The sequence below is a fragment of the Burkholderia sp. E168m15 genome (assembly GCF_016586105.1).
GTDB lineage: Bacteria > Pseudomonadota > Gammaproteobacteria > Burkholderiales > Burkholderiaceae > Burkholderia > Burkholderia orbicola.
The window spans coordinates 115,344-164,772 of sequence record NZ_BCPO01000172.1 but is presented as its reverse complement, the minus strand read 5'-3'; the positions used below and the strand labels follow the sequence as shown (position 1 = coordinate 164,772).

The following is a 49,429-nucleotide window of genomic DNA, read 5'->3' as shown; positions in this document are numbered from 1 at the left end:
GTTCAGCTTCTCGCGTCGTCGTCTTGGCCGACCGCTGCGTTTGACCGAACTACATGTCGATGACCGAAGCTCCACTCACCTTTCCGTCGATGATGTCCTTTCCCTGCTGCCGGGCGGCACGCCTTGCCATACCAAAGTCGGAGTATGTATGCGGTTGGCCTAGCCTGAAAATACGGCTCGCGGCGGAGGTTGCTATCGCGCCTGGGCGGCATATCCGTACCGCAATGTCATACCCTTCGGCGTAACGAGAATGCCCGTCAAAGCGACTGAATGTACGGGCGAAGACGAGGGGATGAAGTTCGTACCCCTTGTAGAGAAGAAGCAGGTGTGTCGACATGATGGCCACTCCGCAGGGGGCGACTTGCTATACGCTCGAACGAGCTTTTCATTTCCGCCGCCGCAGCCGGCTTAGCAGGTCAAGCGCCACCGTGTCAGCGTCGTTGTTGATCATTTCCGCTCGCAACAGCAGACCGCCAACACGGACGGCTGCATCCCAACTGTCTTCTGTCATTGCCTGATGGTTGCGTGCAAGCTGCTCGGCAAGAGCCTGGAGCGCCGCCATCCTTGCCGATTCGCCGGACGTCCGGCGCTCCTCCCTCCCGGCAATGAGCCGGAACAGGCCCAGGACCGACTCGGCGGTAACGGAGGGGATAGTCATTCGAACTTTATACGCCCTTTCGGTCCGTTCCGCCCATATATTCGCGCTGGCCCCCGAGCCTGCCTAGTACCGCCTCGCATACCCCTCGCGATACAGCGAGGCGCCGATCGACGTCAGAACTGCGATCTCATCCTCACTCAATCGACTCCATGCCTCCGCCAACCAGCCAGCGAATCCGGCGCAAGCATGATCCAGATCGGCGGCTGCCTTTCCCTCTGCGTTCCTCCGCTCGAAAATCATCATCACGTCATGTGGCGTCATAGTCGGCTCCTCGTGAGCTTCCAGCATAGGCGATCGGTGGCGTCTGCCCCTACTCCTTCGCACGCTCGATGTTCGCTCTCCGGCGTGCCCGCAGCCACAAGCCGAAGCCGGCCGGTAGCGGTTCGATCAGGTGTCCTGTTCCGTTGACGTCAACATGCTACGCACATATGAATCGGTTAAGGCGCTACGTGCGCCATGTCATTGCCCGCATCGCCGATGCATCCCGTGAACCGCGTCGGCCAGTTGCAGCCATGGGCCGTCGCTGGTCAGCTTCGCTCCAATATCGTCTGAGTACATGGCCATGTCAATTCGCATTCCTACATGATCAGTCAGCATTGAATGGACGGAATGTCCTTTGACTGACGGAATCGGCCGATCGAATGTCATGGTGACGTAGGCAGCCAACGACAGCCGATGGCCGGCTGTTGCCTCCCGCAGCGACGCACGGCATTTGATTCGACGAATGACCGCTTCGGTCACGACTCTCATGGTCGCAATGGGACTACACTGAAGACGCTATAGCAGGAGGAGACAGCGATGACAGACTCCGACCCCCAAAGCACCTTCCGGCGGCTGCCGCTAACTGCGGAGCAGGACGCGGAAGTGAAACACTACATAAAGCTCCGAACCCGGCGTGGCCTGCCATGGGACACGCCGGAGCTGAGCGCGATGCTCGAGGACATGCTGCTACCCCCGGGTGACGGCAACAGCGATGTCGACTCCGCGGAGGACGAAACCAAAGCTGCCGCCGAGCGCGCAACGGCATCGGTTGACGAAGCGATGGACCCTATCGAGGCGAGCGAGGAGCGGAATGCGGCCATGGAGTCGGAAAGCATGAAAGGACCCAGACGATAAAACTGCAGGCGATGACGCTTGCTTCCCGGTAGCGCCGTATGTGGGGGATCGTGAGGTATTCCGCATGAGTTCGGTGTGCATGATTTCAACGCTCGAACGCGTGCCGTCGGCCCCGTGACATCGAGCCGTGCGACATCTCCGCTGAACACGAGGGGGCCGGATATGCAGCTGATAGAACCGGATGAACACAGAGACTTTCTGGCGACCTTGGAGCGTCGTGGCTTGGCAGAGGGCGATTTCGATCTTCAGGAAACGGATACGACCGACCCGAAGGGGGATGAGAACCTCGGTCTACAGGGCTATGTCACCATCACCAGGCTCTCGACGCAGATTACGAAGGAATACGTGATCGGCGACGAAAGCGACTGGCTACAGCATTTCAGGAAAGATCTCGACGCGGGTGCCTTCGACCGACTGGAATGATATCCCGACGCGACGCGCCGCATTTGGGAGGAAGTTCGGCTCACGAGAGTCGCGGACTTCGAGGATGCGGAACGCATGCGGCCCGATCTGGCGGTGATGAGTCCGTTGGAGGGCGTGCTTGCTGCCTTGGTCTGTGGCCCTCCAGGGATGGCCATCCTCTCGACCGACCTTCGGCACCGTGTCTGCCTGCTTTGGCAGCAGCATGTATTGCCGTCGGCCTCGATCCCGGCGACGCCCTGATTGCTCGGGCGGCTGGCGTGCCACCCGAATTTCAATTCATCGACGCGAGGAGATCGTCGACCAAATGCGCGTCGAGCCATTCGTGCGCCCAGTTTTTCGCAAAGGCAATCGCATCCTCGCGCACGTCGAAGCCAGCCAGATCTCCGCTCAGTTGAACGTCGCACTCACTGCCGTCTGCACGATCGATGCTGATCCGCGCGTGTGCCATGTATTCCCCGTCGGCCCTGCGCGGTGTCGGGTCGATATGGAATCGGGTTGAGTCGAGTTGCATTTTCCTTCCTCCTTCAGTTGCTGCGGGGCACGTGGCCACCGCGAAGCGTATCGTCGCGACCAGAACAGTCAAAGCTTGAGGAGTGCCATGATCTGGCCTGCTTCCTGGTCCGATTCGCAGCTCGCCATTCCGCCTTTGCGCAACAGCGCGCGGATCGAGAAAAACATCAGAAAGGCATCCTCATCGATTTCATGACGACGATCGAGAATGACGCCGTCCATCTCGGCACGAGCGTCATACGGCAGGAACTGTTCGATGACACCGGAACCATCGCACCGAATCCACTTCAATAGGTCCTTCCTGTTCATATCCAGCCTCCCGACGTTGCCGGCGCGCCATGCGCCAGGCGTGTTTGAGTCTGTGGCGGCGCCGCGGACGCAGAATCGGGATGGACCGAGGAAGGGATCAGGACGCGTTATCCAACACGCTCGTGTCCTGTAGACAGGCATCGATCAGGCGCTTCGCATACGCAGCCGATACGCGGCGCGCTCGTCCGCATTGCGCGGTTTCGATGAAAGGCCCAATCACGTTCGGAAGGGGGCGCCTCGAGTGGCGCGGGAATCGGTAGTGAGTCAGTCAACAGATCCATCCTACGCCCATTGGCGAACTTGTACAGCGAAAGTTCTGCGCGAACCGCCGCATGGCATGCCGCCCCGATTGGGCGCGGGACGGACCGGCTCAGCCGCGTGTGAACAATCGCCGATACGCGGGGAGAGGGCGCCATGACGGTATCGTCGAAATTTCAATTAGACATTCGAAGCAAATCAAAACCACGGCGCCAAGGGTTTACAACCGGGGCGAGCCTCGCCGGTCGCGGCGTGTTCTTGCGCCGCCACCCGAAATGCGCCGACCGAAACAGCTTGACACGGTGTTTGGCCCCGCGTAGGGTGAGTGTCCGAAGCCTTCAAGAAGCGCGATTGCTGCTCATCACTGACCGCGGAACGCGGTATTCGTTGTCCTCTCCCTCCTTGATCCTTTTTCGTGCTCCCCTATCGGGGCGCATACATTTGTCCAATATCAGGAGAATTTCCATGGATACCGGTACCGTCAAGTGGTTCAACGACAACAAGGGTTTTGGCTTCATCACGCCTGACAGCGGCGGCGATGATCTGTTCGCGCACTTCTCGGAGATTCGCGGCGATGGCTTCAAGACGCTGGCCGAAGGTCAAAAGGTCAGCTACGAGACGAAGAACGGGCCCAAGGGGCTGCAGGCTTCGAACATCGTTCCTCAGTAATCCACATCATTAATCGGTCCCGCGCGCAGGCGCCCACAGTCCTGCTGAGGATACCGTTTCGCCTCAAGACGTACACCCCAAGGAAGAAAGTGGGGGATGCGGCGCATCCGGTGGCGAACGATCGGGCGGCTCATTCATCGTGAGCTCGCGATCGACGCATACCGAGGTAACTTTGACCAAGAGTCAATCGCGCAACAAAAGATCACTCGCGAGACCACGGCGCGCCAGGGATTGGCCGGTGCTCGGCGCGGCGCTGAACTGGGTGCCACCGAAGGCACCCTCTGCGCCCACCAAATCGAGCGGCAAGAAGCGCTCCACCGAGACGCGATAACGAGCACGTTAACACCCGGACGAGGCGCGGCCCGCATGTCGCGTCGGTACGCGCCCCCCACGCATGGGCGTTTTCGATATTTGCACGCAAACCGCTCCCTGTCGGGGACCGGATATCCTCACGCCGCCGCGATTGCGGCACGTCACATTGATTGGAGAAATTGATTTGGCAAAGGAAGAATTGCTGGAATTGGACGGCGTCGTGGATGAGGTGCTCCCGGACAGCAGGTTTCGCGTCACCCTGGAAAACGGCGCGGTCGTTGCGGCGTACGCATCGGGCCGCATGCGCAAACACCGCATCCGTATTCTCGCTGGCGACCGGGTCAAGCTGGAATTGTCGGTCTATGACCTCACCAAAGGGTGTATCAATTTCCGGCACAAAGACGAACGGGCTTCGCCCGGTGTGCCCCGAAACCGATTTGTTCGACGCTAACCACGTAGCGCCGATAGAAGATTGATTGCGCTCGTCTACGCAATTCGTCGCCGTCAATCACCAGGAGTTCATCATGAGCATGCGTACCTATCGCGGATTCGAAATATATCCGCTGATTTATCCTCACTTTCACACAGGCTCTGGCCGTGCTCACAACTACGAAGCCGGTTTCGACGCGGCGGTCAAGGTTTGCCTGCGCGGCACTGACACCACGCTGACCCGGAGCCAGACCTTCAAGCTTGTCGACGGTTCGCCGTTTGCCAGTGCCGGTGACGCACGCCGGGCTTCGCAACGTTACGCAGAAGACATCATCGATCAGAACCGAAGCGAACATTGGACGTTCGACGCAGTTCTTTGATACAGCTCTCTGTTGAACAGCAGCGCGCGTCAATCGGAGACGTGCGTCCCGATCTGAAATTGCGCGAGCCGACGCCATGCTGCCGGTCAACGGGAAACTCGCGTCGTAAACCGACATTCCTTTCTGTCCCGTGCTCTCAAGGCAGATCAACGGACGAGCGGCCGCATTGTGCGACTGGCGCGCCACGGGCTGATGGACGTCGCGTTGCCGATCGACGTTGTGTAACGACCAGGCCGCCGACGCAGATTCAATCGATGCCTTGCGCCCTTTCGTGCCCCTGGATTTGCTCTTCGAGCAATCTGCGTGCGAGCGTTCGTGCGGCGTCGCGCGCCTCCGCGTCCGATGCAAAATCCCCTTCGGTATCGTGTTGATCAGAGGTGCCTGGATCCTCTCCGATGCGGTGCAAGTGGACGATTCCGCGATAGCGCCCAGACGTGGTCTGCATCACGCGAAGGCGTGCCACGTGCGTGTGGGTCGTACACACTTCATCATCCATGATGCCTTCCTTGCCAAGCCCCTGGCGAGACAACGACATGACAGACTTCACCCGCCCGCCTGCATCCGTGTGCTCGGCTCCCGGTAAACTTCGGCAAGGCGGGTTTATCGCCGCCAGCGCCGAGAGGTCAATGTTTGCGATGCATCCACCCCAAGTGATGGGAGTCCAGCCACTGAACGACTTCCATACTTGAATGTTCGCTCTGGTAACGGCGCGCCAACGCGACGGCAACCACCGCGACCACCGCAAGACCAACCACCCAACCAATCATCGACTGAGTCATGACAGCCTCCTTGTGAATGTGGAATGCAGCCATGACTGAATTCTAGGCGTCTTGGGGGAAGGATTCACAAGTCCTGCGCCACGCCGCGCGGACGAACCGCATCCACATGCACGATCCTGGGGAAGGTACGCTCGACCTCCACCTGATCGGTCGCGCCCCATATCCAAGGATCTGGGGCACAGGCCTTAGCTGTGACTGATGAGGCGAACAGGTTTCGGTCGGGATGTCGTGCAGATTTGATCGACGGCATTCACCGCTCGGTTCCAACGGAATGCGCCAACGCAGGCAAGCGATGCTTCCAAGGACAACTTTTCTGAGAATTTCCGTGCCCAAGGACACCTTTTCTGAGACTGTGAGCATGTGATCGTCTCAAAAAAGATGTCCAAGCCATTGATTTATATAGGGTGCCAATGACATCTTTTCTGAGATCCCACAGGGGCTCGCGCAGCAGGGATACTTCCTCTTCATTTGGGACGGACGTCTCTACATTTCGGGCGCGTTGCGACACGCGTCCGGCCTATCCACGCACACCCGCATTCAGAAAGGTGGCAACTTGCCTATCAAATTGTAAGAAATGATGCCCGGATGAGCTCGATATTGGGCTTATTCAAAGCCGCATCGACGAGGGGTATTTTCAAAATTTGGGAGAAGCTGAATATTCTATTTTCTAGGCAGGGGTTAAACCTGATGTTTTTACGAGGTGCGCAATTCCTTGAGTATCGAATGATGTCGATTGGTAATTGTAAAAATGCGAGCTGTATGTGCGTTTCCCAATTGAAAGCACGACAGAGGCGTCCGGCAAAGTAGACGTGTGGGAGGGACTGTTATGGATGGCTAGTGAAATTCTTCTTGCGCTATTTAAATTTGTTAACTTAGGATTGAGACTCGTCGAATCGGGAATGCTTATATCCAGAACGGGAAATCTTTCAAATTCCTTTGGCTTGGCCGCCGCGCGAAATGATCTTGCACGGACGTAATAGCTCGCATGAATCGCGATCGGACGGGGAGCGGGAACTGTCGTTTTCGCACGCCGAAGCGAAAGCAAATAAATTTCTGCGAAATATTTAATCGATGCCTCTCCATGTTCGTGAGTAGGCTGAGCAGAGTTGCGTCCATATTTCTTTGTTGAGCGGTACTGTGGCTTGGGCTTTCTGCATCGCGTAACTATATCGACGATATGGCTCGATGGGATATTTCAGATGTCCCGTGCTCGATGCTTTTATGCTTTGATGAATTTGCATTTTTTAGTGTTGTATAGACCGTATTCCGGTTGAGTGTGGTGTCGATGGTTTTCTATCCGGCGCCCGGATCATGGGTCGTGTTGAATTCATGAGCGTAACGATACGTTGATCGCATTTCGTTGGTCTAGAGAGGGCTGAGTAAAATGTTGATTGGAAATTCTGGTGGCGAAAAAAAATATTCGGACAACTATCGGAGTTTTGATGTCGCGTCGGCCGAATGGCGCGACTGGCGCTGGCAGCAACGGAACACCATCCGGGAGGAAGCATCGCTACGCGAGGCCTGTGGGGGCTGGTCTGACGAACTGAGTTCGCACATTCAAAGCAACCTGAACGGCCGCAAGCTACAGATCACGCCCTATTACCTCCGCTTGATTCGCGAATCGCAGGGCGACACCGACGCCGACATCGTCCGGAATCCGCTATGGCGTCAGGTCGTTCCGTTCTGGAGTGACGAAATCGTCGGAGGATACGATGGCGAATCGGAAAACTGGGAGCTGGCGCATGAAATGAAGACGCCGATCTGTCAGCACAAGTACGACAATCGCGTCATTTTGCGCATGGTCAACACGTGCAATTCGTATTGCCAGTTCTGCTTCGAGGCGCTCCGCACGCTTGAAGTCAATAGCGAAAAGACCAACGCCAGCCGGGACACGTTCGGCGAAAGCGTGGCCTATATCAAGCAGAATCCGGCAATCGAGGAAGTTATTCTGAGCGGCGGCGACCCGTTGATGCTCTCCGACGCCAAGCTCGACGAGCATCTGTCCGCCCTGCGTGACGTCGGACGCGATCTCCTGATCCGGATTCACTCCAGATCGCTCACCTTCAATCCGTACAGGGTCACCGATCAGTTGGTCGCAATGCTCGAACGGCATCGGGTGAACGCATTCGGCGTTCACGTTTGCCATCCGGACGAACTCAGTCCGGCCTTCACGGACGCAGTGAAGCGGATTCGGTCGGCGGTGCCGATCGTATTTTCCAACATGCCATTCCTGCGCGGCATCAACGACGACGAGGAGACGCTGCATCGGCTCTTCATCGAACTGTATCGCCGCGGCGTCAAACCGTACTACCTGTATCACTTCATGCCGTTCTCGCCGGGCGCGTCGGTCTACAAGGCCTCGATCCGCGACGCCATCCGCATCATGAACCGACTGAAGCGGCGCGTTTCGAACGTTGCGATGCCCGAGTATGTGCTGCCTCATGCGAAAGGAAAGTTTACGGTGCCGCTGTTCGAAGGCCAGGGCGACATCCCGCAGTTTGTAGAAACCGGCGAACAACGCATCTACCGGTTCGTCAACTGGCAGGGCGAAACGTGCGACTGGATCGACAGCTGAACGGGCGCTGAGCGGTGTGCGGACTGATTTCTCATCCAGGTGAAAACATGCGACAAGACGCGGTTTTGTTTGTGCAAATCGAGGGCTCCTTGCTGTCGTTGACCAGCTATCGGGATTATCACTTCGAGGTCGCTCGCAAGATGGGTCTCGCGTGCCTGACGGCCGTCGTGCGCCGGCACGTGCCGATGGACGGCGATGCAGGCGCGGCGCGCGACGACACGTGGTGGCTCGATTCGCTTTCCGTCGAGTCGCTGCTGAGATTGCTCGAGCGTCTGGACGCGCACTATGACGTAAAGGCCGTCTTTTGCTATGCGGGGCAGGCGTCGGCCTATGGGGAAGTGGGCGCGGTGGTCGCCGAGGTTTGCCGGATGACCGGCCGAGTCCATTCTCCGTCGGCGGCCGTCGCCGCCTGCAACAACAAATTCCTGATGCGTGCGGCGCTGGAGGAACGGGGGGTACGGTCGATTCGACACGCAATGTGCAGCGATGTCGACGCATTGCGAGAAGCCGCCGACACAGTGGGCTATCCGCTGATCGCGAAACCGCCTTACGGCGCGGGCTCGGCCTTTACCGCGAAGTGTCGCGACTGGAACGAATTGCGCGATCACTATCAGCGATTCACCGCGCAACATGGTCAGGCAGTGGTTTCGGACTACTACGGCATGCCGCACGACGTCCACGCCCGTGACGGCGCCCCGGTTCACTATGAGCCGGGCAAGAGCATTCTGCTTGAACAGTACATCGACGGCGTCGAAGGCAGCGTCGAATGCGTGATCGTCGACGATCAGGTTTATCCGGTGCTGATCAACGAAAAGCTGATCCTGACGGAGAAGCGCGGCACGGTGCTGGAAAACCTGCTGATCTCGCCGCCGGTGTCCTTTCCGGCGCCCGCGATTGCCGAGATCAAGCGGTATGCGATCGATTGTCTCGAAGCGATCGGCCTGCGCAACGCAATCGTGCACCTCGAGTTCCGTCTGTCGCCGACCGGCCCGATTGTCATCGAGGTCAATCCGCGGCTCGGCGGACTGTATGTGAACGCGGCGCTCAAGGACATCGCGGGCCTCGACCCGTACGAGCTCTATCTGCGGATGCTGACGCGGGCTTCCGGGCTGCACGAACGCTTGCGAAGCGCCTGCGAACGCGCGGCGGACGGGCGCCAGCATTACTCGATGTTCGCGCTGTTTCCAGAGGCGAGCGGAACATTCAACGGAATCCGCGGGCTCGATTCCGTCGTCGGCGATCCGGCGATCATCGAATGCAAGGTCGCCTGCCCGGTCGGTAGCGAGGTCCGGGCGGACATCGAGGAAAATTATCTGCTGAAGGGCTGGGCGGCAGTGAATGGGCGCGATCATGCGATCGATCTCTATGACCGGATCGTTCGCGATCTCGAGCCGGAAATCGTTTCCTGAACGAATGGCTCGACTCACGGGAGACACGATGTCCATCGATACCGTCATTGACGAGTTGAATCGCAACGGCTATTGCCATGCACCACGCTTCCACGGCGTGATTCGCTGCGATGGCGACGAGGTCGTTGCGTTCAAGCGCCACTGGGAGCGCCTTGTCGTCGACGAGAACTATAAGCGCTACACGCGACGCGAACGGCGCTTCCTGCTGTATCGCTTCAAGCCGGGCCAACCGTTGGAAATTGACCGGAACACGAATTTCGAGCCAACCGCGACCTACGATGTGGACTACGTGCCAGGCGTCAATCGCTTGACCTATGCCGAGGACTCCTTCATAGAAAGTGCGATTCTCCGCCAGTTGCTGGACGTCGACATCGCCATCCTCGGGGAGCGGCTGGTTGCGGGGCGGGAGTACAAGATCGATGTACATTTGTTCCGGATCATTGCGGAACAAGGTGAGGTCAGTCCGACCACATCGGGGATTCACCAGGACGGGTTGGAATGGGTCTTCATGCATTTCATCGACAGTCGCAATATCCGGCCGGTCGTATCGGAGATCCACGCGTCGAAAGTCTCCACCGTTCCCTTGTTCGCACGGCCGCTGACGGATTTCCTCGATACCGTGATCGTGAACGATGCCGTGCTGTACCACAGTGCCAATGCCGTTCAGCAAGCCAACCCGGACGAACTCGCGTTCCGGGACATGTTGCTGATTTCCTTTTCCTCAGCGAGATGAGCTGCCATGAAATCCGAGCTGGTTCTAGAAAAACGCGCTTCGTCTTCGTTGGCGCAGTTGTACGTCTGGTTGTCGTTCAAGACGATCTCGGACATCAGTTCGACGATGATCAGCATCGTTCTGGCGACCTACGCGCTCGAGGTCACGGGCTCCGCCGCGCTGCTCGGCCTGACGATGGCGTCGCGTCTGCTGGGTGCGGTCGCGGGCGGCGCCGCGGTGCCGCGGCTGAGCCGGTTCTCCCGCCGTACCCTGATCTTCGCCGCGGAAGCGGGCAGTGCACTGGCGATCGGCGTGCTGGCGATGTCGTCGCGTGCCGCCGACGCGTCGCTCATCTATTTCGTGCCGTTCTTCATCGGCCTTTTCCAGGGGATCTACCGGGTGTCCATCATGTCCGAGGTTCCGGAAATGGTCGGGCAGGAGGGCCGGCATCGTTTCAATGCGATCCTCAGTGCGACCGATGGGGTGTCGGTGGTCGGCGGTAGCCTGCTCGCATCGGTGATCACGCAGTACCTGGCCTACAAGAGCGTATTCCTGATCGATTCGATCACGTTCGCGATCTCCGCCATCGCATTTCTGATGCTGGTGGGCAACATGCCGCGCCGGCATCGACCGGCCGAGGAGACGCGCGCTGCGGCCGAGGCCGGCGCACTGCCGCGCGCGGCGCGCTATCTGTCGGTCATCGTGATGCTGGTGATCGGCGCGCGCTTCGTCGAAGCGTTCGGCTCGGGTACGCACAATGTCGGCTTCCCGATCAGGTCGCAGCTGTTCGACCCGATTCAGCCCGCGTTTCTATACGGCTGGCTGATGGCTGTGTGGGGTGTCGGACGGCTCGTTTCCGCGGCAGTGACGCCGCGCTTGCTGGAGCGTCTCGAATCGCGTCGCCAGCCGCTCGAGCCGTATTTCATCGCGTTGCTGATCCTGACCTTCGCGTGCTTCCTCGGCGTCTTCGAGGTGCGTGGCATGCCGGGCATGTTGGGCTTCGTCTTGCTGGCGGGCATTTTCGACGCCGCCACGGAGACGATCTACTATTCGCTCCTGCAGTCGACGCCGGCCGCGTCGCGCGATCGCGTGATCGGTATCTCGTACGTTGCCGAGCGCACCGGCCTCGGATTGGGCATGCTGGCGGTCGGGTTCGTGTTCTCCCGGCTCGGAATGGACGTGACGGCACTGCTGTTCTATGGTGGCTCCATCGCGCTGGCCGGCGTGGCGTTCGTGGGCGTCAAAAGACGGCTGGCGCAGGGGGCAGCGGTCGGGCAGATCGACTGATTCCGGATGTTTTCTCTGGTTCGTCAAGGCGACCCGAGGCATCTTCTCCGAGCGTCCACAACGGGCCGACGAGCGCGAACGTCGAACAATCAAAGAGGCTTCCGCCGCTGCCCTGCCGTCGGTGAGGTCATGAGCCTGCATGCCCCCGCGCTGCGCGGCCGGCACAGGGTGACGACGGCCGTCAGCGCTACGCAGGTACCCGCAGGGTTCTACCTATCCCAGACGAACGATAGATCGCTAGCGCTCCGGCGACTCCTCGGGCGCAGACGTCACAGCCGGCGGCAACGGGCGATTCGCAATCTCTGTCGCTTCAGTTCGCGGCACACCCAGCGTCTGCAACAGGGATGAAGCTGCACGCTCGGCAAAGCCGTTCTGACTGTACCCGATCATGTTCAACATGTCGGTAACCGGCTTCTCGTCCGCATCGAATCGGAGCTCGATCGCAATGGCGGTCAGTACCGCGCCCCCGACCGTAATCACGCTCATCAGCGGGTCGCTTGCCGAGAATCTCCCGGCGACGATGCCTTTCTGAATATCCCTCAACAACCGCGGTCCGAGGCCGCGGCTGAGCGCTCGCATGGACAACCCTTCGCGCAGGAGAAATTGTCCCCAGACCGGCTCGCTTCTGGCTCGCAGCAATGTATGGCGCAGCGACACGGAAATGATCTCGGCCGGGTCGGTGAGGCTGCCTGCGATGCGGTCCAGGGTATCCGCGAACTCCTCGAACACGATTTCCAGAACCGCGGCATGAATCGCCTCTTTCGATTCGAAGTGGTTGTAGAACGACCCGAAACCCACGTCCGCGGCTTCCGTAATTTCATTGATCGCGACGCCTTCCATCCCCTTTTGCGCCATGAGTACAAAGGCGGCATCCAGCAATCGCGCGCGCGTCTCGCGCTTGCGGCGCGCGCCCCGCGGCTCGCGAACCTCGGGGCTCGACGGCGCTTGCCCGTTCGAGACGGCCGGCGACGGTGTTCTGGTGCGACGGGAAGAAGTGTTGGGCATCGGCGTGCGCATGGTTTCGGTGTTCGAGTATACGTTCGAACGTCAAAATTGACAAAGTTATCAGTTATGACTTTAATGTCATCAAGACGGCCGGTAGTGGCCAGTCCCGAGAATGGGAGACGGAACGGTGGTGGAGACAAAACTGACGTGCGAGCCGGGCGTCCATAAAGGCAACGACAACGCGAGCTGTGTCGGCGGCCGCGACTTGCCATCGGATGTAGACGTGCTGGTGGTGGGCTGCGGCCCCGTCGGCGCGGCGATCGGCGCGCTTCTTGGCCGGGATGGCGTGCGTGTGCTTGTCGTCGACCGGGCGGCGGAGATCTTCATGGCGCCGCGTGCGATCGCGCTCGACAACGACGCGCTTCGCATCCTGCAGTACATCGGGGTGAACGAAGCCGACCTCGATACGGTGGCGATCCCGTACGTCCGGATGCGCTCTCCCTGGTTCGGCGAGTTCGGGCGCATCAATACGCTGGGGAGCGTCGATGGCCATCCGAAGCTCGTGACGTTCTATCAACCGGACCTGGAGCGATGCTTGCGTGCCCGACTGGCCGCGCACCGCACCGCCCGAATGGCGCTGGGTGTGACGCTCGTCTCGCTCGACGAGCACGCCGATCATGTCGCCGCCACGCTCGACGGCGGGCAGGGCGCGCGGCACGTCGTGCGCGCTCGCTACGTCGTCGGTGCCGATGGTGCCAGTTCGATCGTGCGCCAGTTGATCGGACAGGATTTCAAAGGCAAGACGTTCGCGGAAGACTGGTTGATCGTCGACGCGCGAAACGTGCGCCGACCCATCGACCATGTCGAGTTCATCTGTGACCACCGGCGGCCGACGCCTCATATGACCGCTCCCGGTGGGCGCGAGCGTTGGGAATTCATGCTCCATCCCGGCGAGACGCGAGAGGAAATGGAATCCGACGAACGCATCCGCGAGCTGCTCGCGCCGTGGGGCGGCATCGATGACATCGTGATCGAACGCAAGGCCGTGTACCGCTTTCATGCCCGAACCGTCAGGGCCTTCAGCAAAGGACGCGTTTTTCTTGCAGGCGATGCCGCCCATATCACTCCGCCGTTCGCTGGCCAGGGGCTCGTCGCCGGTCTGCGCGATGCCGCAAATCTCGGCTGGAAACTGGCGTGGGTCGTCAAAGGCCACGCAACCCAGAAAATTCTGGACTCCTACGATCGGGAACGCCGGCCGCACGCGAAGGCGATGATCGGCGTCGCGAAATTCATGGGGAAGCTCGTGATGCCGCGAAATGCCGGGATCGCGTTGTTCACGCATGGTCTGATGCGATTGACACGGCTCGTTCCGCCGCTACGGAATCACTTCGACGAGCTCGGGATCAAGCCGAAGAATGCGTTCCGGCGCGGTCTGTTCGTTCCCGGCCATTCATCCACGCGGCTCGTACGCGGCGCGGCGCTGCCGCAGGGATGGCTGCGCAAGCACGATGGCGCGATCCACCTGAGTGACGACGTGTTCGGTAGCGGTCTCGCGTTGATCGGATTCGGACGGGACCCAGGCGTCGAGCTCGACGCCAGCGCACGAGCCGCGTTCATTGCAGCGGGTGGCGTCGTGGTGCGGGTCGTGCACCGCGGGCAGCGCCTTCATCGCATCGACAACGACGGATGGGAAGACCTGGACGGTACGTTCATGCCGGGTGTCGTGCGGTTTGGCTGGGCGGCCGTGATTCGGCCGGACAAAACGGTCCTGCACGAAGGCCCGGTAGCCGACTCGACCCGTCTCGTTCTTGAATCCCTGCGATTGCTTGGTGCGCGCACGTCGTTGTCGTCGCTGACCGATCACATTGCCCAGCCGATTTCCTGAGGCCCCCATGAAGCTCACTACTGCACAACCCGCACGGAGTCCCCAGCCGACGACGAAGGCCCGGGCGCTTTCCTATCTGATGTTCGAGCGTCCCGATCTCGAGCGGGCCGAACGATTTCTCAACGATTTCGGCCTGCGGACGGTATCCCGTGACGGCGACCATCTGTTCCTTCGGGGCACGGCCGCGACACCGTTCTGCTACGTCGTCCGGCGGGCTGAAAAAAACCGCTTCGTCGGCTTCGGGCTCGAAGTCGACGGCATCGACGCACTGCGCAAGCTTGCCGACGTGCCGGGCGCGTCGGACGTGGAGCCGTCGCCGTGGCCCGGTGGCGGGCATCGCGTCACGCTCGTCGATCCGTCGGGTTTTCGTGTCGACGCAGTCGCGGGACAAGCGCGGGCCGGCGCCCTGCCGCACCGGTCGGCGTTACCGTTCAACTCGCCCGATTCCATCGTTCGCGTGAACGATACCCAGCGTCCGCCGCTGGAAGTGCCGGAAGTGATTCGCCTCGGTCATGTCGTGCTCGAACTCGCCGATTTCCAGGCGACCTGCGCGTGGTACACGTCTCACTTCGGCTTCATCCCGAGCGACGTTCAGGTGTTGCCGGACGGCTCGCCCGCCGTCGCGTTCCTGCGACTCGATCGCGGGGCGACACCCGCCGATCACCATACCCTGGCATTGGCACAGGGGTTCGCAGCGCTGTACAGCCACTCGGCATTCGAGCTGGTTGACGCGGATGCCGTGGGGGTCGGGCAGCGTGTGCTGAGCGAAAGAGGATGGACGCACGCATGGGGAATGGGGCGCCACATTCTCGGCAGCCAGGTCTTCGACTATTGGCAGGACCCTTGGGGCGACAAGCACGAACACTATTGCGATGGGGACATGTTCACGGCGGACGTGGCGACGGGTATCCACGAAGTCAGCCGTGAAGCGATGTCGCAATGGGGCCCCCGGATGCCGCGCAGCTTCACCAAACCGAAGATCACCGCGGCGAGCATCGCATCGCTCATCCGAAACCTCCGGACCAGTCCGGACGTCACGTTCGCGAAGCTGCGCACGCTCGCGAAGCTGTTTGCGTGACCTTCATCTTCACTCAGACCTGTTCGAGGCATCTTCATGGCATTGCACGTCTTGCACTACCGGCATCAGGGGCGCGCCCAATGGGGCGTGGTGAGGAATCACCGGATCACACCGATACCGGGCGACTACTCGACCACTGGCGAATTCGTGCGAGCCCATCGGATCGATGAACTCGCCGCGCTCGGTGGAGAAACGATTTCCGAGTCGGACGTCGAGTGGCTGTCGCCGGTCACGCGCAATCAACGGTTCGTTTGCCAGGGCGCCAACTATCGCCAGCACATGATCGAGTCCGGCATGAACCCGGACGCGAAGTCGTTCAACATGATCTTCACGAAGGCGACCAGTTGCATCGTCGCCGCCGATTCCGACGTCATCCGGCCGCAACATGTGCGGTTTCTCGACTACGAGATCGAACTGGGGCTCGTGCTTCGCCGCGATATCACGTCCCGGCAAGCCATCACGGACAAGAACCTGCACGAGTACGTGGCCGGCCTCGTGATCGTCAACGACTATTCCGCACGCGATATCCAGATTCCCCAAATGCAGTTTTACAAGGGGAAAAGCTATCGAACGTTCGGGCCGGTGGGGCCGTATCTGTGCCTGCTGGAGGCAAGCGATATCGCGCGGCTGCGCGCGCTGACACTGACACTGACCGTGAACGGGGAAGTGCGGCAGAGCGATTCGACCGGGAACCTCGTGTACGGTCCGGCCGAAACGCTCACGGAGCTTTCGGGTGTTCAGGATCTGAACGCCGGTGACTTGCTTGCAACGGGCACGCCGTCCGGATGCGCGCTCAGCATTCCGTCGCCGGCGAAGCAACGGATTGCCGCGTTGCTGCCCGAGCACATGAAGTGGCGGATGTTCGCGAAGGTTCAGGCCGCTCGCCCGCAGTACCTGAAGGCCGGGGATCTGGTCGAAGCACGGATCCGGAGCAGGGACGGGGCGATCGACCTCGGTGTGCAACGCAACCGAATCGTGGACGAGCGCGCATGAACGCCATCGCAACCGAAGCGGACGTGCTTCGGATCGAAAACCAGGGGCCGCCCGACGACCTCCCGGCCAGCACTTACGAGATGATCGGCCGCGGTGCGGCGATCGACCCGAGCGCGCCGGCCTTATCGTTTTTCCTGCGCGCGGACGATCATCGCAAGCCATTGCGCTGGACCTATTCGGCGCTTCTGCGGGATATCACCCGGGCCGCGAACCTGTTTTCGCGCCTGGGCATCGATCGCCACTCGGTGGTCGCCTACGTGCTGCCGAACTTGCCGGAGACGCATTTCGTCATCTGGGGCGGCGAAGCGGCCGGGATCGTATGCGCAATCAATCCGTTGCTGGAGGGGCCGGCGATCGCATCGCTGCTCAAGGCCGCAAACGCAAAAGTGCTGGTGACGCTGGCGCCCTTTCCGGGAACGGATATCTGGTCGAAGATCCATCCCATCCTGAGCCAGGTGCCGTCGCTGCAAAGCCTCGTCCTGATCGATCTGGCCGAGCGCGTGCAGGGGTGGCGCCGAATGGCCGCACGCGCGATGCAGCGTCGCGAATGCAAGCGGTTGCACGGGCGCGCGGGCGTGCGCGGCGCCGTTCCGCGCCACATCGAGATCCACGATTTCGACCGTGCGATGTCGCGTGAATCCGGCGATTCGCTGCTGATCCCCCGGCGTTTCGAAGCCGACGACATATCGTCCTATTTCTGCACGGGCGGCACGACGGGATTGCCGAAAATCGCGATTCGCCGGCACGGCAACGAGGTGGCCAATGCGTGGAGCGTCGGGCAGGTCGTCGGCGCCGGGATGGGCCCGGGGAAGACCGTTTTCTGCGGACTGCCGCTGTTCCATGTCAATGCCGTGCTGGCAACGGGCCTGGTGCCGTTCTCGCGCGGCGCACATGTGGTGCTGGGTACGCCACAGGGCTATCGCGGCGACGGCGTCGTCAAACGATTCTGGGAAATCGTCGAGCACCACAGGATCAACTTCTTCAGCGCGGTGCCGACCTTGTATTCGGCATTGCTCGACGTGCCCGTCGACGGTCGGAATATCGACTCGCTCGAGTATGGGCTCTGCGGCGCCGCGCCGATGCCCGTGGAAGTATTCCGTACGTTCCAGGATCGCACCGGGGTCCGGATTCTCGAAGGTTACGGGCTCACCGAGGGCGCATGCGTGAGCAGCGTCAATCCGCCAGGCGGCGAACGGCGTCTCGGTTCGATCGGTTTGCGCATCCCTGGCCAGATGATGAAGGCGGTGATACTCGACGACGCCGGCCGCTACGTGCGCGATTGCGTCGAGAACGAAGTCGGTGTGCTGACGATTTCCGGGCCGAACGTGTTCGCGGGCTACCTTCAGGAAGATCAGAACAAGAGCCTGTGGCTCGATCTCGGCGACGGCCGGCAGTGGCTCAACACCGGGGATCTCGCGCGGCGCGATGCGCAGGGCTACTTCTGGCTCACGGGGCGCCGCAAGGAGCTCATCATCCGGGGCGGACACAACATCGATCCGGCGACAATCGAAGAACCGCTGCACCGCCACCCGGCAGTGCAGATCGCCGCGGCAGTCGGACGTCCCGACGTGCATGCAGGCGAGCTGCCGGTCGCCTACGTGCAGTTGAAAGCCGGCGCAACGGCAACCGAGACGGAGCTCGACACGTTCATACGCAGCTCGATCGGCGAGCGTGCCGCGATTCCGAAGCGGATTCATATCGTCGATGCGATGCCGCTCACGGCGGTCGGCAAGATCTTCAAGCCCGAACTCAAACGATGGGAGACGTTCGACGCACTGATCTCCGCGCTGAAGGATGCCGGCGTCGAGGGTGCGCGGGTGAGCATGGTGGACGACCCGTCGCGCGGGCTCGCGTTGCATGTGGCGCTGAGCGATCGCGCGCAGATAGCGAAGACCAATACGGTGCTGGGGCGCTTCCCGTTTGCCTTTTCGACTTCTGTCGAACCCGAACATCAGTGATTGTTGATGCTCGGAATGTTTGGGGTTGACGTAAGCAAATAAATTCGGAATACGAAGTGAATAAAAACGGGATTTTTCTTGTCCAAAATCTGGAGACAATCATGAAGCGAATCAGCGCAGGAACCGTCGTACTGGTCGCGGCCATCTCTGGCGCGCATGCTCAATCAGCCGGCCAGTGGGTAGTCAATGCCGGCTGGTCCCATTTCGCGCCGCAGGGGTCGGCTGATCCGCTGACCGTCAATGCGCTCGGCCAGTCACAAGTGATGACCGGCAGCGGTGGGGAGATCGCAAGCGGCGATACGTTCGGCCTGACCGCAACGTACTTCCTGACCGACCATATCGCGGCGACGACGGTCATGGGTTTTCCGCCGACATGGCACTTGAACGGCGCAGGTACGCTCAGCGGTTTCGGCGAGCTGGGGACCGCGCGGGCCTGGAGTCCGGCGATCATCTTCAACTACTACTTCGGCCAGCCGAATGCACGGTTCAGGCCGTATCTGGGCGCCGGCGTCACCTACACGTGGTTCAGCAACATCAAGCTCAGCAACCCCGTTTCCACCGGCCAGATCTATTTCTCGCCGACCGTCGGGACAGCGCTCGAGGGGCCGACATCCGTGTCACTCAGCAATTCCTTTGCGCCCGTCGTCAACGGCGGCCTGACCTACAACATCGATTCTCACTGGTCGATCAACGCATCGGTGGCGTATTCGTGGGTATCGACACGCGCCACGCTCACTACCCGGTCATCCGTCGGCACGGTCACGAGCACCAGCAAATTCCGGGTCAATCCGATCGTGACGTTCCTTTCGGTCGGATACCGCTTCTGAACCGCATTGGCCAGGACACGTCGCACGCATGTTGCAGTGCCGCCCTGCGGGCGACGTGACGATCGCCGTCGAGTTTCAGCGGCGCATGGCCTGACCGCGGACGTTTCGTGAGCGTTGCTCGCGACATGCGTCGAGTGTGACCGGAACATTGAGGATGACTAACCCGAGTGATGAATATGACCCACGTGGTGCCGATGATGAATGTGACACCGACGTTAGGAATGTTCGAGCACGCACTCTATCGGCATAAGTGACAAAAATATCAGTATTGAGTTTAATGTCACCAAATGTTGTGGCCGGCCCCCACGGGGCACCTGGTTACCGCTCTCGGCGACGACGGCGTTGGGGGTGACTTGATCCCAAGGGAGCGAACTCGCAGCGGGGGCGCCCCGAACCGTCTTACGCGGGTGTTACCCGGGGAGGGAGATGTGAGGTCGATTAACTGTGTTTACGCCGCCGCGCTCATCGCGGGATGGGCAACGCCCCATGCGTACGCCGAACTGGGCGGCGCGCCGATATCGCTGTCCGCCGCCGATCATGCCGCGAAAGTGCGTGTGATGCGGCCTGCGAATCGGGCGGCCGATGGCCTGACGACGAATCCCGCCGTGTACATCGTCCGTGAATCCACGCTCGAATCTGGAACCGTGATCCGCGAATACACATCGGGCGACGGAATCGTCTTCGGCGTCGCGTGGCAAGGGCCGACGGTTCCCGATCTCGCGTCGGTGTTCGGCAATTATCTTCGCGATTACAGCGCGGGCGTCGAAGCCGCGCATGCACGTCGTGGCTGGCGTACGCCGGTATCCGTTTCGACGCGCAATCTCGTGATCAAGACAGGAGGGCACATGGGGGCATTTTCCGGGCAAGCCTGGTTGCCGCCCGCGCTTCCGTCCGGCCTGACCGGCAACGATATCCTGTAACTCCCATGCAAATGATCATGAGCATTTTTCGTGCGGTCGTCCGGTGGTTCGGCATATTCAGCTTGATGACCGTTTCGGCAGCTTTCCTCGTTGCGTGCGGCGGCGGCGATTCAGGTTCCGGCGAAACGGGCGCCAATAGTTCTGGCGCATCGGACGGCAACACTGGGAATACCGCCATCATTACGGTTGCGCGAGGCGTTGCACGCGTCGTCAACATTCCGACCGTCAACATCAAGATTTGTGCGCCCGGAACGTCACGCTGCCAGGTGGTGTCCAATGTGCTCGTCGACACGGCATCGTATGGCTTGCGGATCGTACGTGATGCCATTCCAAGCGTTATCGGCAGTCTGCCTAAAACAACCACGAGCGACGGAGCGACGCTTTCCGAGTGCGGCAAGTTCGTTTCGAGTTACACGTGGGGCACGGTTCGAACGATTGACCTTGCCATTGGCGATGAACGTGCGAGTTCCTTGCCGGTGCAGATCATCGGCGATCTCGGAACGGACAACGTGCCAAGTTCCTGTACAAACGGGAATGAATCGGCGAACTCGGCCACGGCTCTTGGTGCAAACGGCATTCTGGGAATTGGCCCGGCGCCCTATGATTGCGGCGCACCCTGTGTAAAGGTCGCGTCGTTGAGCAACTACTACGCGTGCGCGGACGGAAACTCGAGTTGTGAACAAGTCACCGTGCCGCTATCGCAACAGATCAGCAATCCTGTCGGTCAATTTGCCGTAGACAACAACGGCGTGATTGTACAAATGCCGCAGATTTCGGAAGACGGTCGGGAAAGCGCGACGGGCTCGTTGATTTTTGGCATCGGCACGCAAAGCAACAATGCATTCGGTGCCACCACGAAGCTGATGTCGACGACGACGGGTGATGTGCCGGGAGCATTCCTTTCCAGGAAAGTCACAGCGTTCTTCGATACCGGATCAAATGCGAATTTCTTCGATGACTCGTCGCAGATTACGTGTACCAGGAACACGCAATTCTATTGCCCGTCAACGACGACCACTTATGCCGCGACCCTGGTTGGGCTCGACGGCACGGTGAGCATGATTTCCCTGTCCGTGGCAAACGCAGATACGTTGTTCTCGAGGAGTTCGACATATGCATTCAATGACGTCGCGGGTCACTTCGGATCGTCCTCCTGGCTAGATCTCGGGCTGCCCTATTTTTACGGTCGGACAATCTATTTTGGCCTGGATCGTTCGGCGGAAGGCGAGTCCGCGCCTTACGTCGCATACTGATGCGTTGAGCAGGGCCGGCAACCGATCAAGATACTTGTCATTGGTCTTCAATCGGTCGGAAATTGAGTCACCGAAGGCGATGGGTATTGGATCGGGGTGAGACCGGCCCGTCCAGTCGGTCTGCTCAAGCGCTTATCGGCACCCCGCCATTCGCCCCTTCATGCACTTGAACCACAGCCTCACAGCCCCGACCCCGCCCGCGACCGGAATCCGCGGCAGCAGAAACGGATCGTCGGTCGCACCGGCGCATCCGCGCCGGGTCGTCGTCGCGTTGCCGTAACCGGCAGCGATGACCTGATCGCGCACGCGTGCATCGAGATCGCCGTACGGATAACAGAACGATTCGACGCATTGCCCGCTCAGCATTTCGAGTTGCCGCTTCGATTCGGTCAACTGAAACGCCGAAACAGGCGCCGGCACATACGACAGCGCGACGTGATCGAGCGTATGCGAGCCGATTTCATGGCCGTGATCGCGCCACGCGAGCATGTCCTCGCAGGTCATCAGCGGCGAGCGCGCGGTCGGCGCGCCCGCGTCCCAATCGTTCGCGCCGCCGAACCGGCCGGCGACGAAGTAGCAGGTCGCGGTGAATCCGAGCGCATCCAGCACGGGCATCGCATGCGTCAGCACGTTGAGAAAGCCGTCGTCGAACGAAATACCGAAGACCTTGCCCTGCCGCTCCCCGCGCAGGTACGGCTGCAGTTCGCGCACGCTCAGGCCGCGGTAGCCGAGCTGCCGGAACAGCGTCATCTGGCGGCGGAACGCGTCGGGGGCGACGCTCAGGCTGCGCAGCCGGTCGGTCGGCGGCGGCAGCGGGCGGATCTGGTGATACATCAGGATCGGATAGCGTGGGGTGCGCGTAAGCATCGGCAGATCGCAAGAAAGCGGGATTACGCGGCCTTGCGGAAAATCCGCAGGGTCTTGAAGTCGCCGACCTCGGCGAAATCGGCACGAGCGGCCCATTGCGCGATGATCGGCTCGGCCTTCCGGTAGGCCGACGAGCCCTTGTAGAACAGCAGATGGCCATTGGGTGCGGTATGGCGCGCGAACAGGTCGAGCACCGCTTCGTCGGTCTTCGCGCCGTAGCGGCTGTTCGCTTCGTCGCGGAATTCGCACAGATGAAACAGCGTGACGACGTCGAACGTCGGCAGCAGGTTCGAATTGCTCGTATAGATGTCGCCGAAATACGCGAGGTAGGTCTTGCTCACCTCGGGCTGCCGCGTGACGAGATCGACGTACGACTTGTATTCCTTCGGCGATGCCGTCACGCCGAAGACGGTGTTGTTCAGATGCGGCCGCGCGCATTCGACGCCGACATGGTGATGCCCGCCGGTACCGAAGTGATAGATGCGGATGCCCTTGAGGCGCACGGATTCCAGCCATTCGACGAAGTGCACGTCGCACGGACATTCCTGCGTGCGCAGGTCCCAGTACTTCTTCCAGATATTCATTGCCATTTCGTCGATCTCAAGGAGGTCACCCAACGGTAGGGGTTGTGTCGAATCGATTTGTGATAGACGGACAAGGTCGCGTCGACGAACGCGTCGAACGAGAATTCGCGCTTGCCTTTCAGCCGCGCGCTGCGCCCCATCGCACGGACGCAGCCGGGCTCCTGCACGATCGCGCGCAGGATCGCTTCGATTGCCGCGGGCTCGCGCGGCGGGACGACCCAGCCGTCCACGCCCGGTTCGACGTTTTCGGGCAGCCCGCCCACGCGCGTCACGATCGCGGGGCAGCCGAGCGACATCGCTTCGCGGCACGCATACGACAGGCTCTCGTGGTACGACAGCACGAATGACACGTCGATGATCGAGAACGGCGCCCGCACATCGTCGAGGCGCCCGGTGAACGCGGTGCGCGACGCCATGCCGTGCCGCGCGAGTTGCGCGCGCTGCTCGCCGGACGGCTCCGCGCCGACCAGCAGCACGCGAAACCGCTCGCGCTCGGCTTCGGGCAGGCGGCCGAGCGCGGCGATCAGGTCCATCCAGCCTTTTTCGGGCGCGGTGCCGGCGCTGCTGCCCAGCACGATCGCATCCGCGCCGGCCGCGCCGAACAGCGCGATCTTGCGGCGGCGGATCTCGTCGGCCGCGAGTCGTTCGGCAGCGGGCCGGCGCACGCCGTGCTTGACGACCGTGACGTTGCCGTACGGCGAGCGCAGCGCGAGCATGCTGGCGACGTAGTCGCTGACCGCGATCGTGTGGTCGGTGGCCAGCCGGGCGCGCAGCAGGTTGCCGAAGCTGTCGGCGCGATAGGTGTTGTGCTTGGTCAGCACGACCGCCGGCCGATACCGGCAGCCGAGCAGCGCCAGCATCACCTGCCGGTGATCGGCGGACCCGTTCACGTGGATCACGTCGAAGCGCTCGGCGGCGATCCGCTGGCGCAGCCGGAGAATCTCCCGGCACAGCCGGTTCCAGCGCGGCTTGAATTCCATGTCGAAGATCGCCACGCCGGGACTGTCCTTCAGCAGTCGCGACAGGCGGCTGCCTTCCGGCGACGCCACGGTCACGCGGTGATGGCGGCTCATCGCGACGGCGAGATCGCGGACATAGGTGTCCTGGCCGCCGCCGTAATCGCCGTGGAAGTTGGTGTACAGAATGTTCATCACGATGCCGCTTTTTTGTCGATCCATCATTTCAGAGGAATACTGATGAAATGACGGGCCCGACCTGATGGAAACCATGGCGCGAACGCGGTGCCGCGTTTCCGGCCCGGGATTGCGCGTTGACGCCGGCGCACGGCGTCGATACGAATCATTTCCAAATATTACAGATCGTTTACGTGCCGTAGTGTCGAGGTCTGCGCATCTTTGTGAGAATGTGTCGCGATCGCTGAATCGTGCGGTCCCGGGCGTGGCGATCTCTCGCGGGACCGCGACCTGAAACGGCGCCGCCGGATTTGATCCCGACAGGTACCTTCCCTATAATGCGACGATTTAGTCCGGTTATTTCGGGAAGCATGGCGCGCACACGAAACGAAAACCTTCACCAGCAACGCCGCGAGCAGATCCTCACCGCGGCCGCCCGGGTCTTCAAGGCCAAGGGGTTCCACGGCGCGCGTACGGAAGATATCTGTGCGGCGGCCGACATGAGCGCGGGCGCGGTGTTCCGGTATTTCGCCGACAAGCGCGAGATGATCGACGCGATCATCGCGGTCGAGGTCGAGCGTTATACGCAGGACTTCGATCGCATCCTCAGCAAGGACGGGCTGCGTTGGCTGGCCAACATCACGGCCGACGAACTGACCGGGATGCTGGCGCAGGGCGATGACGGCCTGGGTGTCGACAGCTGGCTCGAACTCGCGCGCGATGCCGAGCGCCGCCCCGATATCGTCGGGCTCGACCGGAAGATGCGCGCGGATCTCGCGGGCTTGCTGGCAAGCGGCCAGGCCGAAGGCTGGGTCAGGCCATCGCTGGATCCGGCAGGCACGACGAACATCGTCTTCGCGATGTTCAACGGCCTGTGGCTCGACCGCAGCCTCGGCACGTCCGTCGACATGGAACGGACGGCCGCCGCGCTTGGCGATTTCTTCCGCACCTGCGTACTGGTTGCCTGACGCCCGACATGGCCGGCGCGCCGCGTTGACGCATTCGCCCGCCCGCCGTGCCTTTCCGGGCAAGCTGCGTCCTACCTGATCCGCTGACATTCCCCGACATCCGGCCGCACCGGAAGCCGGCCGGACCGCGACACCGGCCGTTTCCCGACGACATCAGGACGCAAATCAACTCGCGGGGCTTTCACATTTGAAAGCCGGTGCACCATTTGCGTTAGAATGCCCCCCCTTGTCCGCCCTGGCGACCGCCCGACGCGGACAGGTACCCGCATGGAGACACAGGTTTCAATTCGCAGCCGGACGCGAATGATTGACCCGCCGTCAGCAACATACGCCTTGTAATTTGGATCACTAATGAAGAAGAAGCACAACATTACCAAGTACATCGTTGTCGCGATGATGCTTGGTATCGCCGTGGGTTACGCCTGCCATAGCGCGTTTCCCGACCCGAAGATGGCGAAGGAAGTCGCCGGCTACGTGTCGTTGCTGTCCGATGTATTCCTGCGCCTGATCAAGATGATCATCGCGCCGCTGGTGTTCGCGACGCTGACCGTCGGCATCGCGCAGATGGGCGACGGCGGCGCGGTGGGCCGCGTGGGCGTCAAGGCGTTCGGCTGGTTCTTCATCGCGTCGTTCACGTCGCTGCTGCTCGGTCTGCTGACCGCGACGCTCCTGCAGCCGGGCAGCCACCTGAGCCTGCCACTGCCGCCGTCCGATGCGGCGCTCAATCTGAAGACGGGCGCGTTCACGCTGAAGGATTTCGTGGTGCACCTGGTGCCGAAGTCGATCGCCGAGGCGATGGCGAACAACGAAATCCTGCAGATCGTCGTGTTCTCGATCTTCTTCGGCACCGCGCTGTCCGCGCTCGGCGAATCGGGCAAGCGCCTGACCGGCGTGATCGACGATCTCGCGCAGGTGATGCTGAAGGTCACGGGGGCGGTGATGGGGTTCGCGCCGGTCGCGGTGTTCGCGGCGCTCGCGTCGACGATCACGACCGAAGGGCTCGGCATCCTGCTCACGTTCGCGAAGTTCATGGCGAGCTTCTATCTGGCGCTGGCGCTGCTATGGGCCGTGCTGACGCTGGCCGGCGTGACGTTCCTCGGCAAGCGCGCGTTCACGCTGATCCGGCTGATCCGCGAGCCGTTCCTGCTGTCGTTCGCGACGGCCAGCTCCGAGGCCGCGTATCCGAAGCTGCTGGACGCGCTCGATCGCTTCGGCGTGAACCGCAAGATCTCGAGCTTCGTGCTGCCGATCGGCTATTCGTTCAATCTCGACGGCTCGATGATGTACTGCACGTTCGCGGTGCTGTTCATCGCGCAGGTATACGGCATCCATCTGCCGCTCGGCACGCAGATCACGATGTTGCTGATGCTGATGGTGACGTCGAAGGGAATGGCCGGCGTGCCGCGCGCGTCGCTGGTCGTGATCGCGGCGACGCTCAACCAGTTCAACCTGCCCGAAGCCGGCTTGCTGCTGATCATGGGCGTCGACATGTTCCTCGACATGGGGCGCTCGGCCACCAATGCCGTCGGCAATTCGATCGCCGCGGCCGTGGTCGCGAAGTGGGAAGGGCAGCTCGACGCGCCGCGCGACGACGACGATTCGGACGATGCGCGCGTAGCCGAGGTGAAGGTGCGGGAAACGTCGGCATGATGCGTGGCAAATGCGGCAGTGCAACGTCGCGTTGCCCGACCCGCGGCAAATGACATTCGCCGGCCCGGATTCGATGCGGATTCAGGCCGGCGATGTGTTTTGGGGCAGTGGCTTTTCCCGATGTTTCCGAAATGGCATTCGCCGTTTCAATTGATCGACGTCGAATCGGCGGCGATATTCCGGCAGGCGCCCGCCTGATTTTCCCGATTCCCGATCCGGCGCGTAAGTGACCATTCACTGACGCGCGGCGGGCGCTCGCCAAAAGCGCGGGCGATTCGCAATTTTTTTCGATTTATATAACGCTATTCTCGCCCTGCGCATTATCGAATGCATGCCGTATGTCATACCGACTGCGCCGGATGATTCGGGGAAGAATTGACATCTCGCGGGCTTCAAGCCATCTGGCCGGCCGATCCCTCATGTGAATGACTACCCTGTTCAGGAGAGCATCCGTCATGGTCGCCAGAAAACGCATCCAGGCCGCGCTCGTTGCCGCGGCGATCGCCGCATTTGCGCCCTCTGCTCACGCAGCCAACACCACCGACTGGATCGCGAACACGTACGGCACGCTCGCCGCGCACGTCGGCAACGTCGCGCGCGCGATGTGGGTAGCCCCCGAAGGCGTGATCTACACGGCGTCGATGTGGGACGAGGATGAAGGCGGCGTCGCGATCTACCAGAACGGCAAGAGCATCGGCTCGATCGGCGCGCATTCGGAATTCCAGGGCAGCGCGATCACGGGCAACGCGACGTCGCTGTTCGTCGCGCTGCAGCCCGGCAAGACGTACGGCAGCGGTGCGGTGGGGCGCTACAACCGCGCGACGAAGGTTCGCGACCGCGTGATCCAGATCAGCGCGGCGACCAACCAGCCGCGCATCGACGTCGTCACCGGGCTCGCGACGGCCGGCTCGCTGCTCTATGCGAGCGACTTCTACGGCAATCGCGTGCGCGTGTTCACGACCGATGGCGTGTGGCAGCGGGATATCGCCGTGTCGGCGCCGGGTGCGCTCGCGGTGGACGGCGCGGGCAACGTGTGGGTCGCGCAGAAAAGTGCCGGCTCGATCGTCGGCTTCAGCCCGACCGGCGCGCTGCTCGATACGATCCGGATGCCGGCCGGCTCGCATCCGTCGGCGCTGTATGTCGATGCGGCGGCCGGGCAACTGCTGGTGGGCGACGAAGGGCCCGACCAGAACATCAAGCGCTATTCGATCTCGGGCCGGCCGGCACTGGCCGGCACGTTCGGCGTGCGCGGCGGCTATCTCGACACGACGACGGGCATCAAGGGGCAGGTCGGCCCGCAACGCTTCACGCGCATCGTCGGGATCGGCAAGGACACCGGCGGCAACCTCTATGTGCTCAACAACCCGTGGGGCGGCAGCTGGGATCTCGGCCGCAACGGCGCGACCGACATTCATGCGTACGGCAGCAACGGCAATCTGCGCTGGACGCTGCAGTCGCTGAACTTCGAAGGCATTGCCGCGCCGGACCCGGTCACGGACGGCGCGCTGTTCTACGGCGCCACGCATATCTACAGCGGCAGCGCGGGCGGCAAGTTCGTCGCGAACACCGTCGATCCGTTCACGTATCCGTCGGACCCGCGCATCAACATGAACGATACGCAGCGCGACGAACACTTCGGGCTGCTCACGTCGGTCGGCGCGAACCGGATTCTCGTCGCGGCCGGCCAGAACCCGCCGGTCTTCTACTTCTATCACTTCAACGCGGCGAACGGTTACGTCGCGATTCCGGACGGCTCGATTCCCGGCCCCGCATTCAATACCACGCAGCGCGTGACGGGCGGCTTCAGCCTCGACAGCCAGGGCGGCGTATGGGCCGGCCTCGACAAGACCGGCGCGATCACGCATTACCCGCTGACCGGCTTCGACGCGAACGGCAAGCCGTCGTGGGGGCCGGGCGTCGCGACCCGCATTCCGGCCAGCATCGTGCCGCTGACGCGCATCGTCTATCTCGCGGACAGCGACACGATGGTGCTTGCGCAGGGCGCGGTCGGCAGCAACGACTGGACGTCGATCGGCACGCGCATCGAGGTGTATCACGGCTGGCGCGCGGGCAACACGACGAAGCCCGACCCGGTGATCACGCTGCCGCACAGCGGCGCGAAATCGATCGACGCGGCGGGCAACCATCTGTTCGTCGGCTACTGGTTCAGCAGCAGCGGGCCGCTGTGGCCGAACGTCGACGCGTTCAACCTCACCACCGGCAATCTCGACACGACGCTGGTCAATGCGAACCCCGCGACGGTCGACACCAGCAGCGCGATCGATGCGATGTACAGCATCCGCGCGTACCGCCGGTTCAACGGCGAGTACGTGGTGATGAAGAACAACGTGAAGGGGAACAGCATCACCGTGTACCGGTGGACGCCCTGACAGGCTGAAGGTGCTGAAGACGCCGAACGTGCAGCCGCGTCGGGCAGCGGCCGTACTCGCGAAGTCGTGAAAGCAATCGTGAGTATTTTCGCGGGATTGTTGCGCAATGCGCATGCAATGCACCGCGGGCACCCTGCGCGCCGCGCCGTGCCGGACCCGCTTGCCGAACCTCCCGACGTGGAAATGCGGTTCCGTGCACAATGGCGGCGGCTCCCGCGGACGTTGTGCGGGCGTGCACGATGAACGAGCGCGGCGGTCCCTGCCGCGTTTCTTATGCTTGAAGCGACCCAACGATGAAGAAGAAAACGATCCCGAATCGCCTGTTGACGATCGTCGCGCTGGCCGGCGCACTGAGTGGCCCGGTCCACGCGCAGACGGCGGAGACGGTCGCGACCGTCAACGGCACGCCGATCACGCAGGCCGACGTCGATACGCTGCTGCGCGCGTCCGGGCAGCCCGATTCGCCGCAGATCCGCCAGGCGATCAAGAACCAGCTGATCACGCGCGTGCTGGTTCAGCAGGCGGCCGAGAAGGCGAACTATGCGGACAAGCCCGAGGTCAAGGCGGCGATGCAGCAGGCGAAGGTGACGGCCGAGGTGCAACTGTACCTGCGCGACCACGTGAAGCCGGAGCCGGTGACCGACGAGCAGGTCAAGGCGCGCTACGACGAACTGGTCGCCGCGCTCGGCAAGAACGAATACAAGCCGCGCGTGATCGTCGTCAAGGACCCGGTCGCGGCGGCGACCGTGCTGAGCGAGCTGAAGGCGGGCAAGTCGTTCGACGGGCTGGCACGCCAGTACAGCCTGGCGCCGAGCCGCGATACCGGCGGCGAGCTGCCGTGGGTGAGCTTCAATACGCCGGCGGCGGAAGGCAAGACGGCCGGGCTGCCGCTGCCCGTTGCGCAGGCGCTCGAGAAGCTGACGGTCGGCGCGACGACGAAGGATTCGATTCCGGTCGATGGCGTGCGGGCGATCGTGAAGCTGGATGCGAAGCGGCCGACGCAGGTGCCGGGTTTCGAAACCGCGAAGCCGACGCTTCAGCAGCAATTGCAGGCGATCGCGGCCGAGAAGGCGAGCGCGCAGATGATCGGCAATCTGCTGAAGGACGCGAAGATCACGCAGTAAGGGCCATGCGACGGCGTCGACATGACGCGCGTCACGCGTGCCAGACCATGCTCGCGCTCGTGTCGGTTTCCGACGCGACGCGAAAGCCGAGCCGTTCGTAGAGCCGCCGCGCCGGGTTGCCATGTAGCACGCTGAGCGATACCGGCACGCGCGCGTGCGCCGCGTCGGTCAGCAATGCGTGCAGCACGGTTTTCCCGATTCTCTGGCCCTGGCGCGCGGGGAGAATCTGGATCTGATGGACGTGCCATTCGCTGGCGGCGCGTGTCACCTTCAGCAGGCCAATGGCATCGGCGCCTTCACAGACGATCATCGCGTCGTCGAAGTTCGCGCGGATGCGCTGGTCGTGCGCGTCATCGTCGGTCGGCGCGCCGACGCGCTGCAGATGCTCGGTCATCGTGAGTCGACGGAGCGTCAGCAGGAACGGGAGATCTTCCTGAGACGCAGCACGCAGATGGATCGCGGGTTTCATCAGTGATGAGAGGTTGCGTCGGGCGCGACGCTTCGGTGCGGATCACATGCCCGGCAACCGAATTTGCAGGCCGGCCGGGCGATGTTCGAGGACATCCGTGACCTCGTATTCGGTTTTTGCCCCGTCCGAAGTTTGCCACTGCTGCATACGGACATTGCACAAGAGCACGTCTCCCTTGCTGAAACTGATCTGGCTGTTGTTCACGCGCGACAGGAAGCCGGCATCGGTGATCGTCGCGTGAATCGTCGACGTGCCGTCGTACAGGCGCCACTTGTTGTCGTCCTTGAACGCGAGCGACACGATCGAGAATGCCATCTTGCGATGCTCGTCGAGCAGGAGCGAGTCGGTCGGCTCCGGCGCGTGAAACCATGCGATCTCGTTGTGGGCGACCGTCTCGTATACCTCGGTATCGGTGCCGGCAGCGAAAATCTCGATGCCTTCGCGCGCTAGCGGCGCAAGCACTTGTGCGATGGCTTGGCGAACGCGGACGTCACTCAGCAGCGTGAGGACGGGCAGGTCGATTTCCAGTTCGTCGCCGTCGACGTCCAGCACCGCGGTGTTGTTCTGCATCCGCACGTGCGTGATCTCGCGCCCACGCAGCCATTTGAGGACGGCGAAAAGCCCCTTCCTTGCCCTGGGCGCGGCGATGCCGAGCGCGGTCAGGATCGTCACCGCATTGGCGAGCGCCGTGCCTTCGTTGCCGCTCAGCATGTCGCGCATGCGGCCGAGCAGCGAGGTCGCGAGCGTGAAGTCGATGCCGAAGCTGCCCGTCTTGAAGCTGCCGCGCACGTTGACCTGCGGCCGGACCTGAGCGCCGCACAGTGCGCGCGTCGACGCGTCGAGCAAATCGCCGAAGGCCAGCAGCGCGGGCGCGAGTTCGCGTACGTCCATCTCGGACGAATCGAGCGTGGGCCCGTCGTACGTGATGCGAAATCGGCTCATCGCGTCGAAGGGGCCGATATCGGCCGGGCCGGTACTGTTTTCATCGTGTGCGGTCATGTCGAGTGCTGGCAAGAGAGCTGGACGATACCCGAAACGAACGCTTTCGGATGCCTTTCATCGTAGGGCCGAATGACCGGCCGCAGGCGATTTTGGCCATCAGGACAAGACGACTTGCAGACATGTCCCGATAGCGCCCGGCAAGCAGCGAACTTTTCCGATACTTTCCCGGTCACAACCGCCAGCTTGCGGGGGCGCGCCGGTACCCCGAACGTGCTGCCGCCTTCCGGTATTCCGTCGTTCCACCCGCCCGCCTATCATGCGCACATCGCTCGCACGCACGGCGCAATACACAGGGATTCTCGATGGACACCAAACGATCGCGGCCGGGGCTCGTCGCCGCGCTGCTCTGGGCGGCGCTGTATCTCGCGACCGGCTACATCTCGCACGAATTCAACGGCCCCGTCCGGCTGACGGGCTACATCTGGCTGCCGGCCGGTGTGACGGTCGGCGCATTCATGCTGCGACCGATGCGCGAATGGCTGACGCTGGCCGGCGCATTCCTGGCCGGGCAGCTCGCGCTGTCCGCGATCGAGCACGGCAGCTTCGTCAACGCGGTGCTGTTCACGGTGGACGAGGTCGGCGCGGCCGCACTCGCGGTCTGGCTCGTGCAGCGCGTGCGCTTCTCGCTCGAAGGGCTGTATTTCCTGCGCTCGGTGATTCTGGCCGGCTTGATCGCGGGCGTCGTCGGCGCGATCGGCGGCGCGGCGTGGTACACGACGCTCAAGGGTGCGCCGTTCTTCGACGTGTGGTCGGTGTGGGCCGCGTCCGATTTCGTTGGCGTGCTGCTGGTCACGCCGGTGCTCGCGTCGTGGTCGCGCTTTCGCGCGCACCGCTCGGGCGACCACGAGCGCTTCGACCTGGTGCTCGGCATCGTCGCGTTCGCGTTGCTCGCGGTCGTCGCGCTCGTGATCTTCGATGGCGATACGGCGCGGAAATTCGGCACGGGCGCCGGCTTCGCGCTCACCTATGTGCCGCTGTTCCTGACGGTCGCGGTGACGCTGCTGCTCGGCGGCCGTGCGGGCTCGTCGTCGGTGCTGGTGCTCGCGCTGATCGTGATCGAGCAGACCGCGCAGGGCGACGGCCCGTTCGCGTCGCTCCACGAGCATTACGGCAGTGCGCTGCTCGAAGCGCAGCTCTATCTGGCGGTCGCGTCGCTGCTGGTGCTGACGGTGAGCACGCTGAAGACGACGCGCGAGCGCGTGCACGAGCATGCGGCGGTGCTGCAGAACAACATGGAGCTCGCGCTCGCGAGCGCCGGCCAGATCGCGTACGTGCTCGATCCCGAGTCGGGCCGGATCGAATGGAGCGGCGACGTCGAGCGCGTGTTCGGCGTCGGCGTCGACGCCGCGCAGATCGCGAGCGTGCCGCTCGTGCTCGAACGCGTGCAGGCGGGCGACCGCGACGCGTTGCGCGACTACTGGAATGCGGAGATCGCGGGCGAGGACCGCGCGTCGCTGTCGCTGCGCATCGTGCTGCGCGACGGCGGCACGCGGACGATCACCGACCACGGCGCGCCGTTGCTCGATTCGAACGTCGACGTGACGGTGGTGGCGGGCGTGTGGCAGATCGAACGCGTGTGGCCGGCGGACGAATGAGCGGGCACGCGTCATGACGGGCCGCACGGCCGTGCTGCTGATCCACGGGCTCGGCGGCACGCAATACGATCTCGGTTCGCTGCACAAGGCGATGCGGCGCGCGGGCGCCGACACGCACATGATCACGCTGCCGGGGCACGGCACGCGCCCGGAGGATCTGGTCGGCGTGCGCGCGGAGGCGTGGCTCGACGCGGTGACCGAGCAGTACCGCGCGCTGGAACGCGAGTACGACACGCTGCACGTTGCGGGGATGTGTATGGGCGCGCTCGTCGCGCTGCTGCTGTGTCATCGTGTGCAGCATGCGCGCGGCCGGCTCGCGCTGTTGGCCGCACCGGTATTCATCGACGGCTGGTCGACGCCGTGGTACCGGTCGCTGCGGCACGTGCTGTATCGCGTGCCGGGTGTGGCGGAGCGAATGCGCGTGGAAGAAGGCGATCCGTTCGGCATCAAGAACGCGACGATCCGCGCGATCGTGAAGAAGAAGTTCGAGCGGCAGGACAGTTTCCACTATGCGTGGGTGCCGCTCGCGTGCGTGCGGCAGGTGGACCGGATGCGCGACTGGGTACGCGATGCCGCGCCCGGCACGCCGTGCCCGACGCTCGTGCTGCATGCGCGCGAGGACGAGCTGACGAGCCTGCGCTCGGCCGATTTCCTGCTGGAAAAGCTGCCCGACGCGCGCGGGATCGTGCTGGAGAACAGCTATCACATGATCTGCGCGGACAACGATCGCGACGACGTCGCGCGGCACGTGCTCGAGTTCTTCGGCTTCGATCCCGTGCATGCGGTGAGCCCGGCGATGGCGCGGCGGATGGGGCGGCTGGGATCGTGACGGTGGTGCAACCGTCACAATGGCGTCAATCCGGGGGCAAATCCATTTGAGGTTGTTGCGATCTAGTCTGGAAGGAACGGACGTGCGATCTTGCGGCTTGCGGCGAGTTCGATCAATCGTATTCGACACGGGGTGCGAAGGCCGGATATTGCCGGGCCATGTCCTGCAGGCAGTCGCGCATCAGCTTCGCGTCGCGGGGAAAGCGGCGTTCGAATTCCGACCAGCCTTTCAGCCGGAGAATGGGCGGCATATCGACCAGTGCGGTAATGGCGTCCCAGAACGCATCCCAGTTTCTTCCATACCAATCCGGGAAACTCAACTTCTTCATCAGCCGTACGTGCAACTGTTCGGTCGATTCGATATCGTCGAGTTCGATTTCTACCCGCGTGTCGCGTGCCATCATGTTCTCCGACGGACAGGTCGCGAAACATTCAATTCATTTCGCGTTCCGTACCGAGCATCATAGCGCGCGCTTCCGGCCGCCGCGCAATCCGCTCCCGGACCTCCGGCGCCGCCAGGCACGTGGCCACGGCTTCATACCCCGGCGCGCCGGGGTAAGGCGCCACGCGCGCAGGCGGGCTGTGATTGGCCGGGCACAGCAGGATGGTTTCGTCGGGGCCGACCGCCGCGAGATCGAGGATGGCCGACGAGCGCGTCAGCAGGAACAGCGGCCGCATGCCGGCGGCCGCGCCTTCGCGCAGATGCGCGATCAATGCCAACTGCGTGGCTCGGTCGAGGCCCTGTTCGATCATGTCGACGATCTGCGCACGCGGGCGTTGCGCTTCGAGGCTGACGAGGAGTGCCGTCAGCGCTGGCGACGGCGTCGCGCCTTTGGCGGCGAGCAACGCCGACGCGCGATCGACGCGCGACTTCAATTCCGGATCGGCGTGCAATGCGTCGAATGCCGCGGCACAATCGTCGTCCAGCCGATCGAGGCCGACGAACACCGCGCCGGGCAGCGCTTCGGCCAGCCGAAGCGCGAGCCGCGTCTTGCCGCTCCCCAGCGAACCGATGATGTAGTTCAACGGCCGGATATCGCGACACTCGAACCATTCGCCACCCCACGGCCACGGCAGGCTGAACGCGACGCCGGCGCTGCCTGTGTCGACGAGCCGCGCGAGTTCTCCGTCCGTCGGCATCCGCCCCCGTGCAAGGTCGGCGCGCATCGCGCGCACACGGTCGAGCTTGCCGACGAAATCCTGAATCCCGCGATCGAGCGCCGCTTCGTGAGCGGCCAGCGCGGTATCGAGACCGCGCGCATCGCCGTCGAGCACGCTCGCGACCTGCGCGAGACCGAGGCCGAGCTTGCGCAGTGCCGCGATGTCGGCGGCGCGTGCGAGGTCGGCCGGGCCGTACGCGCGGTATCCGGCCGGCGTGCGTTCGGGCGTGACGAGGCCGTGCCGCTCGTACAGCCGCAGCGCCTTGATCGAGACGCCAAGCCGCGCGGCGGCGGCCGATGCGTTCAAACGGGGCGTGTCGGTACCCATCCGTCACCTCTTGCTGTCGATTCGTTGCGGTCAGCATAAAGGCGATCCCAAGGGCCGGGTCAAGCGCGATCGCGCGGCTGTTCCCGTTCAGTCGGCGGCCGCGAACTCGTCCCGCAGCGCGCGATACAGCCGTCGGTAGCGCGCGAGCCGCCCCGCCAGCAGATCGACCGACGCGGCATCGGGCGCGACCGTCTCCGTGACGGGCGGCGCGACGCAGACTTCCTCCAGCGTATCGTTCGTCGCCGCCAGCCGTGCGAGTCGCGCCGCGCCGAGTGCCGCGCCGACCGCGCCGTCCGCATGGCGCTGCATCGAGAGCCCGGTCGCATTCGCGCATAGCTGCGCCCAGAACGCGCTCTTCGAGCCCCCGCCGATGAACGACACCGCGTCGAGCGTCGTGCCGGCCGCGCGCAGCGCGTCGTAGCCGTCGGCCATCGCGAACGCGACGCCTTCCATCACCGCATACGCGAGATCGTCGGCGTCGTGTTCGTTCGACAGCCCGAAGAACACGCCGCGCGCATGCGCGTCGTTGTGCGGCGTGCGCTCGCCGCCGAGATACGGCAGGAACAGCGGCGCGCGGGCCGGATCGGCGTGTTCGGCGCGCGCCGCCAGCACAGCGGGCGTCGTGCCGTGCGCACGCGCGAGCCAGTCGAGGCTCGCCGCGGCCGACAGGATCACGCTCATCTGGTGCCAGCGCCCTTCGACGCAGTGACAGAACGCGTGCACGGCGGCGTCCGGGTTCGGCGCGAAGCGGTCGTTGCCGGCGAACAGCACGCCCGACGTGCCGAGCGACAGGAAGCCGCTGCCGGCACCCGTGACGCCCATGCCGATCGCGGACGCCGCGTTGTCGCCGGCGCCGCCGGCGATCGTCACGGGCCCGTCGATGCCCCATTCGCGCCGCAGCGCGTCGCGCAACTGCGCGGCGGGCGCGTTGCCTTCGACGAGGCGCGGCATCTGCGCGCGCGACAGCTCGGTCGCGGCGAGCATCCGGTCGGACCAGTCGCGGCGCGCGCAGTCGAGCCACAGCGTGCCCGACGCGTCGGACATGTCGGACACGAATTCGCCGGACAGGCGCCAGATCAGGTAGTCCTTCGGCAGCAGCACCTTGTGCACCGCGCGAAACACGGCCGGCTCGTATTTCGCGAGCCACAGCAGCTTCGGTGCGGTGAAGCCGGGCATCGCCATGTTGCCGGTGATCGCGCGCGATTCCGGCACCAGCGCTTCCAGCTCGACGCATTCGGTGCCGGCGCGCGTGTCGTTCCACAGGATCGCGGGGCGCAGCACCTGGTCCGCGCGGTCGATCAGCGTCGCGCCGTGCATCTGGCCGGACAGCGCGATGCCGCGCAGCGCGGCGAAGCCGGCCGGATGCGCGGCGCGCACCGACGCGATCGCGTCGAGCATCGCGTGCCACCACGCCTGCGGGCTTTGTTCGGACCAGTGCGGATGCGGCCGGCTGATCGACAGCGTGGCCGCGCCGGTGGCGAGGGGGACCGATCGGGAATCGGTGAGCAGAACCTTGACCTCGGACGTGCCGAGATCGATGCCGAGGAATGTCACGTGTGAAGCGTCCTGTCTGGGGGGCACGGCGGCCGCGCGCGTCGCGGGGGCGGTGCGTCGTCGCGGCCGTGCGGTTCGTTGAGCCGGTGCAGCGCGCGGAACTTCGACGGCGGCACCTGCTTCATCGCGAGAAACTGACGGTTGAAGTTCGACAGGTTGTTGAAGCCAACCCGGTAGCAGATGTCGGTCACCGTCAGGTCGGAAAACATCAGCAGCTCGCACGCCTCGTTGATGCGCAGCCGGTTCAGGTAGCGCACGAACGACGAGCCGGTGTGACGCCGGAAAAACCGCGTGAAGGTGCTGACGCTCATGCCGGCGAACGCGGCGACGTCGGTTTCGCGCAGCATGCCGGGCAGGTTCTGCTGGAGGTACGACAGCACCTGGTTGATGGTCGACGACATGTAGTGCTGCGCGTCGCTGCGGTAGCCGGGCCCCGCGAGCACGCGCCGCTCGCGGCACGACGACAGCCGGTCGAACAGCGACATCAGGATCTCGACGCGGCGGCAGCCGTGCGCGTTCGCGAGTTCGAGCATCAGCGGCGCGACCTCGACGCCCACGCGGTCGGGAAACTGCACGCCGCGCGCCGCGTCGTCGATCAGGTCGATCACCGGCTGCAGCTCGCTGAACGCGCCGACCATCTTCTCGATCGCATCGCGCGAGAACTGCAGCACGACGTCGCGCGACGGCACGCGTTCGCCGTCGGCCAGCTCGCTGACCCAGTTGTGCGGCAGGTTCGGCCCGGTGACGATCAGGTTGCCCGGGCCGAAGTCGCCGATGTGGTCGCCGACGAACACCTTGCCGCGCGACGCCTGGATCAGGTGAATCTCGTACTCCGGATGGAAGTGCCACTTCGCGAACGAATGCGGATAGTCGTGGACCCACGCGCGAAACGATTCGTCGCGGTGGGTGGGAACGATCTCGAGATCCGGGTTCATCGTGTGCTCCGTCGGGGCGTGCCGGCGTGCTACGGACGGGACATCGACCAGCCCGTCGCGGCGGGCGGCGTGGCGCGCGTCGCGGCCGTCGGCGGCACCGCGTGCGCGATCGGGTTCGCATCCGGCAGCGTGACGTTGCGCTCGGTGCCGGCGTCGAACAGATGCAGGGCTTCTTCGTCGAAGCGAAACGCTACCACGGCGCCGGGCGCCGGGGCCATCGGGGCCGGCACGAGGGCCGCGCACGGCTGGCCGCGCCAGTCCAGCGTGACGAGGGCCTCGGCGCCGAGCAGCTCGACGAGCTCGACCGTGCCGGTCAGCGCGAGCGCGCCCGGGGTCGGATCGCCTTCGGCGACGAGCCGCAGGTGGTTCGGCCGGATCGCGGCCTTCACCTGCTGACCGTCGTGCAGGTGCGCGAAGCGCGGCGATGCAAGCGGCCAGCGCGCGCCGTTGCAGTCGAGCAGCACGGTCGCGCCGACACGCTCGATCGTGCCCGCCGCGAAGTTCATCGCCGGCGTGCCGACGAACCCGGCCGCGAATACCGTGTGCGGCTGGCCGTACAGCTCGGCGGGCGTGCCGATCTGCTCGATGTGGCCGCCGCGCATCAGCACGACGCGGTCGGCGAGCGTCATCGCTTCGAGCTGATCGTGCGTGACGTACAGCGTGGTGGTCTTCAGTTGCCGGTGCAGTCGCTTGATGTCGGCGCGCAACTGCGTGCGCAGCTTTGCGTCGAGGTTCGACAGCGGCTCGTCGAACAGGAACACGGCGGGCGTCTTGATCATCGCCCGCGCGATCGCCGCGCGCTGCTGCTGGCCGCCCGACATCGCGCGCGGGCGGCGGTCGAGCAGCGCGTCGAGGCTCAGGATGCGCGCGACGTCGCGCACGCGGCGGTCGATCTCGTCGGCCGGCACCTTGAGCCGCCGCAGGCCGAACGCGATGTTGTCGTACACCGTCATGTGCGGGTACAGCGCGTAGTTCTGGAACACCATCGCGACATTGCGCTCGCGCGACGGCAGGTCGTTGACGACCGCGTCGCCGATCACGAGCTCGCCGCCGGTGATCGCCTCGAGGCCCGCGATCATCCGCAGCATCGTCGACTTGCCGCAGCCGGACGGGCCGAGCAACACGATGAATTCGCCGTCGGCGATCTCGAGGTCGAGCGGATGCAGCACGGCGGGGCCGCCGTCGTAGTGTTTCGACAATGCGTGGCAGACGATTCGGGCCATGGCTCAATCCATTTCGATCTGAATCTTGACGTCGCGCGGGTGCCCGCTCGCCGCTTCCTCGAACGCGCGCACGCCTTCGGAAAACGGGAACGTGCGCGAGATGAACGGCTTCACGTCGATCGCGCCGGATGCGATCAGCGCGAGCGCGCGCGGAAAGATGTTCGCGTAGCGGAACACCGATTCGATGCGGCCTTCCTTCGCCTGCAGCGCGACGACGTCGAGCGGCACCGGCGCGACCGGCATCCCGATCAGCACCGCGCAGCCGCCCGGGCACATCAGGTCGACGAGGCCCGCATACGCGTTCGCGCTGCCGCTCGCCTCGAACACGACGTCCGCGCCCCAGCCGCCCGACGCCTCGGCCACCGCGTCGGCGAGCGGCCGCGTACGCACGTCGACGGTCGTGACGGCCGGGTTGCCGGCGAACAGCGCGAGCTTGTCCGGCACGACGTCGGCGAGGATCACGCGCGCGGCGCCGCCGGCGAGCGCGGCGAGCGCCGTCATCGCGCCGATCGTGCCGGCGCCGATCACGACGGCAAGGTCGCCCGGCTTCATCGCCGCCTTCTTCGCGGCCTGCAGGCCGATCGACAGCGGCTCGACGATCGCGCCTTCGGCGAACGACACGTTGTCGGGCAGCCGGTACGTGAACGCGGCCGGATGCACGACGAACGGCGTCAGGCAGCCGTGGATCGGCGGCGTCGCCCAGAAGCGCACGTCGGGATCGAGGTTGTAGAGGCCGCGCAGCGTCGCGGGCGAATCGAGGCGCGGCACGCCGGGCTCCATGCACACGCGGTCGCCGACGCGCAGGTGCGTGACGCCGGCGCCCGTCTCGACGACGGTGCCGGACGCTTCATGGCCGAGCACCATCGGCGCGTCGACGCGGAACGGGCCGATGCCGCCGTGGACGTAGTAATGCACGTCGCTGCCGCAGACGCCGACCGTATGCACCTTGATCCGGACGTCGCCGGGGCCGACCGCTTGCGGCAGGTCGATGTCGCGCAGCGCGAGCTCGCGCGTGCGTTCGAGTACGAGCGCTTTCAACGTGTTCTCCTTATTTTCCCTTGACCATCGAATTGAGCAGCCGGCTCAGCATGCCGACGAAAACGAGCGGCGGCAGCGCGAGCAGCACCGTCGACGCGTTGATCACGCCCCACGGCACTTCCTGGCCGAGCGACGTGAACGCGGACGCGACCACCGGCAGCGTCGCGCTGCGCGACGACGTGAGGGCGAGCGCGATCATCAGTTCGTTCCACACCAGCACGAAGCTGAACACGATGCCGCCGAGCAGCGTGCTCGCGCACACCGGCAGCGCGATATGCCAGAACACCGCGTACGGGCCGTAGCCGTCGAGCGCGGCGGCCTCCTCGATCTCGCGCGGCAGCCGGCGGAACACGGGGATCGACAGCCACGTGATGGTCGACAGCGTGACGAGCAGGTACGTGACGATCATCGACAGCTTGGTGTCGTACAGCCCGAGATCGACCCAGATCGCGATCAGCGGCAGCGCGACCGCGACGGGCGGCAGGAAGCGCAGCGATAGCAGGAAGAACTGGATGTCGCGCTTGCCGCGTATCGGGTAGCGCGCGATTGCGTACGCGGCCGGCACGCCGAGCACGGCGCCGATCAGCACGGCCGCGCCGACGATCGCGATGCTGTTGCCGAGCCCGATCAAGACCTCGGGGCTCGACAGCACCTGTTCGTAGTTCGCGAGCGTCGGCGTGAAGAAGAAGCGCGGCGTCGGCGTGACGATGTCGAGCAGGTGCTTGAGCGAATTGAGCACGGCCCAGAACAGCGGGAACGCGGCGACGAGCAGGATCGCGCCGGCGATCGCGACGGTGGAAGCGGTGGTGGCGGCGGGGCCGCGGCGGGCCATCAGTCGTCCCATTTGTTGACCCTCTTCCAGATGAGCGTGAAGACGAGCGTGGTCGCGACCATCATCAGCACGGCCATGCCCGACGCATACGACACCTTGCCGGCGAGGCCGATGCCCTGCTGGTACGCGTAGAGATCGAGCGTCTCGGTCGCGATGCCGGGGCCGCCCTTGGTCATCACGTAGATCAGGTCGAACGAGCGCAGCGACTCGACCATCTTGATGAACACGAGGCTCACGAGCGGCGCCTTCAGCATCGGCAGCGCGATGTACGCATGCACCTGCCACGTCGTCGCGTAGTCGAGCCGCGCGGCTTCGAGCGGCTCGGGCGGCAGCGTTTCCAGCAGCTTCAGGATCACGACCGCGAAGAACAGCCCCCACTGCCACACGTCGACGAGCGCGACCGCGTACAGCGCGAGATGCGGATCGGCGAGAAACGCGGTGTGCTCGACGCCGAGCGCGCCGAGCAGCCAGCTCAGGATGCCGGTGAGCGGCGCGTACATGAACTTCCAGATGAACGCGGCCGACACGCGCGGCAGCAGCACCGGCATGATCAGCACCAGCGACGCGAAGCGGCGCCAGCGGCCGTGCACGCGCTCGAACAGGAACACCGCGAGCGCGATGCCGACCAGTACCGCGCCCGCGACCGTGACGACCTCCCACAGCACCGATACCTCGATCGCGTTCAGGAAGCGCCGGTCCGACGCGAGTCGCACGAAGTTGCGCAGGCCGACGTATTCGCTGTCCGGGTAGCGCAGCACGCGGTTGCGCAGCGCGAGGTTGACCGCGGCGATCGTCGGGACGAGGCTCAGGACCGCGAGCAGCGCGAGCGTCGGCGCGAGGAACACCCACGGCAGGCTGGTGCGATCGCGGCGCGCGCGGCCGCGCCGGGCCGACGGTGCGGAAGGGGCCGGGCGGACGCCGAGCGCGCGTCCGCCCGTGCCGTCATTTGCGAGCGCCATGTTCGAGCGCGTCCTTCGCGTACTGGTCCGCTTCGTCGAGCGTGCCGCGGATGTCCGTCTGCGTGCCGGTGAACACCTGTTCGAGCGCGATGCCGAGGTTGTCGCCGATATCCGGCCACTGCGGCGTGCGCCAGATCGTCACCTGCGTGACGGGGTTGGTGTCGTTCAGCCCGGCCTGGATCTGCGGCGCGACGTGCTGCTTGAAGTACGGGCTGGCGATCGTGCTCGAGCGGTTGTAGTCGCTGAACACGCCGTTGCGCAGCCGTGCCTGCTCCTGGTCCTTGCTGGTCGCCCACGCGATGAAGCGGCCGGCGGCCAGCCGCATGCAGTCGTCCTTCGCGCCGACCGCCGAGATCGCGAAGCCGTGGCCGTACGCGGCCGACGGCAGCGGCGCGGGCGGGCGCGTGTAGCCGACCTTGCCGGCCACGCTCGACTTGCTCGCGTCTTCCATCCAGTCCGCGAACGGTGTCGATTCGATCATGAACGCGACCTTGCCCGAGCGGAACGCTTCGAGCGCGTTGCTCCAGTCGTAGGTCGCCGAGCCCGGCGGCGCGTACTTGAACAGGTCGCTGTAGAGCTGCGTGGCCTTCACCGCGGCCGGCGAGTCGAACGCGGGCTGGCCGCCCTTGTCGGTCCATGTGCCGCCCATGCCGAGCATGAACGGCGACCAGCGCCACACGTTCATCCCCGAGCCGCGCTGGCCGCGCGCGACCCAGCCGTACAGCTTCGGCGGCGCGTTGAGCTTCTTGATCGCGGCGACGAGCTGGTCGAGCGTCTTCGGCACCGGAATGTGCGCGGCGTCGAGCAGGTCGCGGCGGTAGAACAGGAAGTCGCCGCCGCCGATCAGCGGCGCGAAGTACGCGACGCCGTTGTAGCTCGCGACCGCGCGGCGGCCGGGCAGGAAGTCGTCGTAGTCGTAGTCCTTCGGGTAGTACTTGAGGAGCGGCACGATCCAGTTGGCCGACGCGAATTCGGCGACGTTCGCCTCGTCGACGTAGTAGATCTGGTAGGAACCGGCGCCGGTCGACGCGTCGAGCCGCGATTTCGCGCGGCGGTCGTTCTCGCCGAAGTAGCTGATCTCGACCTTCGTGCCGTTCTTCTTCTCGTAGTCGGCCAGCGATTTCTCCATCACCGACAGGCCGAGGCTCTTCTGCGCGAGCACGCGGAGGGTCGGCACCTTGCAGGTTTGCGCGGCCGCGACGCCCGGCAGACAGGCGCCGAGCAGCACGCCGGCTGCGACGATTCGCATCTTGTTCACCCGTGTCTCCTTGATTCTGCTTGTTCGAATGCCGCCGATGACGGCAGGGACAATGGTGTGACGCGGGCGACGCGATCACCACATCAAAAGAGTTCGTGAGCCGATACTTTTTGCTCACGGTCGGTCGTGCGATGCACAAAATGTGGTGGTCGGGGTGTGCGTGGTGCGGCCCGACGGAGAGGAATGGCGGGAAGGCGGCGTTACCCGAGCGCCGGTTGATGCGGCGCGTCGAGCGCGATCCGGTACACCCGCAATGCGTTGTCATGCCAGATCGCGCGGCGCGCAGGGCCGTCGAGATGCGCGATCGCACCGGCGAACGTGCGCAGCAGCGCGGGATAGGACACGCGCAGCCCGGCCACCGGGAAATTGCTGGCGAACAGGCAGCGCTGCCAGCCGAAGATCGCGATCGTGTCGCGGATGATCCTTGCGTTGTCCGCGTCGTTCCATACCGCATCGCGCAGGCCGAGTTCGGAGATTTTCACGCTCACGCGCGGCAACGCGGCGAGCGCCGCCATGCCGCTGCGCCAGCGCGCGAGCCCGGCTTCGGAACGGTCCCACGGTAGCCCGGCGTGTTCGAGCACGACGTCGACCGCGGGCGCGTCGGTCAGCATCGCGGCCGCGTCGCCGAGATGCCAGAACGGCACGCGCAGATCCCAGTTCAGGCCGTGCGCGGCGAGGCGTTCGAGCGCGGCCGGCCAGCGCGGGTCATGCAGCGCGCCCGGCCCGTCGATCAACGCATCCGGCGCGGCCGCGGTGCGCGGCTTGAACCGCACGCCGCGCACGCGAGGCCACGCGGCCTGTTCGGCAAGCCGTTCGTCCGCATCGCCGGCCAGCAGGTCGACCCACGCGACGATCGCCGACGGCAGCGCGTGCGCGGCCGCAACTTCATGCAGCCAGCGCGTTTCCGCGAGCGCCTCGTCGCGCGCGCGTTCGGCTTCGACGTGCACGCTGGTGACGAGCGGCGCGCATTGCGCCGCGCGCCGGAAAGCGTCGACGTCGAAGTCGCGGCACAGCGCCGCGTAGTCGCCGAACATGAAGCGTGCCGGGTCGTAGTGCGTCTGCAGCCACGGGTAGTGCGCGCCCGCATCGAGTCGCCACAGGTGGTGATGCGCATCGACGAGCGCATCGGGCATGCCGTCGGGCGGCGCTGCGTCGCGCATGTCAGAGGGCGCCGGCGAGCACGTACGACGCATCGGGCTCGCGCAGCGTCGCCAGCGCACCGACGAAACGCCACGCATCGAGGTCGAGTTCGCGCACATGGTCGTCGTGGAACGACACGTACGCGACGCGTCGCGACGGATGGAACGACAGCGCGGTCGGGTTCGCGGGCAGCGCGATGCGCTCGATCTCCTCGAGCTGCCGCGCATCGAACACCGAGATCGACCGCTCGCCCGAGTTGGTCAACAGCAGCAGGTCGTGACCATCGGGCGCGCTCGTCCGGTAGATGCGGTTCGGGTCGCTGCGCGTTTTCACGCGGCGGCCGCAGGTCATCGTCGCCGTGTCGATCTCGACCAGCGTGTCGTCGCCGCGATTCGCGACGAACAGCGTGCGCTCGTCGCTCGACAGCGCATTGCCTTCGGGGCGCGGGCCGGGCATCACCGCGCGCGGCGCGACGGTCGCGTCGCGCGGATGGAATTGCGTGACCGTATTCGACAGCAGATGCACGCCGTATGCGCGGCTTGCGTCGCGCGTGAGCGTCACGAGATGCGTCTTCACGCCGCCGGACGGCACCGCCATGTTCGGGACCTGCTGCCGGGTGGGCTCATCGAAGACGAGCAGCATGTCGTGCGCTTCGCTCATCGCATAGAGCCGCCCGTCGCGGTCGCTCGCCATCCCGTGCGGCCGGTAGTACGGCCACAGGTCGAGCATGCGCGTGTGGGTGCGCTCGACGAGATCGATCTCGGCAATCCGGTGATCGCCTTCATGGCCGCGCGACCACGCGGTCTCGATCCCGAAGATGCCGACGTACGCGTAGCGGTTGTTCACGTCGACGGTGAATTCGTGCGGGAAGTTCGGCAGCACGATGTGCTTGAGCGGCGCTTTCGTGTCGAGGTCGTAGAAGCTGAAGGTATGGGCGCATTTCTGCACCAGCAGCAGGATGTCGTTCATGGTGGGTCTCCGGTGTGTCGTTCCGTCCCGCGCAGGCGTCGTCAGCCCTCGCAGCGCTTCGGCAGCGTCAGCGCGAGCAGGCCGGCCACCGCGAGCGTGACCGCGAGGCTGTATACGCCAGCCGCCGCGCTCACGTGCTGCGTCAGCACGCCGACCGCATACGGGCCGCAGAAGCCGCCGAGATTGCCGAGCGCGTTGATCAGGCCGCGTGCGCTGCCGGCCGTCTCGACGCTGCAGAGCTTCGGCGGAATCGCCCAGAACACGCCGGCCGCCGCCTGCAGGAAGAAGCCGCAGCCGATCAGGAACGCGAACGATACGGCCATCGACGCATGCGCGTGCACCGACAGCGCGAGGCATGCGGCGAACCCGACGAGCGGCAGCAGCACGAACAGGCGCCGCTTGCCGGTCCGGTCGGACCAATACGACGTGACGAGCATCCCGATCACCATCGCGATGTACGGCAGCATCGCGAGCAGGCCGATTCTGCCCATCCCGCTGTGCGTGAGGTTTTTCAGCAGGGTCGGCAACCACATCGTATAGCCGTAGATGCCGGCCTGATAGCAGAAGTTGATCGCGATGAGCAGCCAGATCGTAGGGTGGCGCAGCAGTTCGCCGAACGATGCGGCCGCCGGCGTGCCGGCCGCGCGCTTGCGTTCCTGCTCGTCGCGCAGCGCATCGAGGATGTAGGCCTTCTCGCGCGGCGATACCCAGCGCGCGGTCTCCGGGCCGTCGTCGGCGAACAGCATCCAGACGACGAGACACAGCAGCGACAGTGCGCCCGCGCAGAAGAACAGGTGATGCCAGTCGTACGCGGCGAGGATGAAGCCGGACAGCGGCGCGGTGATCATGCCGGCGAGCGGCACGAACAGGATGACCATCGCATTCGCGCGGCCGCGTTCGCGATCGGGAAACCAGTGGCTGACCATCGTGAGCACGACGGGCAGCATCCCGCCCTCGGCCACGCCGAGCAGGAAGCGCAGCGCCAGCAACTGCCACGTGTGCGTGACGAGCCCGGTCAGCACCGACAGCACGGCCCAGCTCACGAGCGACCACGCGATGAACGCCTTGCCGCTGCCGAGTGCCGCGCGCCGGCCGCCGGGAATCTGCAGGAACAGGTAGCCGAAGAAGAAGATGCCGCCGGCGAGGCCGGCCATCGTCGCGTCCATGCCGAGATCGGCGTTCATCCCGCCGGGCATCGCGAACGCGATGTTCACGCGGTCCATGTAGGAAATGATGCAGGCGAGCAGCAGCGGTGGAATCACGCGCAGCCAGCGGCGGCGCGGGATGGCTTCGCCGGCGTCGTATGCCGGGGTCGCGGGGTTCAGCAGGTTCATGGTGTCTCCGTCCATCTGATGAGCGGCGGCGGCCTTCTGTCAGGCCGCCGTCACGCCGATGCGCAACGCACGCGCGTTGCGGGTACAAAAGCGATGTCTAGCGCCAGCCCGTTATTAGCGTGAACAGGCCCTAACGCCCCCAGCGCAGCACGATCGGGTCGAGCCGCCGCGCCGTATCGAGCAGGCCGGTACGCACCTGCGGATGCAACTCCGGCCACGGCGCGCGCGGCCGGTCGCACGCGATCACGCCGCCTTCCTTCATCAGCGCCTTCGCGGTGAGGAAGCCCGACTGGCGGTTCTCGTAGTTGATCAGCGGCAGCCAGCGCGCGTACGCGTCGCATGCATCGTCGCGGCGCCCGGCGAAATACGCGTCGGTGATCCGGCGAATGCCGTCCGGATAGCCGCCGCCCGTCATCGCGCCGGTCGCGCCGGCGTCGAGATCGGCGAGTAGCGTGATGCCTTCCTCGCCGTCCCACGGCCCCTCGATCGCATCGCCGCCGAGCGCGATCAGCTCGCGCAGCTTCGACGCGGCGCCGGCCGTCTCGATCTTGAAGTACGACACCGCGTCGATCTCGCGTGCGAGCGTCGCGAGCAGCGACGCCGGCAACGCAACGCCGCTCGCCGGCGCGTCCTGGATCATCAGCGGGATGTCGAGGCCGTCGGCGACTTCGCGGAAGTACGCGCGCACCTGGGCTTCGGGCACGCGGAACGTCGCGCCGTGGTACGGCGGCATCACCATCACCATCGCCGCGCCGAGCGCCTGGGCCTGCCGGTTGCGCGTCGCGCAGATCCGCGCGCTGAAGTGCGACGTCGTGACGATTACCGGCACGCGGCCGGCGACGTGTTCGAGCGTCGTGCGTGTGACGAGATCGCGTTCGTCGTCGCCGAGCGCGAATTGCTCGGAATAGTTCGCGTGGATGCAGAGGCCGTGCGAGCCGGCATCGATCATGAAATCGACGCAGCGGCGCTGGCCGTCGAGATCGAGCGCGCCGTGCGCATCGAAGATCGTCGGCACGACGGGAAAGACGCCCTGGTAGCGTGCGTTCATGGTCGGCCTCACTCGACGATGTCGAACTGGTCGAGGAATTCGGTCTTCAGCGTGAGGCCGAGGCCCGGCACGTCGTCGCGCAGTTGCAGGAAGCCGTTTTCGGCCACTGGCTCGCCGTCGAAGATGTAATAGAACAGCTCGTTGCCGACCTCGACGTCGAACATCGGGAAGTACTCGCTCATCGGCGACGCGAGCGTGCTCATCGTCAGGTGGTAGTTGTGCATCTGACCCGCATGCGGAATCACCGGCACGCTGTACGCCTCGCACAGCGCGTTGATCTTGTGCGCCATCGTGATCCCGCCGACGCGGTTCGTGTCGTACTGGACGACCGACACGGCCTTGCGGTCGAGCAGTTGCTTGAAGCCGTACAGCGAGAATTCGTGCTCGCCGCCGGAGATCGGGATGCGCGTCAGCCGGTTCAGCTCCGCGTAGCCGTCGAGGTCGTCGGCGATCACCGGTTCTTCCAGCCAGCGCGGCTGGTACTTCTCGAGCTTCGGCAGGATGCGCTTCGCATACTCGAGGTTCCAGCCCATGTAGCACTCGAGCATCAGGTCGTTGTCGTAGCCGATCACCTCGCGGATCGCCGCGACCGATTTCAGATTCTCGACCACGCCCTGCTGCCCGTGCGCGGGCCCGTAGCCGAAGCGCATCTTGAACGCGCGGAAGCCTTCCTTCAGGTACGTTTGCGCTTCTTCCTGCATCGCCTTCAGGTCGGTGCGATACAGCTTCGAGTAGTAGCAGGGAATCCTTTCCTTGGTACGGCCGCCGAGCAGCTTGAAGACCGGCTTGCCGACGCTCTTGCCGAGGATGTCCCAGATCGCGATGTCGACGGCCGAGATCGCCGCCATGCCGATGCCCTTGCGGCCCCATGCGTGGGTCGCGCGGTACATCCGCTGGTTCAGGTACTCGTAGTCCCACGGGTCCTGGCCGATCACGAGCGGCGCGAGGTACTGGTCGATGATGACCTTCGCGACGTGCGGCGCGAGCGCGACGTTGCCGAGGCCGACGATGCCGTCGTCGGTTTCGACTTCGACGACCGTCCACGCATGGAAGCGGAACGTGCTCATCGTTTCCTGCGGCGCGTACAGCAGGTCCATCGCATTCGAACAGAAGTTGCCCTGCGGCGGGACGGTCTTGCCTTTCCACTGGAATACGCGGGTGCGTACGGATCGGATCTTCATGAGGGTGTCTCCGGAATCGATGTTGTCGTGGGTAGAGGGCGTGCGAGCGTCACGCCGAAACGATCTGCGAACGCCGCGCGGCGCCCATTCGGCACGCAATCTGCAGCGCCTGCCAGGTCGCGCCGACGTCGGCCGTGCCGCGGCCCGCGATGTCGTATGCGGTGCCGTGCGCGGG

The 49,429-nt window shown here is 64.3% G+C and carries 50 protein-coding genes (1 of these 50 running past the window's edge); 22 read left to right on the top strand and 28 right to left on the bottom strand.

Features of this window, described 5'->3' with window-relative positions; genetic code table 11:
• Positions 1 to 49: 49 nt before the first annotated feature.
• The 3 genes from JMF86_RS35160 to JMF86_RS27175 form a co-directional block, all read right to left on the bottom strand.
• Positions 50 to 337, bottom strand: a complete 288-nt coding sequence (locus JMF86_RS35160) for a hypothetical protein (RefSeq protein ID WP_027790089.1) — start codon at positions 335 to 337, stop codon at positions 50 to 52.
• Between the two features lie 48 nt (positions 338 to 385).
• On the bottom strand, positions 386 to 658 hold the full coding sequence (locus tag JMF86_RS27180; protein WP_027790088.1) for a hypothetical protein: 273 nt from the start codon (positions 656 to 658) through the stop codon (positions 386 to 388).
• Between the two features lie 459 nt (positions 659 to 1,117).
• Complete coding sequence (locus tag JMF86_RS27175) at positions 1,118 to 1,408, bottom strand: hypothetical protein (protein ID WP_011548701.1); 291 nt, start codon at positions 1,406 to 1,408, stop codon at positions 1,118 to 1,120.
• A 48-nt stretch (positions 1,409 to 1,456) separates the two neighbouring features.
• On the opposite strand from JMF86_RS27175, the gene JMF86_RS27170 reads away from it, so the two are divergent.
• The gene (locus JMF86_RS27170; RefSeq protein WP_011548700.1) at positions 1,457 to 1,774 is read left to right on the top strand and encodes a hypothetical protein; all 318 of its coding nucleotides are present in this window, start codon (positions 1,457 to 1,459) and stop codon (positions 1,772 to 1,774) included.
• Between the two features lie 162 nt (positions 1,775 to 1,936).
• The gene (locus JMF86_RS27165; protein WP_011548699.1) at positions 1,937 to 2,197 is read left to right on the top strand and encodes a hypothetical protein; all 261 of its coding nucleotides are present in this window, start codon (positions 1,937 to 1,939) and stop codon (positions 2,195 to 2,197) included.
• Positions 2,198 to 2,468: 271 nt separating this feature from the next.
• On the opposite strand, the gene JMF86_RS27160 is transcribed toward JMF86_RS27165, so the two are convergent.
• Together JMF86_RS27160 and JMF86_RS27155 are read right to left on the bottom strand one after the other, a co-directional pair.
• Positions 2,469 to 2,708 carry a hypothetical protein gene (locus JMF86_RS27160; protein WP_011548697.1) on the bottom strand — a complete coding sequence of 80 codons (240 nt, stop codon included), beginning with the start codon at positions 2,706 to 2,708 and terminating at the stop codon, positions 2,469 to 2,471.
• A 68-nt stretch (positions 2,709 to 2,776) separates the two neighbouring features.
• Entirely contained in the window at positions 2,777 to 3,016 is a 240-nt protein-coding gene (locus JMF86_RS27155) for a hypothetical protein (protein WP_011548696.1), read from the bottom strand.
• Between the two features lie 723 nt (positions 3,017 to 3,739).
• Between JMF86_RS27155 and JMF86_RS27150 the strand changes: the two genes are divergently transcribed.
• The 3 genes from JMF86_RS27150 (at position 3,740) to JMF86_RS27140 (ending at position 5,064) form a co-directional block, all read left to right on the top strand.
• Positions 3,740 to 3,943, top strand: a complete 204-nt coding sequence (locus tag JMF86_RS27150; RefSeq protein WP_011548695.1) for a cold-shock protein — start codon at positions 3,740 to 3,742, stop codon at positions 3,941 to 3,943.
• Between the two features lie 496 nt (positions 3,944 to 4,439).
• A complete protein-coding gene (gene infA, locus JMF86_RS27145) occupies positions 4,440 to 4,706 on the top strand; it encodes a translation initiation factor IF-1 (RefSeq protein ID WP_011548694.1) in 267 nt (88 codons plus the stop codon).
• Positions 4,707 to 4,779: 73 nt separating this feature from the next.
• Positions 4,780 to 5,064 (top strand): hypothetical protein, encoded by a 285-nt coding sequence (locus JMF86_RS27140; RefSeq protein WP_011548693.1) that lies wholly within the window; start codon positions 4,780 to 4,782, stop codon positions 5,062 to 5,064.
• 247 nt (positions 5,065 to 5,311) lie between these two features.
• Here the strand turns inward: JMF86_RS27140 and JMF86_RS27135 are convergent, their stop codons facing one another.
• Together JMF86_RS27135 and JMF86_RS27130 are read right to left on the bottom strand one after the other, a co-directional pair.
• Complete coding sequence (locus tag JMF86_RS27135) at positions 5,312 to 5,599, bottom strand: hypothetical protein (RefSeq protein WP_226292206.1); 288 nt, start codon at positions 5,597 to 5,599, stop codon at positions 5,312 to 5,314.
• A gap of 88 nt (positions 5,600 to 5,687) precedes the next feature.
• Complete coding sequence (locus JMF86_RS27130) at positions 5,688 to 5,876, bottom strand: hypothetical protein (protein ID WP_034175061.1); 189 nt, start codon at positions 5,874 to 5,876, stop codon at positions 5,688 to 5,690.
• Positions 5,877 to 7,227: 1,351 nt separating this feature from the next.
• Here JMF86_RS27130 and JMF86_RS27125 point away from each other — a divergent pair.
• The 4 genes from JMF86_RS27125 to JMF86_RS27110 are packed head-to-tail and all read left to right on the top strand — an operon-like array spanning position 7,228 to position 11,826.
• A complete protein-coding gene (locus JMF86_RS27125) occupies positions 7,228 to 8,418 on the top strand; it encodes a KamA family radical SAM protein (RefSeq protein WP_011548691.1) in 1,191 nt (396 codons plus the stop codon).
• 47 nt (positions 8,419 to 8,465) lie between these two features.
• A complete protein-coding gene (locus JMF86_RS27120) occupies positions 8,466 to 9,827 on the top strand; it encodes an acetyl-CoA carboxylase biotin carboxylase subunit family protein (protein ID WP_011548690.1) in 1,362 nt (453 codons plus the stop codon).
• Positions 9,828 to 9,855: 28 nt separating this feature from the next.
• A complete protein-coding gene (locus JMF86_RS27115; RefSeq protein ID WP_011694914.1) occupies positions 9,856 to 10,560 on the top strand; it encodes a 2OG-Fe dioxygenase family protein in 705 nt (234 codons plus the stop codon).
• A gap of 6 nt (positions 10,561 to 10,566) precedes the next feature.
• Entirely contained in the window at positions 10,567 to 11,826 is a 1,260-nt protein-coding gene (locus tag JMF86_RS27110) for an MFS transporter (RefSeq protein ID WP_011548688.1), read from the top strand.
• A 237-nt stretch (positions 11,827 to 12,063) separates the two neighbouring features.
• On the opposite strand, the gene JMF86_RS27105 is transcribed toward JMF86_RS27110, so the two are convergent.
• Positions 12,064 to 12,843: a TetR/AcrR family transcriptional regulator gene (locus tag JMF86_RS27105; RefSeq protein ID WP_011548687.1), complete on the bottom strand. Its 780-nt coding sequence runs from the start codon at positions 12,841 to 12,843 to the stop codon at positions 12,064 to 12,066.
• 100 nt (positions 12,844 to 12,943) lie between these two features.
• Here JMF86_RS27105 and JMF86_RS27100 point away from each other — a divergent pair, with 100 nt between their 5' ends.
• The 7 genes from JMF86_RS27100 (at position 12,944) to JMF86_RS27070 (ending at position 21,685) form a co-directional block, all read left to right on the top strand.
• Positions 12,944 to 14,656, top strand: a complete 1,713-nt coding sequence (locus tag JMF86_RS27100) for a bifunctional 3-(3-hydroxy-phenyl)propionate/3-hydroxycinnamic acid hydroxylase (protein ID WP_011548686.1) — start codon at positions 12,944 to 12,946, stop codon at positions 14,654 to 14,656.
• Between the two features lie 7 nt (positions 14,657 to 14,663).
• Positions 14,664 to 15,734, top strand: coding sequence for a VOC family protein (locus JMF86_RS27095; protein WP_011548685.1), 1,071 nt, complete (start codon positions 14,664 to 14,666; stop codon positions 15,732 to 15,734).
• A gap of 36 nt (positions 15,735 to 15,770) precedes the next feature.
• Positions 15,771 to 16,727 (top strand): fumarylacetoacetate hydrolase family protein, encoded by a 957-nt coding sequence (locus tag JMF86_RS27090; protein ID WP_011548684.1) that lies wholly within the window; start codon positions 15,771 to 15,773, stop codon positions 16,725 to 16,727.
• Positions 16,724 to 18,685: an acyl-CoA synthetase gene (locus JMF86_RS27085; protein ID WP_011548683.1), complete on the top strand. Its 1,962-nt coding sequence runs from the start codon at positions 16,724 to 16,726 to the stop codon at positions 18,683 to 18,685. Before JMF86_RS27090 ends, JMF86_RS27085 begins: the two co-directional genes overlap by 4 nt.
• A gap of 101 nt (positions 18,686 to 18,786) precedes the next feature.
• Positions 18,787 to 19,512 (top strand): OmpW family protein, encoded by a 726-nt coding sequence (locus JMF86_RS27080; RefSeq protein ID WP_006480084.1) that lies wholly within the window; start codon positions 18,787 to 18,789, stop codon positions 19,510 to 19,512.
• Between the two features lie 428 nt (positions 19,513 to 19,940).
• Positions 19,941 to 20,432 carry a DUF2844 domain-containing protein gene (locus JMF86_RS27075; protein WP_011694915.1) on the top strand — a complete coding sequence of 164 codons (492 nt, stop codon included), beginning with the start codon at positions 19,941 to 19,943 and terminating at the stop codon, positions 20,430 to 20,432.
• A gap of 17 nt (positions 20,433 to 20,449) precedes the next feature.
• Positions 20,450 to 21,685: a DUF3443 domain-containing protein gene (locus JMF86_RS27070; RefSeq protein ID WP_041489672.1), complete on the top strand. Its 1,236-nt coding sequence runs from the start codon at positions 20,450 to 20,452 to the stop codon at positions 21,683 to 21,685.
• A 132-nt stretch (positions 21,686 to 21,817) separates the two neighbouring features.
• Here JMF86_RS27070 and JMF86_RS27065 read toward each other — a convergent pair whose 3' ends face one another.
• Genes JMF86_RS27065 through JMF86_RS27055 form a run of 3 tightly spaced genes read right to left on the bottom strand, consistent with a single transcriptional unit; the run spans position 21,818 to position 24,287 of the window.
• Positions 21,818 to 22,552: a polysaccharide deacetylase family protein gene (locus JMF86_RS27065; RefSeq protein WP_011548680.1), complete on the bottom strand. Its 735-nt coding sequence runs from the start codon at positions 22,550 to 22,552 to the stop codon at positions 21,818 to 21,820.
• A gap of 23 nt (positions 22,553 to 22,575) precedes the next feature.
• Positions 22,576 to 23,136, bottom strand: a complete 561-nt coding sequence (locus JMF86_RS27060; protein WP_011548679.1) for a hypothetical protein — start codon at positions 23,134 to 23,136, stop codon at positions 22,576 to 22,578.
• A complete protein-coding gene (locus JMF86_RS27055) occupies positions 23,133 to 24,287 on the bottom strand; it encodes a glycosyltransferase (protein WP_041489443.1) in 1,155 nt (384 codons plus the stop codon). The genes JMF86_RS27060 and JMF86_RS27055 overlap by 4 nt, the downstream gene beginning before the upstream one ends.
• A gap of 293 nt (positions 24,288 to 24,580) precedes the next feature.
• Between JMF86_RS27055 and JMF86_RS27050 the strand changes: the two genes are divergently transcribed.
• The 4 genes from JMF86_RS27050 to JMF86_RS27035 all read left to right on the top strand — a co-directional run bounded on the left by JMF86_RS27050 (position 24,581) and on the right by JMF86_RS27035 (position 30,401).
• Entirely contained in the window at positions 24,581 to 25,237 is a 657-nt protein-coding gene (locus JMF86_RS27050) for a TetR/AcrR family transcriptional regulator (protein ID WP_226292207.1), read from the top strand.
• 351 nt (positions 25,238 to 25,588) lie between these two features.
• Entirely contained in the window at positions 25,589 to 26,887 is a 1,299-nt protein-coding gene (locus tag JMF86_RS27045) for a dicarboxylate/amino acid:cation symporter (protein WP_011548676.1), read from the top strand.
• A 455-nt stretch (positions 26,888 to 27,342) separates the two neighbouring features.
• Positions 27,343 to 29,277 carry an SMP-30/gluconolactonase/LRE family protein gene (locus JMF86_RS27040; protein ID WP_011548675.1) on the top strand — a complete coding sequence of 645 codons (1,935 nt, stop codon included), beginning with the start codon at positions 27,343 to 27,345 and terminating at the stop codon, positions 29,275 to 29,277.
• A 293-nt stretch (positions 29,278 to 29,570) separates the two neighbouring features.
• Entirely contained in the window at positions 29,571 to 30,401 is an 831-nt protein-coding gene (locus JMF86_RS27035) for a peptidyl-prolyl cis-trans isomerase (protein ID WP_011548674.1), read from the top strand.
• A 31-nt stretch (positions 30,402 to 30,432) separates the two neighbouring features.
• Here the strand turns inward: JMF86_RS27035 and JMF86_RS27030 are convergent, their stop codons facing one another.
• The gene (locus JMF86_RS27030) at positions 30,433 to 30,870 is read right to left on the bottom strand and encodes an N-acetyltransferase (RefSeq protein ID WP_011548673.1); all 438 of its coding nucleotides are present in this window, start codon (positions 30,868 to 30,870) and stop codon (positions 30,433 to 30,435) included.
• Positions 30,871 to 30,912: 42 nt separating this feature from the next.
• On the bottom strand, positions 30,913 to 31,869 hold the full coding sequence (locus JMF86_RS27025) for a hypothetical protein (protein WP_011694918.1): 957 nt from the start codon (positions 31,867 to 31,869) through the stop codon (positions 30,913 to 30,915).
• Positions 31,870 to 32,174: 305 nt separating this feature from the next.
• On the opposite strand from JMF86_RS27025, the gene JMF86_RS27020 reads away from it, so the two are divergent.
• Together JMF86_RS27020 and JMF86_RS27015 are read left to right on the top strand one after the other, a co-directional pair.
• Complete coding sequence (locus JMF86_RS27020; protein WP_011548672.1) at positions 32,175 to 33,467, top strand: MASE1 domain-containing protein; 1,293 nt, start codon at positions 32,175 to 32,177, stop codon at positions 33,465 to 33,467.
• Positions 33,468 to 33,480: 13 nt separating this feature from the next.
• On the top strand, positions 33,481 to 34,296 hold the full coding sequence (locus JMF86_RS27015; RefSeq protein WP_011548671.1) for a carboxylesterase: 816 nt from the start codon (positions 33,481 to 33,483) through the stop codon (positions 34,294 to 34,296).
• A gap of 112 nt (positions 34,297 to 34,408) precedes the next feature.
• Here the strand turns inward: JMF86_RS27015 and JMF86_RS27010 are convergent, their stop codons facing one another.
• From JMF86_RS27010 to JMF86_RS26940, 15 genes are all read right to left on the bottom strand, one after another.
• Complete coding sequence (locus JMF86_RS27010; RefSeq protein WP_011548670.1) at positions 34,409 to 34,696, bottom strand: barstar family protein; 288 nt, start codon at positions 34,694 to 34,696, stop codon at positions 34,409 to 34,411.
• Positions 34,697 to 34,727: 31 nt separating this feature from the next.
• Positions 34,728 to 35,783, bottom strand: a complete 1,056-nt coding sequence (locus JMF86_RS27005) for a MerR family transcriptional regulator (RefSeq protein ID WP_011548669.1) — start codon at positions 35,781 to 35,783, stop codon at positions 34,728 to 34,730.
• Between the two features lie 87 nt (positions 35,784 to 35,870).
• The gene (xylB, locus tag JMF86_RS27000) at positions 35,871 to 37,337 is read right to left on the bottom strand and encodes a xylulokinase (RefSeq protein ID WP_011548668.1); all 1,467 of its coding nucleotides are present in this window, start codon (positions 37,335 to 37,337) and stop codon (positions 35,871 to 35,873) included.
• The gene (locus JMF86_RS26995; RefSeq protein WP_201317178.1) at positions 37,334 to 38,272 is read right to left on the bottom strand and encodes an AraC family transcriptional regulator; all 939 of its coding nucleotides are present in this window, start codon (positions 38,270 to 38,272) and stop codon (positions 37,334 to 37,336) included. Before JMF86_RS26995 ends, xylB begins: the two co-directional genes overlap by 4 nt.
• 29 nt (positions 38,273 to 38,301) lie before the next feature.
• Complete coding sequence (locus JMF86_RS26990; protein ID WP_011548666.1) at positions 38,302 to 39,495, bottom strand: ABC transporter ATP-binding protein; 1,194 nt, start codon at positions 39,493 to 39,495, stop codon at positions 38,302 to 38,304.
• 3 nt (positions 39,496 to 39,498) lie between these two features.
• Complete coding sequence (locus JMF86_RS26985; protein ID WP_006480069.1) at positions 39,499 to 40,533, bottom strand: NAD(P)-dependent alcohol dehydrogenase; 1,035 nt, start codon at positions 40,531 to 40,533, stop codon at positions 39,499 to 39,501.
• Positions 40,534 to 40,543: 10 nt separating this feature from the next.
• On the bottom strand, positions 40,544 to 41,377 hold the full coding sequence (locus tag JMF86_RS26980) for a carbohydrate ABC transporter permease (RefSeq protein WP_041489441.1): 834 nt from the start codon (positions 41,375 to 41,377) through the stop codon (positions 40,544 to 40,546).
• Positions 41,365 to 42,324, bottom strand: coding sequence for a carbohydrate ABC transporter permease (locus JMF86_RS26975; RefSeq protein WP_011548664.1), 960 nt, complete (start codon positions 42,322 to 42,324; stop codon positions 41,365 to 41,367). Before JMF86_RS26975 ends, JMF86_RS26980 begins: the two co-directional genes overlap by 13 nt.
• The gene (locus JMF86_RS26970) at positions 42,308 to 43,573 is read right to left on the bottom strand and encodes a sugar ABC transporter substrate-binding protein (protein WP_011548663.1); all 1,266 of its coding nucleotides are present in this window, start codon (positions 43,571 to 43,573) and stop codon (positions 42,308 to 42,310) included. The genes JMF86_RS26975 and JMF86_RS26970 overlap by 17 nt, the downstream gene beginning before the upstream one ends.
• A gap of 209 nt (positions 43,574 to 43,782) precedes the next feature.
• Positions 43,783 to 44,742, bottom strand: coding sequence for an amidohydrolase (locus JMF86_RS26965; protein ID WP_011548662.1), 960 nt, complete (start codon positions 44,740 to 44,742; stop codon positions 43,783 to 43,785).
• Position 44,743: 1 nt separating this feature from the next.
• Positions 44,744 to 45,691, bottom strand: coding sequence for a YncE family protein (locus JMF86_RS26960; RefSeq protein ID WP_011548661.1), 948 nt, complete (start codon positions 45,689 to 45,691; stop codon positions 44,744 to 44,746).
• Between the two features lie 41 nt (positions 45,692 to 45,732).
• Positions 45,733 to 47,025, bottom strand: a complete 1,293-nt coding sequence (locus JMF86_RS26955) for an MFS transporter (protein ID WP_011548660.1) — start codon at positions 47,023 to 47,025, stop codon at positions 45,733 to 45,735.
• A gap of 130 nt (positions 47,026 to 47,155) precedes the next feature.
• Positions 47,156 to 48,073 (bottom strand): dihydrodipicolinate synthase family protein, encoded by a 918-nt coding sequence (locus JMF86_RS26950; protein WP_011548659.1) that lies wholly within the window; start codon positions 48,071 to 48,073, stop codon positions 47,156 to 47,158.
• Between the two features lie 8 nt (positions 48,074 to 48,081).
• Entirely contained in the window at positions 48,082 to 49,254 is a 1,173-nt protein-coding gene (locus tag JMF86_RS26945) for an L-rhamnonate dehydratase (protein WP_011548658.1), read from the bottom strand.
• A 49-nt stretch (positions 49,255 to 49,303) separates the two neighbouring features.
• Positions 49,304 to 49,429: the end of a 4-hydroxythreonine-4-phosphate dehydrogenase PdxA gene (locus tag JMF86_RS26940; RefSeq protein WP_011548657.1), read on the bottom strand. 930 nt of this gene lie beyond the right edge of the window; only the last 126 of its 1,056 coding nucleotides appear in the window; its start codon lies beyond the right edge, outside the window — the gene reads right to left on this strand; its stop codon occupies positions 49,304 to 49,306.

Excerpts from the sequence above, each read along its gene's own strand:
- JMF86_RS35160 (WP_027790089.1), bottom strand. The coding sequence starts at position 337 with ATGTCGACACACCTGCTTCTTCTCTACAAGGGGTACGAACTTCATCCC.
- JMF86_RS27180 (WP_027790088.1), bottom strand. The coding sequence starts at position 658 with ATGACTATCCCCTCCGTTACCGCCGAGTCGGTCCTGGGCCTGTTCCGG.
- JMF86_RS27175 (WP_011548701.1), bottom strand. The coding sequence starts at position 1,408 with ATGAGAGTCGTGACCGAAGCGGTCATTCGTCGAATCAAATGCCGTGCG.
- JMF86_RS27170 (WP_011548700.1), top strand. The coding sequence starts at position 1,457 with ATGACAGACTCCGACCCCCAAAGCACCTTCCGGCGGCTGCCGCTAACT.
- JMF86_RS27165 (WP_011548699.1), top strand. The coding sequence starts at position 1,937 with ATGCAGCTGATAGAACCGGATGAACACAGAGACTTTCTGGCGACCTTG.
- JMF86_RS27160 (WP_011548697.1), bottom strand. The coding sequence starts at position 2,708 with ATGCAACTCGACTCAACCCGATTCCATATCGACCCGACACCGCGCAGG.
- JMF86_RS27155 (WP_011548696.1), bottom strand. The coding sequence starts at position 3,016 with ATGAACAGGAAGGACCTATTGAAGTGGATTCGGTGCGATGGTTCCGGT.
- JMF86_RS27150 (WP_011548695.1), top strand. The coding sequence starts at position 3,740 with ATGGATACCGGTACCGTCAAGTGGTTCAACGACAACAAGGGTTTTGGC.
- JMF86_RS27140 (WP_011548693.1), top strand. The coding sequence starts at position 4,780 with ATGAGCATGCGTACCTATCGCGGATTCGAAATATATCCGCTGATTTAT.
- JMF86_RS27135 (WP_226292206.1), bottom strand. The coding sequence starts at position 5,599 with ATGTCGTTGTCTCGCCAGGGGCTTGGCAAGGAAGGCATCATGGATGAT.
- JMF86_RS27130 (WP_034175061.1), bottom strand. The coding sequence starts at position 5,876 with ATGGCTGCATTCCACATTCACAAGGAGGCTGTCATGACTCAGTCGATG.
- JMF86_RS27125 (WP_011548691.1), top strand. The coding sequence starts at position 7,228 with ATGTTGATTGGAAATTCTGGTGGCGAAAAAAAATATTCGGACAACTAT.
- JMF86_RS27120 (WP_011548690.1), top strand. The coding sequence starts at position 8,466 with ATGCGACAAGACGCGGTTTTGTTTGTGCAAATCGAGGGCTCCTTGCTG.
- JMF86_RS27115 (WP_011694914.1), top strand. The coding sequence starts at position 9,856 with ATGTCCATCGATACCGTCATTGACGAGTTGAATCGCAACGGCTATTGC.
- JMF86_RS27110 (WP_011548688.1), top strand. The coding sequence starts at position 10,567 with ATGAAATCCGAGCTGGTTCTAGAAAAACGCGCTTCGTCTTCGTTGGCG.
- JMF86_RS27105 (WP_011548687.1), bottom strand. The coding sequence starts at position 12,843 with ATGCGCACGCCGATGCCCAACACTTCTTCCCGTCGCACCAGAACACCG.
- JMF86_RS27100 (WP_011548686.1), top strand. The coding sequence starts at position 12,944 with ATGGGAGACGGAACGGTGGTGGAGACAAAACTGACGTGCGAGCCGGGC.
- JMF86_RS27095 (WP_011548685.1), top strand. The coding sequence starts at position 14,664 with ATGAAGCTCACTACTGCACAACCCGCACGGAGTCCCCAGCCGACGACG.
- JMF86_RS27090 (WP_011548684.1), top strand. The coding sequence starts at position 15,771 with ATGGCATTGCACGTCTTGCACTACCGGCATCAGGGGCGCGCCCAATGG.
- JMF86_RS27085 (WP_011548683.1), top strand. The coding sequence starts at position 16,724 with ATGAACGCCATCGCAACCGAAGCGGACGTGCTTCGGATCGAAAACCAG.
- JMF86_RS27080 (WP_006480084.1), top strand. The coding sequence starts at position 18,787 with ATGAAGCGAATCAGCGCAGGAACCGTCGTACTGGTCGCGGCCATCTCT.
- JMF86_RS27070 (WP_041489672.1), top strand. The coding sequence starts at position 20,450 with ATGAGCATTTTTCGTGCGGTCGTCCGGTGGTTCGGCATATTCAGCTTG.
- JMF86_RS27065 (WP_011548680.1), bottom strand. The coding sequence starts at position 22,552 with ATGCTTACGCGCACCCCACGCTATCCGATCCTGATGTATCACCAGATC.
- JMF86_RS27060 (WP_011548679.1), bottom strand. The coding sequence starts at position 23,136 with ATGAATATCTGGAAGAAGTACTGGGACCTGCGCACGCAGGAATGTCCG.
- JMF86_RS27055 (WP_041489443.1), bottom strand. The coding sequence starts at position 24,287 with ATGAACATTCTGTACACCAACTTCCACGGCGATTACGGCGGCGGCCAG.
- JMF86_RS27045 (WP_011548676.1), top strand. The coding sequence starts at position 25,589 with ATGAAGAAGAAGCACAACATTACCAAGTACATCGTTGTCGCGATGATG.
- JMF86_RS27040 (WP_011548675.1), top strand. The coding sequence starts at position 27,343 with ATGGTCGCCAGAAAACGCATCCAGGCCGCGCTCGTTGCCGCGGCGATC.
- JMF86_RS27035 (WP_011548674.1), top strand. The coding sequence starts at position 29,571 with ATGAAGAAGAAAACGATCCCGAATCGCCTGTTGACGATCGTCGCGCTG.
- JMF86_RS27030 (WP_011548673.1), bottom strand. The coding sequence starts at position 30,870 with ATGAAACCCGCGATCCATCTGCGTGCTGCGTCTCAGGAAGATCTCCCG.
- JMF86_RS27025 (WP_011694918.1), bottom strand. The coding sequence starts at position 31,869 with ATGACCGCACACGATGAAAACAGTACCGGCCCGGCCGATATCGGCCCC.
- JMF86_RS27020 (WP_011548672.1), top strand. The coding sequence starts at position 32,175 with ATGGACACCAAACGATCGCGGCCGGGGCTCGTCGCCGCGCTGCTCTGG.
- JMF86_RS27015 (WP_011548671.1), top strand. The coding sequence starts at position 33,481 with ATGACGGGCCGCACGGCCGTGCTGCTGATCCACGGGCTCGGCGGCACG.
- JMF86_RS27010 (WP_011548670.1), bottom strand. The coding sequence starts at position 34,696 with ATGGCACGCGACACGCGGGTAGAAATCGAACTCGACGATATCGAATCG.
- JMF86_RS27005 (WP_011548669.1), bottom strand. The coding sequence starts at position 35,783 with ATGGGTACCGACACGCCCCGTTTGAACGCATCGGCCGCCGCCGCGCGG.
- JMF86_RS26995 (WP_201317178.1), bottom strand. The coding sequence starts at position 38,272 with ATGAACCCGGATCTCGAGATCGTTCCCACCCACCGCGACGAATCGTTT.
- JMF86_RS26990 (WP_011548666.1), bottom strand. The coding sequence starts at position 39,495 with ATGGCCCGAATCGTCTGCCACGCATTGTCGAAACACTACGACGGCGGC.
- JMF86_RS26980 (WP_041489441.1), bottom strand. The coding sequence starts at position 41,377 with ATGGGACGACTGATGGCCCGCCGCGGCCCCGCCGCCACCACCGCTTCC.
- JMF86_RS26975 (WP_011548664.1), bottom strand. The coding sequence starts at position 42,324 with ATGGCGCTCGCAAATGACGGCACGGGCGGACGCGCGCTCGGCGTCCGC.
- JMF86_RS26970 (WP_011548663.1), bottom strand. The coding sequence starts at position 43,573 with ATGCGAATCGTCGCAGCCGGCGTGCTGCTCGGCGCCTGTCTGCCGGGC.
- JMF86_RS26965 (WP_011548662.1), bottom strand. The coding sequence starts at position 44,742 with ATGCGCGACGCAGCGCCGCCCGACGGCATGCCCGATGCGCTCGTCGAT.
- JMF86_RS26960 (WP_011548661.1), bottom strand. The coding sequence starts at position 45,691 with ATGAACGACATCCTGCTGCTGGTGCAGAAATGCGCCCATACCTTCAGC.
- JMF86_RS26955 (WP_011548660.1), bottom strand. The coding sequence starts at position 47,025 with ATGAACCTGCTGAACCCCGCGACCCCGGCATACGACGCCGGCGAAGCC.
- JMF86_RS26950 (WP_011548659.1), bottom strand. The coding sequence starts at position 48,073 with ATGAACGCACGCTACCAGGGCGTCTTTCCCGTCGTGCCGACGATCTTC.
- JMF86_RS26945 (WP_011548658.1), bottom strand. The coding sequence starts at position 49,254 with ATGAAGATCCGATCCGTACGCACCCGCGTATTCCAGTGGAAAGGCAAG.